The sequence below is a fragment of the Modicisalibacter luteus DSM 23508 genome (assembly GCF_000378505.1).
Lineage (GTDB): Bacteria > Pseudomonadota > Gammaproteobacteria > Pseudomonadales > Halomonadaceae > Modicisalibacter > Modicisalibacter luteus.
Genome location: NZ_KB900001.1, coordinates 57,672 through 115,342 on the forward strand (window position 1 = coordinate 57,672; position 57,671 = coordinate 115,342).

At 56.5% G+C, this 57,671-nt stretch carries 53 protein-coding genes, 1 tRNA gene and 1 pseudogene (2 of these 55 cut by a window edge); 36 read left to right on the top strand and 19 right to left on the bottom strand.

Annotation, left to right across the window (positions count from 1 at the left end; all coding sequences use genetic code 11):
• The 3 genes from F568_RS23145 to F568_RS0117675 all read right to left on the bottom strand — a co-directional run.
• Positions 1-123: the beginning of a TonB-dependent receptor gene (locus tag F568_RS23145; RefSeq protein ID WP_019020097.1), read on the bottom strand. It extends 2,040 nt beyond the left edge of the window; only the first 123 of its 2,163 coding nucleotides appear in the window; its start codon is at positions 121-123; its stop codon lies off the left edge, out of view.
• Positions 124-236: 113 nt separating this feature from the next.
• Positions 237-959: a 4'-phosphopantetheinyl transferase family protein gene (locus F568_RS0117670; RefSeq protein WP_019020098.1), complete on the bottom strand. Its 723-nt coding sequence runs from the start codon at positions 957-959 to the stop codon at positions 237-239.
• A 3-nt stretch (positions 960-962) separates the two neighbouring features.
• Positions 963-1,580: a hypothetical protein gene (locus F568_RS0117675; protein ID WP_019020099.1), complete on the bottom strand. Its 618-nt coding sequence runs from the start codon at positions 1,578-1,580 to the stop codon at positions 963-965.
• Between the two features lie 94 nt (positions 1,581-1,674).
• On the opposite strand from F568_RS0117675, the gene F568_RS0117680 reads away from it, so the two are divergent.
• Positions 1,675-1,751: transfer RNA gene (locus F568_RS0117680), tRNA-Ile, on the top strand.
• 39 nt (positions 1,752-1,790) lie between these two features.
• On the opposite strand, the gene F568_RS0117685 is transcribed toward F568_RS0117680, so the two are convergent.
• Entirely contained in the window at positions 1,791-2,462 is a 672-nt protein-coding gene (locus tag F568_RS0117685) for a site-specific integrase (protein ID WP_019020100.1), read from the bottom strand.
• A 74-nt stretch (positions 2,463-2,536) separates the two neighbouring features.
• On the opposite strand from F568_RS0117685, the gene radC reads away from it, so the two are divergent.
• The 13 genes from radC (at position 2,537) to brxL (ending at position 22,109) form a co-directional block, all read left to right on the top strand.
• Positions 2,537-3,292 carry a RadC family protein gene (gene radC, locus F568_RS0117695; RefSeq protein ID WP_444939602.1) on the top strand — a complete coding sequence of 252 codons (756 nt, stop codon included), beginning with the start codon at positions 2,537-2,539 and terminating at the stop codon, positions 3,290-3,292.
• Positions 3,293-3,558: 266 nt separating this feature from the next.
• On the top strand, positions 3,559-3,771 hold the full coding sequence (locus tag F568_RS0117700) for a helix-turn-helix domain-containing protein (protein WP_019020102.1): 213 nt from the start codon (positions 3,559-3,561) through the stop codon (positions 3,769-3,771).
• Positions 3,768-4,382, top strand: coding sequence for a DUF1819 family protein (locus F568_RS0117705; protein WP_019020103.1), 615 nt, complete (start codon positions 3,768-3,770; stop codon positions 4,380-4,382). Before F568_RS0117700 ends, F568_RS0117705 begins: the two co-directional genes overlap by 4 nt.
• Positions 4,379-4,990: a DUF1788 domain-containing protein gene (locus F568_RS0117710; RefSeq protein WP_019020104.1), complete on the top strand. Its 612-nt coding sequence runs from the start codon at positions 4,379-4,381 to the stop codon at positions 4,988-4,990. Before F568_RS0117705 ends, F568_RS0117710 begins: the two co-directional genes overlap by 4 nt.
• Before the next feature lie 42 nt (positions 4,991-5,032).
• Positions 5,033-8,614, top strand: a complete 3,582-nt coding sequence (gene brxC / locus F568_RS0117715) for a BREX system P-loop protein BrxC (protein WP_019020105.1) — start codon at positions 5,033-5,035, stop codon at positions 8,612-8,614.
• A gap of 159 nt (positions 8,615-8,773) precedes the next feature.
• A complete protein-coding gene (locus F568_RS0117720) occupies positions 8,774-9,940 on the top strand; it encodes an AAA family ATPase (RefSeq protein WP_019020106.1) in 1,167 nt (388 codons plus the stop codon).
• Positions 9,937-10,434 carry a hypothetical protein gene (locus tag F568_RS0117725; protein ID WP_019020107.1) on the top strand — a complete coding sequence of 166 codons (498 nt, stop codon included), beginning with the start codon at positions 9,937-9,939 and terminating at the stop codon, positions 10,432-10,434. Before F568_RS0117720 ends, F568_RS0117725 begins: the two co-directional genes overlap by 4 nt.
• A 3-nt stretch (positions 10,435-10,437) precedes the next feature.
• Positions 10,438-13,953, top strand: a complete 3,516-nt coding sequence (gene pglX / locus F568_RS0117730; protein WP_019020108.1) for a BREX-1 system adenine-specific DNA-methyltransferase PglX — start codon at positions 10,438-10,440, stop codon at positions 13,951-13,953.
• Between the two features lie 20 nt (positions 13,954-13,973).
• Positions 13,974-15,854: a DUF262 domain-containing protein gene (locus F568_RS0117735; protein ID WP_019020109.1), complete on the top strand. Its 1,881-nt coding sequence runs from the start codon at positions 13,974-13,976 to the stop codon at positions 15,852-15,854.
• Positions 15,851-18,349: a BREX-1 system phosphatase PglZ type A gene (pglZ, locus tag F568_RS0117740; protein ID WP_019020110.1), complete on the top strand. Its 2,499-nt coding sequence runs from the start codon at positions 15,851-15,853 to the stop codon at positions 18,347-18,349. Before F568_RS0117735 ends, pglZ begins: the two co-directional genes overlap by 4 nt.
• 25 nt (positions 18,350-18,374) lie before the next feature.
• Positions 18,375-19,529 (top strand): ankyrin repeat domain-containing protein, encoded by a 1,155-nt coding sequence (locus tag F568_RS0117745; RefSeq protein WP_019020111.1) that lies wholly within the window; start codon positions 18,375-18,377, stop codon positions 19,527-19,529.
• Positions 19,526-20,032: a hypothetical protein gene (locus F568_RS0117750; RefSeq protein WP_019020112.1), complete on the top strand. Its 507-nt coding sequence runs from the start codon at positions 19,526-19,528 to the stop codon at positions 20,030-20,032. The genes F568_RS0117745 and F568_RS0117750 overlap by 4 nt, the downstream gene beginning before the upstream one ends.
• Before the next feature lie 25 nt (positions 20,033-20,057).
• A complete protein-coding gene (gene brxL / locus F568_RS0117755; RefSeq protein WP_026300638.1) occupies positions 20,058-22,109 on the top strand; it encodes a BREX system Lon protease-like protein BrxL in 2,052 nt (683 codons plus the stop codon).
• A gap of 90 nt (positions 22,110-22,199) precedes the next feature.
• Here brxL and F568_RS0117760 read toward each other — a convergent pair whose 3' ends face one another.
• Positions 22,200-22,856 (bottom strand): hypothetical protein, encoded by a 657-nt coding sequence (locus F568_RS0117760; protein ID WP_019020114.1) that lies wholly within the window; start codon positions 22,854-22,856, stop codon positions 22,200-22,202.
• A 227-nt stretch (positions 22,857-23,083) separates the two neighbouring features.
• Between F568_RS0117760 and F568_RS0117765 the strand changes: the two genes are divergently transcribed.
• The 7 genes from F568_RS0117765 (at position 23,084) to F568_RS0117795 (ending at position 28,098) form a co-directional block, all read left to right on the top strand.
• The gene (locus F568_RS0117765) at positions 23,084-23,524 is read left to right on the top strand and encodes a hypothetical protein (RefSeq protein ID WP_019020115.1); all 441 of its coding nucleotides are present in this window, start codon (positions 23,084-23,086) and stop codon (positions 23,522-23,524) included.
• A gap of 19 nt (positions 23,525-23,543) precedes the next feature.
• The gene (locus tag F568_RS23155) at positions 23,544-23,804 is read left to right on the top strand and encodes a hypothetical protein (protein WP_019020116.1); all 261 of its coding nucleotides are present in this window, start codon (positions 23,544-23,546) and stop codon (positions 23,802-23,804) included.
• Between the two features lie 27 nt (positions 23,805-23,831).
• The gene (locus F568_RS0117775; protein ID WP_019020117.1) at positions 23,832-24,494 is read left to right on the top strand and encodes a hypothetical protein; all 663 of its coding nucleotides are present in this window, start codon (positions 23,832-23,834) and stop codon (positions 24,492-24,494) included.
• A 15-nt stretch (positions 24,495-24,509) separates the two neighbouring features.
• Positions 24,510-25,451, top strand: coding sequence for a metallophosphoesterase (locus F568_RS0117780; RefSeq protein WP_019020118.1), 942 nt, complete (start codon positions 24,510-24,512; stop codon positions 25,449-25,451).
• A 102-nt stretch (positions 25,452-25,553) separates the two neighbouring features.
• A complete protein-coding gene (locus F568_RS0117785) occupies positions 25,554-26,372 on the top strand; it encodes a hypothetical protein (RefSeq protein WP_019020119.1) in 819 nt (272 codons plus the stop codon).
• A 53-nt stretch (positions 26,373-26,425) separates the two neighbouring features.
• Complete coding sequence (locus tag F568_RS0117790) at positions 26,426-27,556, top strand: ADP-ribosylglycohydrolase family protein (RefSeq protein WP_019020120.1); 1,131 nt, start codon at positions 26,426-26,428, stop codon at positions 27,554-27,556.
• 92 nt (positions 27,557-27,648) lie between these two features.
• Entirely contained in the window at positions 27,649-28,098 is a 450-nt protein-coding gene (locus F568_RS0117795; protein WP_156817483.1) for a hypothetical protein, read from the top strand.
• A gap of 318 nt (positions 28,099-28,416) precedes the next feature.
• Here the strand turns inward: F568_RS0117795 and F568_RS23160 are convergent, their stop codons facing one another.
• From F568_RS23160 to F568_RS25805, 4 genes and pseudogenes are all read right to left on the bottom strand, one after another.
• Positions 28,417-28,926: a YkvA family protein gene (locus F568_RS23160; RefSeq protein WP_019020122.1), complete on the bottom strand. Its 510-nt coding sequence runs from the start codon at positions 28,924-28,926 to the stop codon at positions 28,417-28,419.
• Between the two features lie 96 nt (positions 28,927-29,022).
• Positions 29,023-30,051 carry a helix-turn-helix transcriptional regulator gene (locus tag F568_RS23165; RefSeq protein WP_019020123.1) on the bottom strand — a complete coding sequence of 343 codons (1,029 nt, stop codon included), beginning with the start codon at positions 30,049-30,051 and terminating at the stop codon, positions 29,023-29,025.
• Between the two features lie 48 nt (positions 30,052-30,099).
• The gene (locus F568_RS25015) at positions 30,100-30,834 is read right to left on the bottom strand and encodes a DUF2201 family putative metallopeptidase (RefSeq protein ID WP_156817484.1); all 735 of its coding nucleotides are present in this window, start codon (positions 30,832-30,834) and stop codon (positions 30,100-30,102) included.
• Positions 30,835-30,909: 75 nt separating this feature from the next.
• Positions 30,910-31,227 (bottom strand): annotated as a pseudogene (locus F568_RS25805) (IS256 family transposase); the annotation flags it as partial.
• A 123-nt stretch (positions 31,228-31,350) separates the two neighbouring features.
• On the opposite strand from F568_RS25805, the gene F568_RS0117820 reads away from it, so the two are divergent.
• From F568_RS0117820 to F568_RS26385, 6 genes are all read left to right on the top strand, one after another.
• A complete protein-coding gene (locus F568_RS0117820; RefSeq protein ID WP_019020125.1) occupies positions 31,351-31,545 on the top strand; it encodes a hypothetical protein in 195 nt (64 codons plus the stop codon).
• Positions 31,538-33,007 carry a DUF262 domain-containing protein gene (locus F568_RS0117825; RefSeq protein ID WP_019020126.1) on the top strand — a complete coding sequence of 490 codons (1,470 nt, stop codon included), beginning with the start codon at positions 31,538-31,540 and terminating at the stop codon, positions 33,005-33,007. Before F568_RS0117820 ends, F568_RS0117825 begins: the two co-directional genes overlap by 8 nt.
• The gene (locus F568_RS0117830) at positions 32,997-34,988 is read left to right on the top strand and encodes a DUF262 domain-containing protein (protein WP_019020127.1); all 1,992 of its coding nucleotides are present in this window, start codon (positions 32,997-32,999) and stop codon (positions 34,986-34,988) included. Before F568_RS0117825 ends, F568_RS0117830 begins: the two co-directional genes overlap by 11 nt.
• 50 nt (positions 34,989-35,038) lie before the next feature.
• Complete coding sequence (locus F568_RS26125) at positions 35,039-35,413, top strand: IS5 family transposase (protein ID WP_019020128.1); 375 nt, start codon at positions 35,039-35,041, stop codon at positions 35,411-35,413.
• A gap of 68 nt (positions 35,414-35,481) precedes the next feature.
• Positions 35,482-35,631, top strand: a complete 150-nt coding sequence (locus tag F568_RS26130) for a hypothetical protein (protein ID WP_268247058.1) — start codon at positions 35,482-35,484, stop codon at positions 35,629-35,631.
• Entirely contained in the window at positions 35,591-35,896 is a 306-nt protein-coding gene (locus F568_RS26385; protein ID WP_371827864.1) for a transposase, read from the top strand. The genes F568_RS26130 and F568_RS26385 overlap by 41 nt, the downstream gene beginning before the upstream one ends.
• Positions 35,897-36,122: 226 nt before the next feature.
• Here the strand turns inward: F568_RS26385 and F568_RS23995 are convergent, their stop codons facing one another.
• From F568_RS23995 to F568_RS0117860, 4 genes are all read right to left on the bottom strand, one after another.
• Positions 36,123-36,497 (bottom strand): alpha/beta fold hydrolase, encoded by a 375-nt coding sequence (locus tag F568_RS23995; protein WP_019020129.1) that lies wholly within the window; start codon positions 36,495-36,497, stop codon positions 36,123-36,125.
• A 383-nt stretch (positions 36,498-36,880) separates the two neighbouring features.
• Entirely contained in the window at positions 36,881-37,285 is a 405-nt protein-coding gene (locus tag F568_RS0117850) for a hypothetical protein (protein ID WP_019020130.1), read from the bottom strand.
• Positions 37,257-37,754, bottom strand: coding sequence for a hypothetical protein (locus F568_RS0117855; protein ID WP_019020131.1), 498 nt, complete (start codon positions 37,752-37,754; stop codon positions 37,257-37,259). The genes F568_RS0117850 and F568_RS0117855 overlap by 29 nt, the downstream gene beginning before the upstream one ends.
• A 180-nt stretch (positions 37,755-37,934) precedes the next feature.
• Complete coding sequence (locus tag F568_RS0117860) at positions 37,935-38,357, bottom strand: CBS domain-containing protein (protein ID WP_019020132.1); 423 nt, start codon at positions 38,355-38,357, stop codon at positions 37,935-37,937.
• Between the two features lie 1,079 nt (positions 38,358-39,436).
• On the opposite strand from F568_RS0117860, the gene F568_RS0117865 reads away from it, so the two are divergent.
• The 5 genes from F568_RS0117865 to F568_RS0117885 all read left to right on the top strand — a co-directional run bounded on the left by F568_RS0117865 (position 39,437) and on the right by F568_RS0117885 (position 46,787).
• On the top strand, positions 39,437-41,176 hold the full coding sequence (locus tag F568_RS0117865) for an OpgD/OpgG family glucan biosynthesis protein (RefSeq protein ID WP_019020133.1): 1,740 nt from the start codon (positions 39,437-39,439) through the stop codon (positions 41,174-41,176).
• A 22-nt stretch (positions 41,177-41,198) separates the two neighbouring features.
• Positions 41,199-43,214 carry a glucans biosynthesis glucosyltransferase MdoH gene (mdoH, locus tag F568_RS0117870; RefSeq protein WP_019020134.1) on the top strand — a complete coding sequence of 672 codons (2,016 nt, stop codon included), beginning with the start codon at positions 41,199-41,201 and terminating at the stop codon, positions 43,212-43,214.
• Between the two features lie 105 nt (positions 43,215-43,319).
• The gene (locus tag F568_RS0117875; RefSeq protein ID WP_019020135.1) at positions 43,320-45,089 is read left to right on the top strand and encodes an SLC13 family permease; all 1,770 of its coding nucleotides are present in this window, start codon (positions 43,320-43,322) and stop codon (positions 45,087-45,089) included.
• Positions 45,090-45,171: 82 nt separating this feature from the next.
• Positions 45,172-45,840 (top strand): alpha/beta hydrolase, encoded by a 669-nt coding sequence (locus tag F568_RS0117880; RefSeq protein ID WP_019020136.1) that lies wholly within the window; start codon positions 45,172-45,174, stop codon positions 45,838-45,840.
• Positions 45,841-45,851: 11 nt separating this feature from the next.
• Positions 45,852-46,787 carry a prenyltransferase gene (locus tag F568_RS0117885; RefSeq protein ID WP_019020137.1) on the top strand — a complete coding sequence of 312 codons (936 nt, stop codon included), beginning with the start codon at positions 45,852-45,854 and terminating at the stop codon, positions 46,785-46,787.
• 3 nt (positions 46,788-46,790) lie between these two features.
• Here F568_RS0117885 and F568_RS0117890 read toward each other — a convergent pair whose 3' ends face one another.
• From F568_RS0117890 to edd, 6 genes are all read right to left on the bottom strand, one after another.
• A complete protein-coding gene (locus F568_RS0117890; protein WP_019020138.1) occupies positions 46,791-47,762 on the bottom strand; it encodes a carbohydrate kinase family protein in 972 nt (323 codons plus the stop codon).
• A complete protein-coding gene (gene pgi, locus F568_RS0117895) occupies positions 47,759-49,435 on the bottom strand; it encodes a glucose-6-phosphate isomerase (RefSeq protein WP_019020139.1) in 1,677 nt (558 codons plus the stop codon). Before pgi ends, F568_RS0117890 begins: the two co-directional genes overlap by 4 nt.
• 99 nt (positions 49,436-49,534) lie before the next feature.
• Positions 49,535-50,407: an aldo/keto reductase gene (locus F568_RS0117900; protein ID WP_019020140.1), complete on the bottom strand. Its 873-nt coding sequence runs from the start codon at positions 50,405-50,407 to the stop codon at positions 49,535-49,537.
• Positions 50,408-50,409: 2 nt separating this feature from the next.
• Positions 50,410-51,273: a D-hexose-6-phosphate mutarotase gene (locus tag F568_RS0117905; protein ID WP_019020141.1), complete on the bottom strand. Its 864-nt coding sequence runs from the start codon at positions 51,271-51,273 to the stop codon at positions 50,410-50,412.
• On the bottom strand, positions 51,270-52,238 hold the full coding sequence (gene glk / locus F568_RS0117910; protein WP_019020142.1) for a glucokinase: 969 nt from the start codon (positions 52,236-52,238) through the stop codon (positions 51,270-51,272). Before glk ends, F568_RS0117905 begins: the two co-directional genes overlap by 4 nt.
• Positions 52,235-54,091 (bottom strand): phosphogluconate dehydratase, encoded by a 1,857-nt coding sequence (gene edd / locus F568_RS0117915; RefSeq protein ID WP_019020143.1) that lies wholly within the window; start codon positions 54,089-54,091, stop codon positions 52,235-52,237. Before edd ends, glk begins: the two co-directional genes overlap by 4 nt.
• Before the next feature lie 199 nt (positions 54,092-54,290).
• Between edd and gap the strand changes: the two genes are divergently transcribed.
• From gap to F568_RS23185, 4 genes are all read left to right on the top strand, one after another.
• Entirely contained in the window at positions 54,291-55,292 is a 1,002-nt protein-coding gene (gene gap / locus F568_RS0117920) for a type I glyceraldehyde-3-phosphate dehydrogenase (protein ID WP_019020144.1), read from the top strand.
• Positions 55,293-55,543: 251 nt separating this feature from the next.
• Complete coding sequence (locus F568_RS0117925; protein WP_019020145.1) at positions 55,544-55,906, top strand: hypothetical protein; 363 nt, start codon at positions 55,544-55,546, stop codon at positions 55,904-55,906.
• Between the two features lie 15 nt (positions 55,907-55,921).
• Entirely contained in the window at positions 55,922-57,598 is a 1,677-nt protein-coding gene (locus F568_RS0117930; RefSeq protein WP_019020146.1) for a diguanylate cyclase, read from the top strand.
• A 63-nt stretch (positions 57,599-57,661) separates the two neighbouring features.
• Positions 57,662-57,671: the 5' portion of a dienelactone hydrolase family protein gene (locus F568_RS23185; RefSeq protein WP_019020147.1), read on the top strand. 848 nt of this gene lie beyond the right edge of the window; 10 of the gene's 858 nt are visible here — the first part of the coding sequence; it begins with the start codon at positions 57,662-57,664; its stop codon lies beyond the right edge, outside the window.

The window sequence follows — 57,671 nt, forward strand, 5'->3', positions numbered from 1 at the left end:
ACTGATCTGGGTCGGCGTACGCGAACCTACCACGACCATGGTGTCCTGGTCCTGCTGGGCGTGCGCTGACATGGCTGCCGATCCGGCAGCCACAAGGAGGCCATACGTGAATGTCTTTTTCATTGTCTGTTCCCTTGCTGCTGGCAACTTTTTGCCTGAACTCAGGGGCGCAAGGGTAAGAATATGCAAGAAAAAGTCAAACAATAATTATTTTCATTCGATTTAGCATATGGATTTTACGCAGGGATCGCGATCAGACTGATCACGTACGCTTCTAGGTGTGCATGCCGTCCGCTTAGCAGGCTACCGGCCGGCCAATGTTCGCTTAGCGTCTTGTTGAGTCGCAGGACGGTCTGCTGAGCATCAGGATTCCAGTCGATAAGCTGGGCGTCCTGAAAGTAAAAGCGTACGTTGACCAGTGGAAACAGCGCCTTGAACAGGCTCTCCTTGAGCGAGAATACCGCTGTTACGAAATGGGCCTGCTGTTCTACAGGCAGGGCCGCCATCAGATCCCGCTCCGCCGGAGTGAGAATTTGCGGCGCCAGCCGTTCGGCCCGCGCCAGCTCGAGCTGGCGTTCGGCATCCAGCCCTACCCCTTGATAGCACTCCGTCGGTGCAACCATGGCGGCTGCGAGATCGCCGCTATGCGTGATCGAACCTACCGTGCCGCTGGGCCAGAGCGGCGCCTTGCTCTCGGCCATTCCCGGGACATGGGGCGTGCCGGTCAGCCGCTGCAGCGCCTCGCGGGCACAGAGCCGGCCCGCAAGGTATTCAGCTTGCCGCTTGGGCGCTGCATTTCGTAGCGTATCGGGCAGCGGGATGCCGCTATGGATAAAATCATCGACAACCAGACGCTGACGGTCGAAACGCACCGAGTACGAGCGGACGTAAGATAACGCAGTCTGCCATGGCCACGAGGCATCCAGAGCATGGCAACAGGCGGGTAGCGATAGCGACATGGATCAGCGGTCTTCCAGCCGTGCATCAAGTTCGACCGGCACCTCGTCGCCGATCTCCTCGTACCCCAGCAGCATGAATATCGTGCGTGCAGTCTGGTTCTGCATCAGCTCCTTGCCATCGAGCGCAACGCGTTCGGCATTGCGTACATGCAGGGTATTCCCGGACTCACGAGTGATGCGGACCTTCAACGGCTCTTGCTGCCTCTGGCCCTGGTTATCCACACCCAGCATGACCGTTTCGGTTATCGATTCGCCGACATTCAGGGAGTCGAGCCGCTCGGGAGACAGTTGAACAGTCACCGTAGTCAGCGTTGTATCGGCCAGGCCGGATAATAATGGGGGTAACTGCCCGACACGCTCTAGAATGTCAGTCTGACGTAGACGGAGCGGCACCCGCAGTGTTCCGTCATTGCCAAGCGTGCCTTGAAGCTGGCTTACCCGGTGGGTATGCGGAACAGGGCCGGTTGGGGTAATCTCGACGACCGTCGCCTCGACGCGTGATTGCTCGGGTATGAGCTGCCAGGCTGCTTGGGCCGGTGTCCCCAGCAGCAGGGCAGCACCTGCCGCGGCGACCAGAGAGCGCGCGCGGGGTAGGCGGGATGTGATGTGGTTGGATAGCATAGCAGCCCTCCGTGGTGATGTGGCTCGCTGTTCGACAACGAAAACGCGGCTGGTTTCCTTCATTATCATTCGCTATCATACGCCACCACTGTCAGGGCCTATAGCTCAGTTGGTTAGAGCAGGGGACTCATAATCCCTTGGTCGCAGGTTCGAGTCCTGCTGGGCCCACCAATAAAATCAGGTGGTTACGGGGATTTAAGAGGCTCTCCGTTAGTGTCTGGTTGCGGTTTGGTTGCTGATCCGCGGCAACCTTGCAACCACTCCATCCCACCTAGTTGGATCCGCATGAGCGTAGCGGCTGGTCACTGTCATTGACGAATGCCCTAGCAGATCGCGAATACTCGTTAACGTCTCTCCCTTGCTGGCAAGCAAGGATGCGTAGCAGTGCCGTAGATCATGGAAGCGAATATCAGGGCGACCAATTTTCTCCCTGGCTTTCTCGAACGCTCCACGCACCTTATCCCCAGTCGTGTCGAAGGGCAGGCTTGCTACCAGTGGCTGCGCCTCGTCGGACAGCGGGATCACCCTTGGCTTTCCGTTCTTCGTCTGGTTTGGCCTGAGCACGATCCGGCCGTCGTAGACGTTCCCCGGTTCCAGCCCCATCAACTCTCCTCGCCTCATCCCAGTAAGCATGGCCAGCAAGATCACCTGACGCTCGACCTTGTAACGCTCGGGGACTGCCTCCAGCAACTCGCCAAGCTCGAGTTCGGTCAGGTAAATATGCCGCTCGTTCTTGGGTGATGGCTTGCGTAGCTTGCCGTCCAGTGGTAGGTCCAACCAGTCCCATTCGCGGTATGACAGCGAGAGCACCCGCTTAACAACCTGAATGCGATTGTTGATGGTCGACTGTGCCAGCCCTTTCTCCTTGAGAGCCTTTTGCATCCTACGGTAATGAAGCCCTAGAGCAGGTCGGCATCATCTTCAATCACGGCGTGGGCTACTCGCCGGACAGCCTGGTGGGCCAGGACGGGCTCATCGAGATCAAGACCAAGCTGCCCAAGTACCAGGTCGAGCTGCTGCTGGCCGATGAGCTACCCCAGGAGCATGTCGCGCAATGCCAGGGAGGGCTGTGGGTCAGTGAGCGGGAGTGGCTCGACTTCGTCAGCTACTGGCCAGGGATGCCGCTGTTCATCAAGCGGGCCTACCGGGATGATGCACTGATTAAGACCCTTGCCGAACGCGTCGAAGCCTTTCACGAAGTGCTCGAGACAGCAATGAACCATGCCAAATTCCAGGCCGGCGAAGTGGCCGGTACCTATCAGGTGGCCTCCGCCGTCACCGAAGCCGATATCTTTCACATGGCCAAGCAACTGGCACGTCGACGCCTGGCCCGTGGACGAGTCATCAGCCAGCCGGCCCGCGCCTTCGACTACCTGCAGGTCCTGCTCCAGGACTACGAGCATGAGGTGTTCAGTGCCTTGTTCCTGGACAGTCAGCATCGAGTGATCCGCTTCGAGGAGCTCTTCCGCGGCACGATCGACTCGGCCAGCGTCCATGCGCGTGAGGTCGTCAAGACGGCGTTAGCTCACAATGCAGCGGCAGTGATCCTGGTTCATAACCACCCTTCGGGCAATCCCGAGCCCAGTGATGCCGATTTACGTATCACTCAGCGCCTGAAGGAGGCTCTCGGCCTGGTCGATATTCGAGTGCTGGATCACGTGTTAGTCGGAGGAGAGGGCTACGTCTCTGTGGCAGAACAAGGAAAGCTTTGAATCTTCCTTCGGAAAAGCAGCAGAAGGCCATGAAGCCCTCCCGATCAGGGAGGGCTTCATGGCTGGACAAAGGATCATAGTTTTTGTTTTTAGCCGGCTAGTAACTAACAATGCTGCTCATTGCCGATTCACATAGGCCAATCCGGTTGAAAGCAGGCTAACCCCCCTATAGATTAAGCAACCGGTTCAGATCAGGGCTGCTCCATCCTTCAAGCAGTGCAAACTCAGGTGAGATGGTAACCCCATCTCCCATAGGAAGCGAAAACATGGCCGAGATGGAAGATCGCTGGTTATCCGTAGACGAAATAGGCAAGCACCTCGGTGTCAGCAATGACACCGTGTATCGCTGGATCGACAAGCATTCAATGCCCGCCCACCGTATGGGTCGATTTTGGAAGTTCCAAAAAGCCGAGGTAGATGAATGGGTCAAAGCCGGTGGCGCCGCCGAAACGCCAAACAAGGGTGAGCGCTCCGAATGAGCCAGGGCAGGTATCGAATCTCCTTCACGTCCGGCAGCTTGTATCACCGGGAATCGGTGAAGCTAGCCGAGTTGTACCTGTCGCTCCATGACTGGGAAAAGGTGCGGGCTCAGGCGCTTGCTGACAACCTGCTACAGGCCAGGACGGAAAGCACGGCAAAGCGCACCTGCAGAGAGGCGATTGCACGGTTGAAAACGTTGAATGATGGAGAACTCGCTTTTTTGCCGGAGGCAAACCACCAAGACCAGGCTCACCTCCTATGGGTTGCAGTGTGCCGTCTGTACCGTTTTATCGCGGATTTTGCGATGGAAGTGCTCCGAGAACGGTATGTAGCAATGAAGCTGGATCTTAGCTTCGAGGACTTCGATGCCTTCTATAACCGTAAATCTGAATGGCATGACGAGCTTGATAGTGCCAGCGCTTCAACGCGGGACAAATTGCGGCAGGTCCTGTTCAGAATGCTGCGGGAGGCTGGGCTGTTAGGGAAAGACAAAACCATCAACGCGGTACTGCTAAGCCCAAGGCTGGTTGAGCTGCTTCGTCAGAACAACCCTGACGAGTTTCTGTACTTTCCAGTCTATGAATCAGATATCAAGGGGATGTCAAAGTGAGAAAAGACATTTCCAAAATGCCGATGCAGGATCGACTCCAGCACTTGTTCAACGTTGTATCTGGCCAGCGATTCCTGAACAAACAGGGGCTGGGCAATGAAGTGCCTTTCTTCATCTGCCCCTACCGGCCTGAAGAATCCGTCGAAATGGAGCGTCTTCATCGGCAGCTGGTAAACCGACTGGAGCAGGCGGGCATCCGGATCCTGAGCATCAACCTGTATGACCTGGCCGTTGGCATTTTGAGAGAAAGAGACATCTGGAACCAGGTATTGGAGCTCGAGCCCACGGTCTCAAAGGATCAGCTGAAAGAGCTGTTACAGGGAGTGCTGGATCCGGAAGCTCATTTGGTGCCCGCTATTGCGGCAAAACTCCAGTCCGTTGAGTTTGACGTGCTGTTTCTTTCAGGGGTGGGGGAGGTCTTTCCCTACATACGCTCACATAACGTGCTCAACAACTTACAAAGCACCGCCAAAGACCAGCCAACGGTGATGTTTTTCCCAGGCTCCTACACTCACTCCCTGGAAACCGGGGCATCATTGGATCTGTTCGGCAGGTTGCATGACGACAAGTACTACCGTGCGTTCAACATATTTCATTACGAAGCCTGAGCGGACGACATTATTCGAGGCGTAATCATTAAGGGAAGCGCAATGACATTGAAGAATATTTTTCTAAAGCCCGTTGATCGCCCCATTGAAGGCGTTATCAAAGCCGACGATGAAGCCAGTCTACGCCTCGAAATTGAAGAATATGTACTGACCAACGAAGTCGAGAAACGCCTCGAAGAGTTCCTGGATGCTTACAATAACTACGAGGGAGCGAACGGCGTATGGGTGTCCGGCTTCTTCGGTTCGGGTAAGTCCCACCTGCTCAAGATGCTGGCCCTTTTGCTTGAAAACCGGGAGATGGATGGTGCCTCAACCCTAGATCTGTTCCTTCCCAAGTGCAGCGAAAATGAGATTCTCCGGGGCGACCTAAAGCGAGCCGTCTCAATACCGGCGAAGAGCATCCTGTTCAATATCGATCAGAAAGCCGATGTCATTAGCAAAACCCAGATCGATGCACTTCTGGCCGTATTCGTTAAAGTCTTCGACGAGATGTGCGGCTACTACGGCAAGCAAGGGCACATTGCCCAGTTTGAGCGCGATTTGGACAGCCGTGGACTGTACGAGCAGTTCAAAGCCCAGTACGAGGCCATCGCTGATCGCTCCTGGCAGAAAGGCCGAGAGCAGGCCCTTCTAGAAGGAGCGAATATCGCCAAGGCTTACGCCGCTGTGACCGGCGGCGATCAGCAGTCTGCAATGGGTATTCTCGATAAGTACCGCAGCGAATACCGTGTCTCTATCGAAGACTTCGCGGACAATGTGAATGGCTATATCGAGAAGCAAGCAAAGGAGGGAGACCACAAAGAATTCCGCCTGAACTTCTTCGTCGATGAGGTGGGTCAGTACATTGCCGACAACACCAAGCTGATGACTAATCTTCAAACCATTGCCGAGAGCCTCGCTACCAAATGCCGGGGCCGGGCCTGGATAATTGTCACCGCCCAAGAAGAAATGAAAAACGTTGTGGGCGAAATGGGAAAACAGCAGGGGCATGATTTCTCGAAGATCCAGGCGCGCTTTAATAACCGCATGAAGCTATCCAGCGCGGACGTGGCGGAAGTGATCCAGAAGCGTCTATTGACCAAGACCGAAGATGGTGTCAATCAGCTGTCTGACGTCTACCACGCACAGGCGAACAACTTCAAAACCCTCTTTGATTTCGCGGACGGGTCGGCCACCTACCGGAACTTCCGGGACAGGGACCACTTCATCCACAGCTACCCCTTCGTCCCCTACCAGTTCGCGCTGTTTCAATCAGCGATCCAGAATCTGTCGCAGCATAACGCCTTCGAAGGAAAACACAGTTCCGTCGGTGAGCGCTCCATGCTGGGGGTCTTCCAGCAGGTCGCCATCCACATCGGAAACCACGAGGTAGGCCAGTTGGCCACCTTTGACTTGATGTTCGAGGGCATTCGCTCTGCCCTAAAATCACAAATACAGCGCGCAATTATCCAGGCCGAGAAACACCTCGATAATGCCTTCGCCATCCGTCTTTTGAAGGCCCTGTTCCTGGTCAAATATGTCAAGGAATTCAAGCCCACGGTGCGCAACCTCTGTGTGTTGATGCTCGATGCCTTCGACCAGGATCTACCGGCGCTTCGCAATAAGGTCGAGGAAGCCCTGAGCCTCCTGGAGCAACAGACCTACATACAGCGCAACGGGGACCAGTACGAGTACCTGACGGACGAAGAAAAGGACGTCGAGCAGGAGATCAAGAACACGGAGGTCGAATCATCGGACGTCTCGGACGAACTGGAAAAGATCGTTTTCGACTACGTCATCAAGCAGCGCAAGATCCGTTATGACGCCGGCTCCTCCCAGAGCCAGGGGCAGGACTACTCCTATTCGCGCAAACTGGATGATCGTCTGCATGGGCGTGAGTACGAGCTCTCAATCAACATCATCAGCCCATTTCATGAGCATACCGACACCGAGCAAATGCTCCGTACAGCCTCAACGTACAAGGCGGACGAGCTGTTTGTGCTCATGCCGTCGGACGAGCGCCTGGTGCGGGATCTGCTCATGTTCAAGCGCACCGAGAAGTACATCAAGCAGAATATTTCCGTTACCCAGCAGGAAGCCGTCAAGCGGATCTTGAATGACAAGGGCTTCCAGAACCGTGAGCGTGAGGCCAGGCTCCGGCAGCAGGTTCAGACTCTCATTGGCAAGTCCAAGTTGCTCATCGGTGGCGCGGATGTGGAAGTGGCGAATGAGGACGCCCAGACCCGCATCATTCGAGGCTTCCATGAGTTGATTTCGCGGGCTTATCCCAACCTCCGCATGTTGCGCGGCGTTTCCTACACGGAAAACGACATCAGCAATTGCCTTAACCGCACAGATGATGGCCTCTTCGGTAACGACGCCACGTCTCTGGCGGAATCCGAGCAGGAGGTGCTGGCGTTCATTCAGAGCAACAACCGGGGCGGTGTCCGTACCACCCTGAAGAGCCTGCTGGAAAAATTCGAGCGCAAACCCTACGGCTGGTATTACGCCGCGATTCTCTGCACCCTGGCCAACCTGTGCGCCCGTGGCAAGGTGGAAGTTCGTCTGGACGGGAACATCCTAGAGGACAGCGAGCTGGAACGCGCCCTGCGTAATACACACGGCCACGGCAACGTTGTGCTGGAACCACAGATTGAGTTCACCGCCTCTGAGGTCCGGGCGCTCAAGTCGTTCTACGAGGACTTCTTCGACAGCCCGCCCCGCAGCAGCGAAGCCAAGGCCCTGGGTAAAGAGGCCGGCGAAGCCTTCCAGGAGATGTACCACGACCTGGATCGGCGGATAGCGCAGGTCGACCAGTACCCGTTTCTTAATGCCTTGAAACCGGCCCTGGAGACGCTGAAAGAAGTTGCCGGAAAGCCCTACACCTGGCACCTGGCGGAATTGGGCAAGCAGGAAGACCAACTGTTGGACCTGAAAGAGGATGTCATCGACCCCATCCGCAAGTTTATGGGCGGCTCACAAAAAGACATCTACAACCAGGCTCGGTCCTTCCTGCAGAGCCAGGAGCCCAACTTTATCTATGTGTCTGGAGACGAGATCGAGCAGATCCGCACCATCCTGAACGATCCCAGCTGCTACAAGGGGAATCGCATCCAGCAGCTCAAGGGCCAGCTGGATAGCCTACAGGAGCGCATCGATGAGAAAGTGCAGCAAACCCGAACTCAGGCAGAAACGTCCCTGAAGACCATGCAGGAACGCATGCAAAGCATGGACGAATATCAGTCCCTGCCGGAGCCGCGCCAGGATGAGCTCAATAAACCGTTCCGTGGCTTGGTCGATTACATCGGTCAGGAGCGTCTTATTGCCGTGATCAAGGACCGGACCCGGTACTTTGAAGAAGAGGGCTACCAGAGGCTATTGGGCAAAATGGTGGCCCTAGCCAATCAGAAGTCAGCACCGACAGAGGATCCCGAGCAGCCCCGAGGTAGTCAGAAAGAGGGCCAAAATGGGGGGCAGCCTCATGAAGTCAGGGAATCGCCAGCCGACTATGTTCACACCCGCAACCTTCGTGTCGCTTTCGACAAGGCCTGGTTGGCCGACGAGAGTGATGTGGACCGGTACCTGAATGCTCTGCGCGAGGCTCTGCTGATTGAAATCCAGCAAGGCTACAAGGTTCAAATCTAAAAGTGCCGACCTAGTGCTCGCCACATAGGGGCAAGTAAATACGTGCGGTGCACGTAAAACCCGAGCGAATTCGAGCGGCTCACGTATTTTAGTGTCCCAGTGAAGGCAGTAGCCGACCGGGTGCTGGGTCAGGAGATATTAAATTAGCGGAAAGCAATAATGATAGACCGGCTTGAACTCAAAAACTTTACGTCATTCGGTAATCTGGACATCGATTTTTCGCCCAAGATAAACGTGATCATTGGCGAGAACGGTACGGGCAAAACCCACCTGCTCAAGGCGGCTTACGGACTTTGTGCGGGCGCGTCGTTTTTCAAGCACAAACCGGGTCTCGGTAAAGCTGAGCTCGAAGCGGCATTGACAGCCAAGTTCTTGCGCCTGTTCATGCCTCTAGATGACAAGCTGGGGAAGATGCATTTCCACGGCGCCAGGGAACACGCCAGTTTAACCGCACAGTTTGCAGAAGGGCAGAAGGTTAACGCGACCTTTTTCAACAACTCCTCTGAGCTTTCGATTAAGGAATCACAAAGCTATGCCAAGTACCGGGCTAAGCCCGTGTTCATCCCAACCAAAGAGGTGCTCTCTCTGGTCAAGGGTATGGCCGACGAAGCACACGACCAGAAGACGGTTGAGCTGATATTTGATGATGGCTACGTCGATCTTGCCAAAGCCCTGACCAAAACCAATGACGAAGACCTGGACGCACGAATCAATGAAGATCCGAGGCTGAATTCGATTATTCCGCAACTGGTCAGCCTGATTGGTGGGCGATATCAGTGGGAAAACGGTGGCTTCTGCTTCCAGCCGGGTGAGTACCGGGAAAAGCCCTCCCCTAAACGGACCAATTCCAAATCTGCCCAAGCGTATCAAGACTCCACAGTGACAGAGTTCGTTGCAGAAAGGGGTCGTCAGTACTCCAGCAGCATGACAGCGGAAGGCTTCAGAAAGATCGGTATCCTGCACAGGCTGCTGAGTAACGGCGTGCTGTCGCCTGGATCCAGTGGCCCACTGTTTTGGGACGAGCCGGAGTCGAATATGAACCCCAAGCTGATGAAGCTGCTTGTTCAGGTTCTTCTGGAACTGGCCAGAAATAACCAGCAAGTCATTCTCGCTACCCATGATTATGTGCTGCTCAAGTGGTTTGATTTGCTGGCCAACCCAAAGCAGGGACATCACATTCGCTTCCATGCGCTGGTCAACAAGGGTAGCCAAGTCACTCTTCAGTCAGCGAATAGCTACAAAGAGCTGGATAACAATGCCATAGCGAACACGTTCGATGATCTGTACGACGAAGAGGTCAAGCGCTCGCTCGGGGGTAAGGCATGACTCTTCTCTCTGAAGACGACCTGGAATTCGATTTCAGCGATGCCATTGAAGCTGTTCGCTTCGATGACGACTCGCTACATGGGCAGAGCACCATGAAGCGAGTTGATTTTATTGCGGAGTATGAGGATCGCTTCGTTTTTTTAGAAGTAAAAGACCCTGATAACCCTGTCGCGGCCAATCCTGAAGCATTCAGACAAAAGCTCGTTAGTGGCAATTTAATACCGGACTTAGCGGGGAAGTATAGAGACAGCCTCTGGTTCCGAGCCCTCAGCGGTAAGGCGGGAAAACCAGTACATTATGTCGTCCTGCTTTCCATGGCCGCTCTCGATCCCGCACTGCTGCTAGCCAAACAAGATGAGCTGCACCGCTGCCTGCCCTTGAATCACAAAGACTGGTCTCATCCGTTTGCACAGGCATGCGTAATTCTCAACCTGGACCAGTACAGGAAACAATTCGGAACCCATACCGTCCGAAGAAAAAGTGCGGGAGACTAATTCATGGAAACATCGAAACTTAAAAAATTCGCCCAATTCGCTCGCCGCAGCCTGCTCGAACAGGTTACAGCCAAGCTCAAGCTGGTTTTAGCCGAAGAAAGCCCCGCCCGGCGAGAAAGGCCACAGGCAATTAAAAAGCTGGAAGAGGCGATAGCCGAGCAGGGCAAAGAACAGGTTATCGAGCGGGTGGCCTATATCTGGTTCAACCGCTTCTGCGCCCTGCGCTTTATGGACGTGAACCGTTATAACCGCATTGGCGTGGTTTCTCCCGCTGAGGGGCAGTTCCAGCCCGAGATCCTGGCTGATGCCAAAATGGGCCATATCGATGCAGAAATGGTGTCGGAGTCAACCTGCCAAAAGATCTTTACCCTGCTGGATGGCAAAACACCCAGCCAAGATCCGCAGGGGGAAGCCTATCGCCTGTTGGTCGTCGCGGCCTGCAACTATTGGCACAGCGCCATGCCATTTCTGTTCGAACGCATTGACGATTACACCGAGCTTTTGATGCCGGATGATCTGCTCTCAGGCAACTCAATCCTGGCCTATACCCGCGAAGCCATGACGCCGGATTCCTGTGAAGATGTCGAGGTTATCGGCTGGCTGTACCAGTTCTATATCTCCGAAAAGAAAGACCAGGTATTCGCTGATCTCAAGAAGAACACGAAGGTTACTCCCGAAAATATCCCGGCGGCAACCCAGCTATTCACGCCGCACTGGATAGTGCGTTATCTGGTGGAGAACTCACTGGGCCGCCTCTGGATGCTCAACCGTCCCGACTCTAGCTTAATCGAGCATATGGATTACTACATCAAGCCGGAAGAGCCTGAGACAGACTTCCTGCGCATCGGTAGTCCGGAGGAAATCAAGATCTGTGACCCTGCCTGTGGGTCGGGCCATATGCTGACGTATGCATTCGATTTGCTCTATGTGATTTACGAGGAGGAAGGTTACGAACCCGCCGATATTCCGGCCAAGATCCTGGCTCATAACCTGTATGGCATTGAGATCGACGAGCGGGCCGCCGAGCTAGCCGCCTTTGCTCTGACCATGAAGGCGCGGGCCAAGCAGCGCCGGTTCTTCCGGAATGCCGTGCAGCCGAATGTTGTCGTGTTGGAAAATGTGATGTTTACCGACACCGAGATACAGGAAGTGGCCTCCGTGGTGGGCAACAATCTGTTCACCGATGAGTTGCGCGAGACTCTTGGCCAGTTCGAGCAGGCGAAGAATTTCGGCTCGCTGATCGTACCTAAGTTGCGCGACCCGGCCGAGACGCTGCGAATGGTGGAAGAGCGAGACTTTGGCTCCGATCTGTTGCTGAAGGAGGTGCAGGCGCGCGTGGTCGAAGTGCTGCGAATGGCAGAAGCCCTCTCGCCCCAATATCATGTCGTAGTAGCAAACCCACCGTATATGGGCGGTAGAGGTATGAACCCTAAACTCGATGCCTTCGCGAAAGCACATTACGAAGATTCCAAATCTGATCTCTTCGCTATGTTCATTGAAAGGTCAGCAGCTTTGGCACGGAATTTCGGCTTTGTAAGTATGATTACTATGCAGAGTTGGATGTTCCTATCGAGGCATCAGAAGCTTCGCGAGAAAATTGTCGAAGGCCTTCCTATTAGATCAATGGCGCATCTTGGCACTGGTGCTTTCGACTCCATCGGTGGGGAAGTGGTTTCAACAACAGCATTTGTATTGGCAAAAAATGGGAAGACCACGGAGCAAGGCAGCTTCGTTGATCTTCGTGATGGAAGATCAGAGGCAAAAAAATCAGAAGCGTTGAGAAAGGCCGCAAACGGAGAAAGCTCAATAAATATAGTTAGCTCTAAGACGTTTGAAGAAATCGATGGAAAGCCCATTGCACATTGGATATCCGATAAATTCCGGTCATGTTTTAGAGATCTCAATGCAATCAAGGATGTGTTCAAGCCCGCAGTAGGACTGAACACAGGTGACAATGATCGGTACTTGAAGCAATGGTTCGAGGTAGGGCATGTCGGGATTTTTTTTCACGCTAACGACCTTCAAGAAGCAGCAAATCGAACCGAAAAGTGGTTTCCCTACAATAAAGGTGGAGGCCACAGGAAGTGGTATGGAAATCAAAGTCACGTAATAAACTGGCAATACGACGGCCAAGAGGTCAAGCGCTTCGCGACACTACGAAACAAAGGTAAGCATTGGTCTAGATACATTCAGAACTTGGATAAAATGTTTCTGGAATGTGTGACTTGGTCTGACATTTCGACGACCTCGTTCGCAGCGCGTTTTTCTCCTGGCGGTTTTTTATTTGATGTGAAGGGGTCGTCAGGAGTTCCTCATCGAGCAGAAGACCTTAGCCCTGTATTAAGCCTCTTGTGCAGCAAATTAATGCCCGAGTTCATGCGATGCGTCAACCCTACGTCAACCTTTCAGGTAGGTGATTTGGCGCGTGTCCCATACGCAAGACCCAAAGAGCTTCGCAACCTCAGCGCTAATGAACTGCAAACCGTAAAAATTACCAAGTCCGACTGGGACGCCTATGAAACCTCATGGGATTTCACCAGACTCCCGCTACTCTTGTCCGACCATCGGGCTGAGACGCTCGCGGCCACTTATAATGCTCTTCGTACTCATTGGCAGCGCATGGCCAAAGAGATGCAGAGCCTGGAGGAAGAGAACAACCGTATTTTTATTGATGCCTATGGTCTGCAGGACGAGTTGACGCCGGATGTAGCGCTGGAGGATGTCACTCTGACGTGCAACCCCCACTATCGTTACGACAACAACAAACGTGAGGAGGAGCTGGAGGCGCTTCTGCTGGCCGACACAATGCGTGATCTTGTGTCATATGCCGTAGGCTGCATGTTCGGACGCTATGCCCTGGAAGAACCGGGGCTGATCCTAGCCAACCAGGGCGAAACTATCGGGGATTATCTGAAACTTATCCCTGAGCCGAGCTTCCCAGCTGATGATGACAATGTCATCCCCATGCTCGATGGCGATTGGTTTACCGACGACATTACTGAGCGCTTCCGTGAATTCCTGCGCATCGCTTTTGGCGAAGAGCATTACGAGGAAAATCTCCGCTTTGTCGAGCAGGCACTGGGCAAGGACATCCGCAAGTACTTCCTAAAGGACTTTTATAACGACCACGTGCGTCGTTACAAGAAACGGCCCATCTACTGGCTGTTCTCCTCACCCAAGGGCTCATTCAATGCGCTGATCTATATGCACCGCTACCAGACTCATACCGTGGGCACGGTGCTGGAGTATCTGCGCGATTTCAAAGACGAGAAGCTGAAAGCCCGGAAAAACCATCTGGAAGCCGTCAGTATCAGCACGGGGGCCTCCCAGGGCGATAAGACCAAGGCCCTGAAAGAGATCGAGAAGATCAACAAAATCCTCGCCGAGCTGGATGACTACGAGCGGGATGTGCTCTACCCGTTGGCAACGGAGCAGAAGGAAATCAATCTCGATGACGGGGTGAAGTTTAATTATCCCAGATTTGGCGAAGCCTTGAAGAAAATTCCAGGATTGTCCTGAAGCAGTAAGGAGCTGTCGGCATGGCGGGTGAGTACGAGAAGGCCATTACTATCAAAGACTCAATTGATGCTATCAACCAGCGAGACTATCTGCTGCCGGCAATACAGCGGAAGTTTGTCTGGAGCAGTCACCAGATTTGCGTGCTGTTCGACTCCATCATGCGTGGTTACCCCATCAACACTTTCATGATGTGGGAGATCAAGGATGATGGCATCAAGAACGACTACAAGTTCTACGAGTTCTTGAAGTCCTACTGCCAGCGCTTCAGTGAGGAGAACCCTCACGTTCCAACCAATGCCAGTTATAAGGATTTCAGAGCTGTCATTGATGGCCAGCAGCGTCTTACATCCCTCTACATTGGTCTTTGCGGTACATACGCGTACAAGAAGCCCAGGGTTTGGTGGCCTAGCACTCGCGACGACCGGGTGTTGCCGCCCCGCAAGCTGTATCTGGACCTGAAAGCACCTCTGGAATCGGAAGATGATGAATCATTGATGTATTACAACTTCAGGTTCCTGACAGACCGGCAATATAAGGACTCATTGGCTTCAGAGGCCCCGGCCCACCACTGGCTTTGCATGCATGAAATACTTAGGTATCCAAACCACGTAAGTAGCGATGATGTGCTTCTGGAGGTGGTAATACCAGAGCTCGAACGACGAGGGCTCAATGCGAATGCTTTTGCCCGGAAGACACTGCTGAAAGTTTATGACGTGATCCGCTCTCAGCGGATCATCCATTACTTCAATGAAAATAGTCAGCAAATTGACCATGTTTTAGATGTGTTTATCCGCACCAACAGCGGAGGCACAAAGCTGGATTTTTCTGACCTCTTGATGTCGATAGCTGTTGCCCATTGGAATGGTGATTTTCGGAAAGAGCTTGATGATTTGACCCAGCACATCCATCAGAGCACTGAAATGGGCTTCTACATTGAGCGTGACTGGTTGTTAAAAACCTGCTTGATGCTGACGGAAGCCGATGTTCGCTTCAAAGTAAGAAACTTCAAAGGTGAGCAGGTTGCCCGAATCCAGCAAGAGTGGCCCGATATCAAGGAGTGTATCACCGAAACATTTCGCCTCGTGCGGCGGTTCGGTATTACGCCGCAGTCCCTGACCTCCAGAAATGCTGTTATTCCCATCTGCTACTACCTATATAAAAAATGCTCTGGAGGAGAGCCGCTCTTTAGGAAGATTAATAACCTGGCGAAATGCCACGAGCACCGTGCGGTGATAAGCCAGTGGTTTTACATGGTGCTGTTGAAAGGGGTCTTCGGCGGCCAAGCCGACTCGATTTTAAGCAGCATGAGGGATGTTCTGGAAAAACACCTCACCGACAATGCCTTCCCTTTGCCCGCGATCATCGAGCGTTACAAGGCGACGAACAAGGATCTACGTTTCGATGAAGAAACCCTCGATAAACTACTGGAAACCCAGCATGGAGAGGGGCGCTGCCGCGCGTTACTGCATTTACTGTTCCCGGAAATGAACGTTTCAGAGATCTTTCACATTGACCACCTGCACCCGAGGGCGGCATTTGACAAGAAGATGCTGAAGAGAGCCAGTTTACTGACTGATGACGAGCAGTTGATGGAGTTTTATCGCGACCCAGTCCATTGGAATGCGATCCCCAATCTCCACCTACTGAATCATTCGCAAAACCTGTCCAAGAAAGATCGCCCTTTGAAGGAATGGCTTTCTGACCCAAATGTGCATTTAACTCCTAGAGACCTGCTCATCGAGAATGCGGATCTGGAATTTACCTCATTCAAGGCGTTCTATCTGGCCAGGCGGGAAGCCCTGAAACAGCGCTTGATATCCAGAGTCTACATGTCCGCGCCGCTGTCGGCTGAGAGTGTCGCTGATAGTGAGGACGAAGATTTGCAAGAGGCGGTCTCATGAGCAGCCAGATTCAAAGGGCTTTAACCCGACTATTTGACAAACACCGGATCATTTTCTGGTACGACGCCAAACAGGAGCTGCGCGGTGACTTCGAGACGGTTTCCATTCCGGACGTGGAGAAACTGGAGATCGCCAACAACGAGTACGGCCTGAAACATCGCATTCTTCGGGAGTCACCGGAACAGAAGTTCCTTTTGTACAAGGAGGGGCCGCAACCAGAGGATCTGGACAACTGGTTGCTGGACGTACAGTTGGCCCACGGTGAATTCCGGACCGACCAGGTGGCCATCTGGCTGTCCGAACTGGAATTGGGCCTCGAGTTCGCCGAGGTGGCCCAGGCTCACGCGGAGTTTTTCCAGGCGATCAAGCGCAAGGAGGCGTTGAAGAAGTTGCTGAAACCGGACGACACCGCCGGTCAGCTGCGCCTAAAGATGCTGGCTGTATGTGCCGGTAGTGAGCCCCGTATGGACTCGGTGGTGGAAACCCTGCTGCAGCAACTGGCGGAAGACCGTGATGATGGCATCCGGCTGATTGAACGGTGCGGTCTGGATAGCTTCCTATGGGAACAACTGACCCGTTTCTACGGCTACGAGGCCAGTGAACCTAGCCTGCGCGACTTTGTGATTGAGCTTTTCAAGTCTTGCTACGCCATGGGCACTGATGGCGAGGTTAAACTGACCGGCGATGCCTTAGTGTTCCTCAAACGCTGGAAAGACAGCCGGCAGTTCGAGCAAGGTTTTGAAACTCTGTCTGCCGAGTGTGCTGAGGTGCTGGGCATTGAGCAGGATCTCGGTAAGCGGGACTTCCGGGACCTGGTTGAGCTGGACTACTTCCGGCTAATCGATCAAAAGATTATCAGTGACCTGGTGCGGGCGGTGGTTGGCCGCACGGTTACCAGCGGCGATGTGGCATTGTGGGTGCGGCAGCGGCGCCAGGGCCATTGGTACGAGGATTTTCGGAACCTATACGAGGCCATTGAGTTTGCGGCCCGTTTTATCCAGATGCTGGGTGAGGCTCGTCTCACCATGGACAGCCTCTCCGACGGCGTTCAGCGATACAGCCGCTCCTGGTTCCAACTGGATCAGCTCTACCGCAAGTTTACCTACCATGTGCGCATGTCTGGCCAGTCATCGTTGATGGGCGAGCTTAGTGAGCAGGTGGAGAACCTGTATTCCAACAACTATCTGCTCAAGCTGGGCGATGGCTTCCAGGTTCACGTAGATGCCGCGCCGCGCTGGGAGGCCTATCGGGTTATTCAGCAAAAGGCCTTTTTCGAGCACTGGGTTCGCCCGTACCTGCGCAAGGACAAACGGATCTGCGTGATCATTTCCGACGCCATGCGCTATGAGATTGGTGACGAGCTGCTGGGCCTTATCCGACAGGAAGATCGCTACAGCGCGGAGCTCGAACCGGCACTCTCAACCCTGCCTAGCTATACCCAGCTCGGTATGGCGGCGCTACTGCCCAACAAGGCGCTGGCGATCGCCGACAACGATACCGGCACGGTACTGGTAGACGGCCAGAGCTCACAGGGTACGGCCAACCGAACCAAAATTTTACAGGCCGCCCTAGGTGGGCGGGGCCAGGCCGTCAAGGCGGAAGATTTTATGCAGCTCAACCGGGAAGACAGCCGGGAGCTGCTCAAAGGTAATGACCTGCTGTATATCTACCACAACCGCATCGACCACACCGGCGACAAGATGCATTCAGAGGGGCAGGCTTTTGAAGCAGCGGAACAAACCCTAGGTGACCTTATACGCCTGATCAAAAAGCTGACGGCGGCCAACGCCAACAACCTACTGATCACGGCTGATCATGGCTTCATTTACCAGAACCGTGAACTGGATGAGAGTGACTTCTTGGGTGAAGCCGTTTCCGGCGACGATATTCGCTACCGGGATCGTCGTTTCGTGCTGGGCAAGGGGCTGTCCACCTCTCCGGCCTTCCATCACTTCTCGTCTGAGCAGCTTGGGCTGGATGGCGATATGGAAGTTCAGATTCCCAAGTCCATCAACCGGCTGCGCCTTAAAGGCTCAGGCAGCCGCTTTGTTCATGGCGGCGCATCCCTTCAGGAAGTTGTGATTCCGGTCCTGAAGGTCAACAAGAAGCGCCAGAGCGATGTCAGCGCCGTTGAGGTGGACATCCTGCGAGGGGCCAGCTCGGTGATCACCTCCGGCCAACTAGCGGTCACCTTGTATCAGTCCGGGCCGGTTACCGAGAAGGTACAGCCTCGCCATCTGCGGGCTGGAATTTTCACGCAAGCAGGTGAGTTGATCTCGGATAGTCATGAGCTCTCCTTTGACCTGACCTCGGAGAACCCCCGCGAGCGGGAGCTTCAGGTGCGTTTTGTGCTGAGCCGAAAAGCGGACGAGGCTAACGGCCAGGAGGTCTTCCTGCGGCTGGAAGAACAGCATGCCGGCACCTCGCACTACAAGGAATACAAGTCGCTTAGGTATTTGATGCGGCGGTCCTTTACCAGCGATTTTGATTTTTAGATTCAGGGATTATGAGGGGTAGTACATGAGCGCACTGCTGGAAGCGGTTAGAGAAGGGCGGTGGGCCGACGTTAAAGCTGCCTTGTCCGAAGACGATTCTATTGACTGTGAGGAGCTCAGTGCGACGGCTTTTACCCTGGCGCTGGAGTCGGGCTTTAAAAATGTCGCGATAGAACTGCTTGCGGATCCAAGATTTGATCCGAATGCTAGGGATACTGAACCGCTCAGGCTGGCAGTTCGGCTTGGCTACCTCGATACTGCGTCCATTCTTTTGGAGAAAGGGGCTAACCCGAATTTCCGCTGTAAAGAATCCAGCAGTGCCCTGCTGTTGGCGCTTGAGTATGAGTATTTTGACCTTGCCCAGCAGATGGTTGCCAAGGGCGCTGAGCTGAATATTCGTAACTCAAAAGGGTGGACGCCACTCATCTGGGCGACTATTAAAGGCTACCGCCGCATCGTGGAGTTCTTGCTGGAGAATGGCGCGGATATCCACATCTGCAATAACGATGGCTGGAATGCGTTGACGGGCGCTTATTTCAAACAGCGTACCGATATTGTGGAATTGTTGATTGAGCGCGGAGCCCACTTTGGCAGGAAATATAGTGAAGCAGCGCTGCTATCCGCGTATGAGCAAGGCTACGATGACACGGTCAGAAAGCTTGTCAGCGAAGGCTGTAACGTCAACATTATGGATGCCGATGGCACACCGTTGCTGATACTGGCGATACGTCGCGGAGACTTAGCTGCCGTGAAGTTATTCCTGGAGCATGGTGCGGATGCTAATTGCCGGTCGGATAAAGGTAATTCGGCTCTAAGTGTGGCCTTGGATGTGCGCGAAGAGATTGCTGAGCTGCTCATAGAGCATGGCGCTTCCCCCAATATCCCGAACCAAAAGGGTTGGTGGCCATTACACACAGCCGCGGATCGGGGAAATGCTGAACTTTGTAAGCATCTGATGGACAGAGGCGCAAACCCAGACCAGAGAATCAACGGATCTAGCACCCCTTTGATTCTTGCTGCAGGGGAGGGGCATCTGAAAGTGGTTGAGTTGCTGGTTGAAAGCGGCGCCAACCTTAACCTAAAGAATCCAAAAGGTTTTACTGCTCACAAGCTTGCTGAGTTACTTAAACATCATTCAGTGCGGAACCTTTTGGAGAATAAAGGTTGCGTAACGACATGATCGAGACTTCCGAGGTGTTCGAGGCGATCAGAAGAGGCTATAACGAGTTTGAAGCCGCATCGAATACTGAGATTCTCGATTATTTCTCTGCTATTGATGGCGAATCGGTGGCCGGGCATGCCAGCCATATCAAAGGTATTCTGTTTGAACAGGAATACGTAGACCTGTTGGCAGCCCGAGGGGTAGAGGCTCAGGTATTTGAGGCGACAAACCATCCGGTAACTGATATTGCCATTATGGATGGTGATAACATCGTGCAAGAGATTCAGCTCAAGGCTACAGACAGCAGCAGCTACATCAGTGCAACCATCGAGGAGAATCTGGATGTTGCGATTGTGGCGACCTCAGAAGTGGCCGCAGGCTTTGATGATGATACGGTGACCGATTCCGGAATTGATGATGCAGCTCTGGAGCAGGCGGTCAGTGAAGCTGTTCTGGATGAGGCGGTTAATCCTATGAGCCCATTGTCAGTGATTGGCTGGATGTTCGGTCTGCCTTTTTAATTCTGTAACAAACAAGGAAATGAAAGTGAGCGTACTGGACGACAAAATTAATCAGCACTTCCCAGGTCTTGTAGTGCGCAAAGATCTGGTGAAAACGGTCAAGGGCAACGCCATTGTGCCATCGTATGTGCTGGAGTATTTGCTCGGTCAGTATTGCGCTACCAATGACGAAGCCACGATCCAGACCGGGATCGAAACGGTAAAAGAGATTCTGGCCAAGCACTATGTGCATCGAAATGAAGCTGGGCTGGTACGTTCTAACATCAAAGAAAAAGGCCGTTATAAGGTTATCGACAAGATAAACGTGGCCTTGAATGAGAAGACGGACGCCTATGAGGCTCAGTTCTCCAATCTTGGCATCAAGAAAGTGTTGGTGGATTCAGGAACCGTCAAGACTCACACCAAGCTATTGGTGAGTGGTGTCTGGTGTATCGCGGACATCGAATACGTATTTTCTGAAGATCAGAACGTTAGCCCCTGGATTCTATCCACCCTCAAGCCAATTCAGCTTTCGCATTTCGACTACGATGCCTACGTCGCTGCGCGGCAAAAGTTCAGCACCGATGAGTGGATTGATCTGCTGATACAGAGCATCGGCTTCAACCCGGAGATGTTTGGGCGGCGCAGTAAGCTAACGCAACTGGTCCGGTTGATTCCGTTCTGCGAGCGGAACTACAACCTGATTGAACTTGGCCCCAAGGGGACAGGTAAATCCCACGTTTACTCTGAGTTCTCGCCCCATGGGATACTGGTATCCGGTGGTGAAGTCACCGTACCCAAGCTGTTTGTGAATAACTCCAGCGGCAAGATTGGCCTAGTGGGGTACTGGGATTGCGTAGCTTTCGACGAATTCGCTGGCAAGCAGAAGCGCGTCGACAAAGCCCTCGTCGACATCATGAAAAACTACATGGCCAATAAGTCCTTCTCCCGGGGCGTGGAAACCCTGGGCGCCGAGGCTTCTATGGTGTTCGTGGGGAATACCCGGCACACCGTTCCTTACATGCTAAAGCATTCAGACCTGTTCGATGAGTTACCGGACAAGTTTTACGATTCTGCCTTTTTGGACCGGATCCATTTCTACATCCCGGGGTGGGAGGTCGACATCATCCGGGGCGAGATGTTCTCCGACGGCTATGGCTTCGTGGTGGACTATCTTGCGGAAATCCTGCGTTCAATGCGGAATTACGATTATTCCGATCAGTACCGGGAGCACTTTACCCTTTCTTCGGATATCTCGACTCGGGACCGGGACGGTATCAACAAGACCTTTTCCGGCTTGATGAAGATCCTGTTCCCCCAGGGTGGAGCGACCAGGGATGAGGTTGAAGAAGTGCTGCGTTTTGCCATTGAGGGACGGAAGCGGGTCAAGGACCAGTTACAACGGATTGATACCACCTACGGCGAAGTACGCTTTTCCTACCAGGATCAGCAGGGCCAGGAAACGCTGGTCACCACACTTGAGGAGGAAGAGTACCCGGGCTACTACCACCAGACGGTGTCCACCCCTAAGGACGGGGGCGCAGAACCCGAGCCAACAGCGGACGTTAAAGGTGTCGAGCCCAAGGAGCCCCACGCCTCTGAGCCCGTGCTGGAGGAAAAGCACCTGACCTTCCAGGAAAATCAGAAGGGCATCTCATTTGACGGCTTGTTTGGCGCATATCTGAAGGGAGCCAGCAAGATCACCGTCACAGACCCCTACATTCGGCTGTTCTACCAGATCCGCAATTTCATGGAGTTTCTCGAAGCCATCGTGAAGAACAAGGCTGAAGAGGATGAAGTGGCGGTTCACCTCTTCACCGTCCGGGATGAGTTCAAGGGTGATCTTCAAGACGAAAGTTTTGAAAAGATCCGGGAGTCCGCTTGCACCGTGGGCATCGACTTCACCTGGGAGTTTGACGAAACTGGCACCATTCACGCCCGCTATATCGTCACGGACCATGGCTGGAAGATATCGCTGGACCGGGGGCTGGACATCTTCCAGCACTACGAGATGAATGAGGCTTTCGCATTTGCCAACCGGCTGCAGCAGTTTCGTTCCATCAAGGCATTTGAAGTGTCTTTTATCAAGAGAGTCTAAGAATCATAGAGCCTTTAAGAATAGGCTTATGGTCAGCTTTCCGGCCCCTCCCATTCCCAGCAGTACTGACGCTGCGGATAAACGCCCGGGCTATCTTAATGGGATAGTGCTGCACTGTGCATTCGCTGCAGTCTCATGTAATTCCGACCGGAACCCCTGTTGAAATAACCGCACAATCGAAGCGGGAGTGAGTACGGTGACGCTTGTGCCAGCCTCAGGCAGCGACACTGGCTGGCCGTAGCCGCGGAATGACCAGGGGAGCATCGCTCCTTCTACAACGAGGTAAGCGGCTCCGTCCTTCATGATGATCGTTCCGAATGGCAGGGTTTCAATGGTAGCTTCGAACGTGGCCTTGCCGCCGCCTCGAAGAGTGCGCTCGCCGTGAAGCACCTTATCGATCACCGTGATTGAAGGCTGCTCACCTGTCACTAGCTCTGGGTTGGCAGCGAGCCACTTCGCTTTGAATGCTCGGTAGCGCTCGTTGCGGCAGGAGCCACAAGGGCGATGTCCCGCAGCGAAAGCCGTCGCCTCATCAAGGAAGAACAGCTCGGAATAGGAGTCAGGAGAGAAGATGGTGCGCTGGATGTCGCCATATTCGAGCGTGCACGTCACCCAGGCCTTGGTTTTCCATGCGCGGACAATGGTCTTGTCCGCATTGTGCAGCTGGCCACGATTGCCCAACAAGGTCCCTCGGGCTTGCACTGCGTGTAAGTTGCCAAAGGGATCGACTCGATTCTGTAGTGGCATGCCTTCTCCTTGCGAGGGGCCGTGATGGCCAGTGTTGGCCATGGCCTCAACTAACGCGTTCGAGGTGAAGCCTGCGATGACACTCATCCTTCAGCCCAGCCTGGCGATGTGGCTGAGCCATGCTCGGGCAAATTTATACCGTTGTCCATAGAAGCAAACTTTCAGTGCTGCTACTAGGCTAATTAAGTCACCTTAGTGTTTCGGTGGTTTGGATGCCAGGAGGGGGTATGGCGGAAGGCTTCACGATCGATGGCCTGACTTATGAGGTCGGCTTTTCCGGCGACACCATCAACTTCGCCATCGTCGGCGGGGCGAACCCCGTTTATGACTCAGACCCCTACGACCCCTTCGACAGTCCCGACGACTGGAGCATTGAGCCGCGCGTCACGGCAGATATCGGTGTCACTCGCTACCCACTGCGGGTGTATCGCCAAGTTCTGCTACGGGTCCATGACTGGCTTGGCCGTACCCGGCCGAAGATTTTCTCGTTCAGCGCCAGGTCAGATCGCCGCTACTGGATCTACGAACGGGTGGCTCGTCATTTGGCCGAGCGCTTTGACTACGACCTGCAGATCATTGGCGGCAAGTATCTGTTCTTCAAGCTGAAGCCTGGGGCAGCCAGCCAGGATGTGCCGCCTGCAGCCACCGATCGCCGTGCAACCGCCTGATGAGTTTCGGAGCTTCGCCATGCCACTGTCTGCCGAGCGTCTGTCTCGTGCCTTGTTCGACACGGACCCCATGGGTACCTGCTGCAAGGAGAATGACTGCTTCGATGAGTATGACGCCATTGCCAACGATATCGTTTCGCGGTGCCAGAGGGGGCAGCCCATGGATAATGCGCTGGATGAGACTTTCGAAAATTGGTTCGGGGCAGAGCTTGCCGAGCGTGTCGATACGCAGGCACTGTGTAATGAGTTGACGAACCACACTGATGGCCCGTCGGCCTGATGCAGCAGTAGCTTCAGGAGTTGGCTGATGGAAGAGCTACGTGCCGAACTGCAGCGAAGAACGGCGCCATTATCTGCGTGGGAACTGCTACGCAGGATGGGCTACCGAAAGCCTGGCGAAGCAGCCTTACGTCGCCTGAACGAGGTGCTGGAAGACCCTGACCTGGGCCTGAGCAGTGGTGGCTTCGATTTCTGCTTCGGCAGCCGAGAGTTCCTCTGCGCGCTTTGTGACGTAGTCGGCCTGGACGAAGCGGATTACCTGCCGCTCATCGAGGCTCGTCAGCAATGGCTAAGCGAGGAGCAGCAGGCTTTCAAGCCCTACCTCTTTATCGATACCGGCTTCCGGCGTTCGGATCGTCCGGGGACGGCGATTTTCGTCCTGGCAGCCTGCGAGGGTATGCGGCGCCTGACCTTTCCGGAGGACTTCTGGCGCAAGCCGCTGGCCGAGCAGGTTCAACTGGCCCAGGCACGGGTGCGTGAATTCATGGCGGAAACGGGCGGCGACGTCAAAGTCTGGGGGACCGCCCAGCGGTTCCTGTTCTTTTATGCCCAGGACGCTGCCATCGAAATTGCCCCGTCAGGCAAGGTACTGGGCGATTGGCAGGGTGGGGTACCCAACCAAGCCTCATGGCGGATCGGTAACCAGGCCATCACCACGCAGCTGCCTGCGTCGGACACGGACGACAGATAACAAACAAGGAGCGATATGTACGATCTGATCGGCGACATCCACGGCTACGCCACCCCTCTCAAGCATCTGTTGACCAGGCTGGGCTACACCGAGCGGGACGGTGTCTGGCAGCATCCCGAGCGGCAAGTGATCTTTCTGGGCGATTTCGTCGATCGCGGGCCGGAACAGGTGGAAACCGTACGCATTGCCCGGGCCATGGTCGAGGCTGGGCAGGCTCTGGCAGTGATGGGCAATCACGAGTTCAATGCCGTGGCTTGGGCGACACCGGACCCGAGAAATTCCCGAGAGTTCCTGCGCTCGCATAGCCCTAAGAACAGACGCCAGCATGAGGCATATCTCGACCAGGTCGAGGAGGGCAGCACGCTTCATCATGAGCATATTGCCTGGTTCAAGACGCTCCCGCTGTCCCTGGATCTCGATGGGCTGCGGGTGATTCACGCCTGCTGGCATCCGCCGTCGCTGCAAGTCCTCAGTGACTACACGGATGCGCAGCAGCGCATCGTGGAGACGGCCTGGCCCGAGCTATGTCGCAAGGGCACCGCGGCCTATGACGCCCTGGAAACGGCGATCAAGGGGCTGGAAGTTCCGTTACCGGCCGGAGCCGAATTCTTCGACAAGGACGGCAACCCGCGCCACCACATTCGGACGCGCTGGTGGGAACTGGAACGTCTGACCTACCGCGACCTGGCCATGGTTCCTGCCGATCAGATCGAGGCCATCCCCCATGACCCGGTGCCGGAGGATATCCTGCCGGGCTATGCCGGCGACAAGCCCTTGTTCGTCGGCCATTACTGGCTGACCGGCGAGCCGGCACCGCTCAACCGTTACATCGCCTGCCTGGATTACAGTATTGCCGCTGGCCACACGCAGCGTGCTGGCGAGGGCAAACTGTGCGCCTACAGCTGGGACGGAGAGCGCGAGCTGACGAAAGACCGCTTCATGTGGGTGGCCGACTGATCGGTAACTTCCCTGATTGCCTGACGCCGCGGCCTAGGCGTGCCCGCCTGATTGAGCGAAGGGCAGAAGACTTGAACTACACAATCACAACCGGACATGTGCATGGACCGCTACTGTCACGACTGCCAGACCGAGCTGGCAAGAATTCATGGCAGAACACTCAAGCAGGCGCTGGCCTTCACGCGGGCCAACCACACGTTTGGAAAAATCACAGCCACCCAATGGGTCGAGATCTGCCCCCTTTGCGATGCCTATGCGCTAGGCATGGAAACCAATCATCCTTGGCCATTCCTCTGTGCGGACGGGGTGATGCGTACCGCCGAAGATTTCGATCCCACTACCCAACAACCCGGCACGGAAAGCCTGGATTTTTATGGTCTAGGGCTGACCCGATCGGCACTCGACAGCGCCATCGAACTTGCGCAGCAGGAATTTGAGGGAACGCGCCGTCTCGAGGATATCGGCGCCACCTTCCTGAATGGCAACCCCGCGATGACCTCACTGGATTTCAGCCAAGCTGTCTGCGAGTGGGGCAAGGGGCCGCGGGTCTGGGGCAACCTGACCCGGCATTACCGGTTACCCGATCTGGAGCGGGCCTTGGATAACTGGATGGCATTCGCGGCAGCGACCGATGACGCAGACAGCGCCATTGCGCCGGGCGTGGCTATCAAGGGCTTGAACGTCTCCTTCGCCAGCAAGCACCTGCGGATGCTGGATCCGCAGCGCTATGCTGTGCTCGATGAGGTGATCAGCCAAGGGCTGGGGTTTGCCATGAATCCTGCAGGCTATGCACTCTTTCTTCGCTGCCTCCAGGAGTTTCTGGCCAGGCAGGGGCTGCCGTATAGCGTGGCAACCCTGGAATCGGGGCTCTTTTATCTGATTCGCCAGTCGGTACGGGCGAGGGACGGCCAACCGGCCTAGGACAGCGCGGGTTCGCGTACCGGAAAAATAACGATCAGGAAATGTAGGGAACCATGACTCACGAACGTAACATTGACGAGACAAGGGGGCGCTTTCGAGGCTGCCTACTGGGAGGGGCCGTCGGCGATGCCCTGGGTGCCTCGGTCGAATTCCTGTCGCGGGGGGAGATACTCGAGCGTTTCGGCCCGGAGGGGATCACCGACTATGCGCCGATTTACGGCGGGTTAGGTCGCATTACCGACGATACCCAAATGACGCTGTTCACCGCCGAGGGGCTTTCACGCGGCTGGGTGCGTGGTGCCATCAAGGGCATCACGACGTATCCGGGCGTGACTGCCCACGCCTACCTGCGCTGGCTACAGACACAGGGCGAAGAGCCGCAGCATGACATCATGATCGGTCCTAATCCTCTCGGGTGGGAACCCGGCTGGTTGATCCAGCAGCGGGCACTGCATGACCGGCGTGCACCGGGTAATACCTGCCTTTCAGCACTGCGGGAAATGCCGTCCTTGGGGGCGTGGGCACGCAACAACAGCAAGGGCTGCGGTGGGGTCATGCGCGTTGCGCCGGTCGGCCTGTTTGGGTGGCATTTCCGACAGGACCAAGCCCCGGAAGATGTGTTTCGATTGGGCGCCGAACTGGCGGCACTGACCCATGGCCATCCTACGGGACAACTGACGGCTGGAACCCTGGCCATTCTCATCCTGAGCCTGACCGATGGAGCGACCCTGACCGAGGCTCTGGAAAACGCAAAAGCCTGCCTGCGACAGGAACCTCGTCATGAGGAGACGCTGCGCGCCATCGTGCAGGCCGAGACCTTGGCGGGCACCGGGACACCACACGCAGAAGCGATTGCCCAGCTTGGCCAGGGCTGGATCGCCGAAGAGGCGCTGGCGATTGCACTCTACTGCACCCTGGTGGCCGAGGATTTCCAGCAAGGGATCACCCTGGCGGTCAATCATGACGGCGACTCGGATTCGACAGGGGCGATTGCCGGCAATCTGTTGGGAGCCTGGCTGGGGGAGCGCAGCATACCGGCGCGATGGCTGGAGCCGCTGGAGCTGCGTGATGTCATTGCCGAGGTGGCCGAGGATCTGCTGACCTTTCCCGCCTGGGATATCGACGATGCCGTCAGCAATGTCGCGGAGTACGAGCGCATCTGGCAGAAGTATCCGGGATTTTGATCGTCAGCATCCCCCCGAGCGGATGACGATTTTTCGAAGCGACCGAGACACGTGAGCGAGCCAGAGGGGAGCCACGACTCCCTGTGGCTACCATGGAAGACAAGGAGCCGTTGGATGGCGGAAATCATTCCCTCATTATCCCAGCACTCGAAAGGAGTGCCTTTATGGTCAAAAAGGTAGTAATGGGGATAGCAGCGATCATGGCAATATTGGGTATGGTTCCTATTACATGGGCTTCAGGCATACCCGAGCAGTTCCAAGGATTTTGGGAAAAACAGGAGTTTTGTTCCAAGGCGCTGGAGTTCGGAATGCCGAATATGGGGCTAATCATCCGAGAGGCTTCCATTATGGGATATGAGCAGCCTTGTGACCTGAAAACGATTCTCACATCTGGCGAAACCACACTGCATGCAACGTTCAGCTGCCATTTTCCTGACGGAAGTGAGGATGTCGATTACCAGTTCGAGAAGATTGCTCAGGGCAAGCTGCAGTATCATACCGAGAGTTTCGACAGTGAACCCCTCGTCAGATGTGAGTCCTGAGGTGAAAAGTTTGCGCGGGGGGCGGCGCGCTGTCGTCAGTGTTGTATCGGCCCTCGCGTTGGGGCTCTGTGCTCATCATTCTCTGGCGCAGAGTATTATCCAAGCCCCCGCAGGGGCTAGGCACCCTTATGATATCGCCTTGGACTATTGTGCAAGCCGAGGTGGGTTGGCCCAATACAGCGTCCAAGGAAAGGTGGTGAGGTTTAGCTGTGGTGAAGATTTGTCGAAAGTGCTGAGTATCAGCTTGTAGTTTCTTCATGTGGCTTATAAAGCAGGGGCGATACAGGCAGAGAATCCGCTGCCTGTATCGCCTGGCGATTAGTTAAACCACCGCTTCAAGGTTTCCTTGGCTTTATTGCTATGCTCATCCTTTATATGTGCTGCGACTACAGCTATAGCCCCGGCAAGAATGCCAATGTCATCGGTATACCCAAGCGCAGGAGTTATATCAGGAAGTGCATCCACTGGGGAGATAAAATACCCCAGTGCGCCATAAATAGTAGTTTTTGCCCAAGTAGGAGTATCACTATCTTGAGCGCTGTAGTATAGCCTTAAAGCCGGCGACAATGTCTTTTCTCCAGCCTTCTTGGCATATTTTGTAGTCTTTTTCCAAAATCCATCGTCAGAGTATTTCGAGCGATGCTCACTGGTCTTTTCCTCAAGTGTCTCGTCGGCCCTGCTCTGCTCGGCTAGTTCTTCATGATGTTCCATTCCATCAGTTTGCGCAGACCTGTCTTCCGGTGAGCCTGCTTTGTCATCGGTTAGAGCGTTACTGTTAATTGCCACTGCTTCGTTGATTGCGTCCACGCTTGGGCTGGTTTCTTTCATTACTTTACCTCGTCTGATTTAAATGTGTTTTTTTAAACTGTTGAGCAGCTTGGCTGCAATTTTTCTCAGAATAGTTAGCTGCTATGTCAGAGGTGTTTATGCCTCTTCAGATTCCAAAGCCAAGGCCTTCGACAAGGTAGAGCGAGCATCTGCTAAAATTTCTTCTTTCCAGTGGCATGGGGACAATACTTGGACATTAGTACCTAGTCCTTTGAGCCACCAAAGAGTCTGCTGATCATCCGGAACATTAGCCTCCAGTTCTAGCCAATCGTCGGCGGAGTTAGGAACCAGTGATTGGTTTTCAGAAAGGGGGGTCTCTTTAAGCAACCATGCGACCTGTGGCGATACCCTAGCCTTTAGCAATACGTTATTTGGGCTTTGTCGGTAACCGAAGCCACCTCCATTTATGTAAGCGTCCAAATCGAAGTCATGAGCGTCGCGCCATGTGGTATCGCTGAGGGTGACCGATCGGAATCGGTGAAGTGCGAACTGGCGTATATCATCATAGTCGTTCACAGTGGCAAGTAGATAGCTGATACTGTGCCGGCTCACCAACCCCTGAGGATGTAGAATAAATGTTTTCTCGTCATCAGTGCTGCGGGATAGATAGGTGGCTTCCAAGGTTGATTTCTCAAGTAGGCCTTGGCAAATAGTCTGCCAGATAGCTTCATCCAACGGAGCGGGGAGCAGGGCCTTGCCATTTGGGATGGCACGAACACGTCGAGCCCATTGTCCCATCCCGTTATCCGCTAGGCTGTTCAATAGGAGCCTTGCGTTGCGAAACAGTGGTGAAAGCTGTCCTATGACGACTGGTGGGAGTAAACCAGTTAGATACTCTTCCGCAAGAACCAAGGTCAGCGCACTGGACGTATTCATGGCTGGCAAGTCACAGTGAAATGACGGGTCAAAATACCAGCGATACGGCTTTGTTGCGTCGTCACAAATCAGCGGAAAATGTAGTGACAAACGATCACGAAGATCGCGTTGCAAAGAGCGTGCGTCGATCTGAAAACCACGCTCTCGCAGCTTTTCAAGCAGGGTCTGGGTGCTGATCCGTCCCGGATGCCGAGGGATGAGCTGTAGCAAGGTGAGATAGCGGAACAGGGTATCTCGGTTCGCGGGCATGTAAGTTCCCCTGTCAAGTGCATCCAGATTCGGAACCATCGGCCAGACTTAATCTGGCCACTGTGCAAGTAGCCAAGATGCGACCGGTGCCGGCAGGCTCGAAGCACCTGCATAGGCTCGTACCACTCGAAAGCTCCGCTCGCTCCAGTATTGTCGCAACGGACCAGCTTCGGGAGAGCCGTTCAGCTTGGGGCCACAGCGATCCTGGCGCTCACCACTGGGCCAAGGTAGTTCGTCCAGGCTCGATTCTTCTTTCATCAAAGGGTTATCGGCGAGCCAGTCGTAGACTTTAGAAATTGTTTTGCCGATACAGGCGGGAAATAGGACTGCCTGCATTGGCAACTCGAAGCCCAATTGGAGCAATTGAGTATTGACCTGGTGGTCGCATGCTAGGTGCCAGCGTCTTTCGTCCCGTGCGCTAGGAAGCCTGCAATGGTTTGCTGCACAGTGCCAGATCAGGTGGGCATGGACAAAGCGACGAGAAGCATCATCCAGCATCTTGCTCCACTGTGGGTTCACGTAAAGATGGGTTCCATCGGTAACCGCCGTCTTCAGAGTACGGTGCGTCACAGGCACTACGGGAACCCCTTCGCCGAGAAGGGCGGTGGCCGGCTGAGTTATCTTCCACTGATCGCGATCCTCAAGCCATTGCTCAAGCGAATTGTAAGCTTTGTGCTGGGTTTTCAGCTCTAAAGCTTGTGCCAGTGTCGCTACATCACTCACGGCGCTACTCCCCACTGCCTTTGACTGAGAACAGTATCGACTGAGGAAGCGACAAAGCATGTCGCAAGCATGTCTGGCACGGCTGGCTTCGGTGATGAAGTATCCCTGATCCAGCACAAGGCAGGCGGCTTCCTGCTCCTCGACGTTACGGGCCCGTTTCAGGTAGGGCGGAAACAAAGTGCTTTTGAAGCAGGCCTGGCCGCCGCTCCGGTCCCGCACCTTGACGGTTACGTTACCGACGCCGGTCTGCACGGTGCGCTCCGGCAGGTAGCCGTTGCGTACCACCACCGCCTGCCGACCGTCCTTCAGGGTCGTGTCGACATACTGGGTCAGAAAGGTGGCCAACTAGTCCTTGGCGATCAGGTCTCGTGCCCCTTGGCGCAATGATTCGTGCAACGGGTCAGAGGTCTCAGATTCTGGCTGTGACCGGGCTCGAAGGGTAGAATCGGCCATGACGTATCCGCTCTTGTTGATTAAGATCGTGATCAAACAATAGGATACGCCACCCTTCCTACCTCCTTCCGTACACCAGAAAGCAGCATAGCTCGCACAATCGATGCAAAAACGGAAAAGCCTATGAGTCAGACAACCCTTCCCGAGCGCCAAATCCAGTACCGAGTGGTCGACCTTTTCACTAACTCTGTGAAGGAAGGTGCCCTGGGCTTTCACTATCCCGGCGACTGGAGCCGGCGCGAGGGGAATCGCTGGATTGAGCAAGAGCCTCTGGTGGGAAGGGCCCGGCTCATGCAACCGGGAAATACCGATGCTTGAGGCTGGTCCGGTCAAGGTAAGCGTGCGGAGTTTCGTCGAGTTCTTCGGTGAATCTACTTTGCCGGTGGCGGTGGACACCTACCAACGCGGCTTCGTGTGGAACCTTGAGAAGGCAACGCAGCTTGCGGAGGACCTGGTGGCTCATGAGGAGCTGGGGTATGCGGCGCCGCCCTATTACATGGGTACCGTGTTGGTTCACCATAGTCCGGCGAAGGGCAAGCGCTTTATTATTGACGGGCAGCAACGGCTTACCGCTCTGAGCATCCTGTACAGTCAGCTTACCGGTTCTCTGCCGGAGCAGTTTGCGATGTCCTACTCGCAACGGTCGGCGCGACGCATCCGCTCGGCGGCAGAAACCTTCCAGAACCTCCGAAAACCCGGCAAAGAGATCTTTAACAGGATTCGCTTCACCATTATCGAAGTCGATAGGGTCGATCTGGCCTTTACATTCTTTGACACGCAGAACAACCGAGGTGTGCCTTTGCATGCGACCGATCTGCTCAAGGCCTACCACCTACGTGCGGTGGAGGGTGATGCTCGGGAACGACTACAAACACTGTGCGCCAGCGGCTGGGAGCAAGTTCAGCAAAGCCGCACAGCACTTGGCCCAGATACGGAGATAATGGACTCCGCTCCGCGCCTATTCAACTTGTTTCTGTGGCGGGCGAGGTGTTGGACAGGCAAGCAACTGCAGCCTGGTGGGCATGACGCACTGATGGAGACTTTCCAGAAAGGCACCTGGCCGCAGGCGGGCCCGGGAGATGAAATTCCGCTTTACCGTTCCCGTCAGAACCGTCTAGGTACCCATCTTCGGCTGGATGAAGGCGGGCAATGGCAAATCCAGACTCACCCGATCACTCTGAGCGAACAGGCGGCCAACCTGCCCTTTGCCATTCGCCAGCCGGTACACAGAGGAATCGGCTTTTTTCTCTATGCGGAGAAGTATGGCGCCTTGCTTCAATGGTTGCTGGAACAAGGGACGAATTCAGAAGAGCGACGTCGTTTTCAAAGAATTTACACCGAGCTCATGGGGGCTAACTCTATTTACCTGCGCGAAATCTTCGTCCTCGGGGCGCTGATGTATGCGGATCAATTTGGCGAGGAGCGGTTGTGGGAATTCTCCCTCTGGTACGAGCATGCTCTCGGGGCGATTCGTTTGGAGAAACAGCAGGTGCGTCACGAAGCGGCGAAGAATTTTTTTCGAGATGATGCGCTGAATTTGCTTGATGTGATCGCCGGAGCCTATCTACCGGATCAGGTGATCGGGCATCTGAAGCGGTACCACCGTCATGAGAAACGCTACGCTGATGAACAGATCGAATCCGGAAAAGGCGTTCAGGGACGCTACAAGCAAGCGGTATTGGATTATTTCAAGATGCCATCCGCGAGCCTGAAGGGAAAAGCCGACTGGGTTGAAAATCTGGTGGGCAAGGCTCAGAAAGGGGACGGCCATGGCGTATGATTCACAACTTATCAGCCTAGCGGAGATCGTTGGGAAGGAAGAAGCCTGGACTTTCAACATACCGATCTATCAGCGGCTCTACGTGTGGGGAACCGACGAGGTGAAAACCCTGCTTGATGACCTCGTCAACGCCTATGAGCGGGGCGAAGAGTTGTTTTTCCTGGGGGGGACGCTGGTAGTTGATCAGCCATGCGATCGCGGGCGAAAGTTTGAACTGATCGATGGCCAGCAACGCTTTACTACGCTGTGGATGCTTTGCCATGTCTGGCGTAGGTCGCTTGAATCCTTCCTTACGGTCACAGAGGATCGACAGATACTTCCTCGTCTGGGCTTTGCCATCCGCCCGACAGTCAATCGTTACTTGAAATCGCTGGTTTTCACCGAGCACGACGGCGAGGAGGAAACCGCGAGGGAAACCCAAAAGATGCGTGAGGCCGTTGCGACGATGGAGGCGCTATTCAAACGCCGAAGCCTTCCCGACGGTGTGAGCCTGGAAGAACATCTGGAGGGCCTAAGCAGGTTTGTTTTCGAAAAGGTTAAGCTGGTTCTTACCGTCGTTCCCTCTGAGACGGATTTGAACAAGCTGTTCGAAGTAATCAATAACCGTGGGGTACAACTCCAGCATCACGAGATTCTTAAGGCGCGGATGCTGGATGCCCTCTCGGAGGAGGAGCGTCGGGCTTATGCTGTTCTATGGGACAGTTGCGCCGACATGGGGGAGTTTTTGGAACGAGGCTTGGCAGCCAACTCTCCGCTGCGCGCCAAGGACGTCGCGCAACTCTGTGACCCGGGCATGATGGCGCGTGATGCCGAGCCCTTAGCCAAGGCGGGCGCAGTGCTCGATCAGCTAAATATTACCGTCCAAGGTCAGCGCTCGGCAGATGCCCTCGGGCTGGACGAGATCCTGATCTCTCCGGGAGTGGGCGGGGAGTTAAAAAATGTGAATGATGAAGAGCGCCTGGAGGGAACGACTTGGATGCGAAGCATAATTGGCTTCCCGATGTTTCTTCAACATACGCTCCGTATCTGGCTGTTCCGTGAGCGCCGTCCGGATCTTCCGCGTATACTGGATCGGGAACTTCTGCAGCTGTTTGAAACACACTTCTTCTATGACGCGACTGACTCCGAACAGTCCGAACGCTGCCGTTCCTTCATCAAGCTTCTGTGGGAGCTGCGCTATCTTTTCGACAAGCATTTCATCAAGTGGATCGATCGTGGTGAGGAAGAAATCCACATGATAAGCCCACTGAGCCTGAGCACCAGCGATGGTGTGCCGAATCTGAGCCGTGGACGGGAAAGTGAGAAGCAACAGGGATTTGGCTTACTTCAGAGTATGCTCTACCACTCGCAGGAAATCACGACCCACTACTGGATAACGCCTTTACTCAACTTTATCCATAAAACGCCGCAGGAACCCCATAACTATTATGAATACCTTCGGCACTTAGACACTTACCTTCTTGGGTCGACAATAGAAGGAAGTCTGATTGAGCGGACAAGGTCGTTTGTGGAGAAACCTTGGGCGCGTTACGAATTGAAACACAAGCGAGAGCTGAGGAAAGAACATGGAGTCAGCTTTTGGCATTATTGGTTCTACAAACTGGAATTTGTTCTTTGGTATCTGCGTCGGTCCGAAAATTCCAAGTGGCGTGACTTTCGTTTCACCGCAAAAAACTCTGTGGAACATATTTCTCCACAAAATCCGGTGAAGCAAGACGACAACCGTGTAGAGAATATGTTAGATCGCTTCGGTAATCTTGCCCTTGTTTCTCGAAGCCTAAATTCCGAATACAGTAACCTTCCATTCAACGAAAAACGGCAGAAGTTTATTAATAAAAATAAATCGACAGTCGATTCGCTTAAGATGAGTGTAATTTATGGGCACGAAACTTGGAATGATGCCCTCGCTAAAGCGCACGAGGACGCGATGATTTCGGCCATTGACGAGTATGCTGCGAGTTTGAAACTACGCTTCGTCTGAAAAAATAACGTCTTGCTAGCCTTTCCTCCATCAGGCTTGGAGGTGCCGTCATGGCAGGACGTTACGAAATTTCCGTTCAGGGTTGGGCATTGATTGAAGATATCGTTTCTCCTGACAGGCCCGATGGGCGTGGACGCCCAAAGCGCGATGACCGACAGATGCTCAACGGTATCTTCTGGATCCTCTGTTCCGGCGCCAAATGGCGGGATCTGCCCGAGCGCTTCGGCCCGTGGAAAACGGTCTACCAGCGCTTTCGTCAGTGGCGAGATGACGGTACGCTCGAACGTATCCTGTCACGCCTTCACCTGATGCTTCGGGAAGATGGCTATATGAACCTCGATACCTGGATGGCCGATTCCACCTCGATTCGAGCGACTCGCTCTGCCGCTGGTGACGGTAAAAAGGGGGCTCGCAGGAACCATTAGAACATGCCCTTGGGCGAAGCCGAGGCGGCCTGACCACCAAGATCCACTTGGTTTGCGATACCCATGGCGTGCCCCTGAGCTTCCTGCTATCGCCTGGTCAGCATGCCGATTCACGCTATCTCGTCCCTGTCATGGAGCAGATCCGCTTACAGGTCATACGGGACGTCCGCGCAAGCGTTGCCGACATCTGCTGGCCGACCGAGGTTACGACAGTGTGAACGATTGCGTCGATACTGCGACCGGTACGGAATACGACCGACGATCCGGCGCCGACAGATGCACCGCCGCCCCAAGCCAGGACTACCACGCCTGTTCGAACGTCCGCGTTATCGGCGACGCAATGTGATAGAGCGTCTGTTTGGCCGGATGAAGGAAAAGCGGCGCCTGGATACGCGATATGTCAAGCTGGCCATTAGCTTCAGAGCCATGGTGACGCTGGCCTGTATCGAGTTGTATGCGGGCCGACTTTTAGACAGAACGTAGTGTACCTGGTTGTGGATTGGTTGCTGATTGGACGTAACCAATGTAGCGGGTGTAAAAGGTGGTTAAAGCTAACTAGCTGTTTTTGTTACTAGGCCGCACGGCAGGCGCGATCCTTACATTAGCAAAATTGCACTCATAATCCCTTGGTCGCAAGTTCGAGTCCTGCTGGGCCCACCATTGAATTTTGCTTACGCTATGCATTCCTTCTACCCTCTGAATGCTTTACTCAGAACGCAGCTAGCTTGTCTTGACTGGTTGGGCCAACTAAGCCATCCCGTGCCGATTGGCATCGTTGCGTTTCAAGAAAACGACCCACGATTTCGGCAACCTCATCCGGGCGCTCTTCTGTAATCCAGTGCGCCGCGTCTACCCATGCAATGCTGAAGTTGGGCAGTGTTGACTTGAGTTGTTCTGTGTATGCGGGCTTCCGAAAGGGATCGAAACGTCCCCAAAGCACTAACGTTTCATGGGGCAGCTGCTTCAGTTCATCAGCAATGGCGAGGGCGTATTCCCGGTTGAGTCTACGAAGGTTTCGAAAAAAGGCCCGCTTGCCTTCTTCGCCCTGCCAAGGCTCGACGGGAATCCCGCAGCATTTGCTCAAGCTCGCCGGTGCTCATCTTCTGCTCCGCCTCAGGCTCTTGAAGCGGTTTGAATCAGGGATTGGCCAGGAACCAAAGCAAGCCGAGTCGGCGAGAACGAGGCGATTGACCCGCTCCGGGTGATTCATGGTGAGAATTTGCGCGATACCGCCACCGATATCGTGTGCCGTACTGCTTTCAGGCAATTGCTATTCAGTGTGGTCGATCGAACTGACAGCGCAATGTGCCCATAACGGGCCGTGATCTGGTGCGGCGAATGCCGGCTGGCAAACAGCATTTGTAGCTCGGCCGGGCAAGGTACTCTTCCGGAGTGATTCAGCGTTCGAAGATGGCAATAGCCAGTCGATCTTCGATGGCTCAAACCATTGATAGCGGTCGGCGTAACTCAGCGCTGAAGGCTAAAACGGGACCGCGTGGCGGCCTGTATTCCACCCAGCATGCTCTGAATCAGACCGACATCCAGTAGCAGGTCTGTCGTGAACCGGTAACGGAACACGGCGGCGATGCTACCAACCTCATCGGGCCGAGGTTGGCCCGTCAGTGTTTCCAGTGGTTGGGTATCGAGGCGTTGCTCCACGATCCACTGCGCGAACGTCAGAATCTCTGACTTGCGCGCCCGATACTCATCCGATTCGACGTGTATTTTTACTTGCTGCCACACCGAGGAGAGAAATGCCGGCCAGTTGGCAATGCCTCGATAATAACTGGCGAACCCTGGGTGGGAGTGGGTGGCTTTTATATCCTCAAATATCGCTCTGATGTTATCGGACGCCTCCTGTTCGCTCACCATGGGAAGCTTTCGCGTGCCGGGGGCCACGCCGCGTGGCAGGGGGGGCGCTATGCTGCGGATCAGGAGCAAGCCCAAGGTCAAGGCAGGTCGTGATCAGTACGAGCTTGGGCAGGACGTAGTGAATGCTGTCGGTAAAAGGCTGAATATCTTCCAGTGACCCGAGCGCTGACCAGTCGGCCTCGGCAGCCGGCGAGGGATCCAGCACCGCTGCTGCCCTGAGTTCGTTGGCGTACTGTTCGAAAGCGTAAGTGCCCACCCCGGGCGCCAACGCAGACCATGCGCTATCGAAATAATCAGGCCAGTTGGCGAGTGCACGAAAGAAGTAGTTGTTGAACGGCACACGAAATGTCGCCTGTATCGACTCGTAGATATCACAAACCTGAGCGTTGGCCTTGTCCGGGGTGATGTCGGTTAGCGAGGGGAGAAGGGCTTCTCCTGCGACTACGCGCCGCTGGAACGATTCATTCATGGGCGTATCCTGTTATTGCAGCGTAGGCGACCCGATATTCAATAGTGGCGGTTGTTTAGAGCGAGCTATCTGGTTTGATTATCATCCCGCGTATTGCAGGCACTCTAGGGTAGACGGAACAAGGCGTGATCTATCAGCAGCAGAACGCCGCCAACCACGGCGGCGTTCACTTGCTTGCGATCAATGATAGTGCTTGCTGCAGTTGACGATTTCCCGGGCCATGGCGTCGTCGTCATAACGATCGGCAATGTCGCCAACGGTCACTACGCCGGAAAGATCCTTGTCGTTGGCGTTGTTGAGAACAATCAGGCGCTGAACGCGTTGTTCCTGCATGTTCTTCAGCACGTCTACCACGTCTTCGTCTTCGTAAGCGTAAAGAACGTCCTGAGTAGCGATGCTGCTGGCCTTGTCATCGGGGCTCTTGCCTTCGGCTACGGCACGCACGGCGATGTCACGGTCGGTGATCGTACAAGAAATCTTGTCACCCTGAACCAGGGGCTCGAAGCCGCTGGAGTCATGGCTCATGCGCTCGGCTACTTCGCGAATGGTGGCATCGATGGATAGATAGTCTGGCCGCGTAGTCATCACATCTCTGACTTGCATGGCGATACTCCCTTTCTCAATTCCATGAGAGTGACCAGCGCGCGAACCGTGCTGGCCACACGTCAGGAATAGAGAGCTCTCCGTGGTTTATCAATGGCGACTTCAAAGAGATTCTTTTCACTAGGTTTCAAACAGTGAGCCGTCGGGGCCGGCTCGGGGCTGAGGAGGGAACTTGATCGGTATCAGCGGTGCGACTTCACGTAATCCATTCGAAAGCGGTTTTGCCGAGCCGCGTGTGATCACGGCCACTTGGAAGCGATCGAAGGAGGGCTGCCTTGACAGCCGTACTGTCTCTGAAAACTGAGCAATCCTCATTTTTTAGTTCTTGCATGGAATGAAGTGAAATTAACAGAGGTATGCACCGAATCAGGGGAATATGGGTTAGTGGTTAATTAAGGATTTAAAGATTTTATGTTTTGTCTCTCGACTCATACTCTATTCTTAAGCCATGCGGCTAATTATTGTTAAATAGCTAATATCAATCAGCGATTTTTTCGTTATTGCTGCATACTGCTGGCGCTTTCAAATCGGCATGGTTATGCGGCTGTAACGCGAGCCAAATCTTCGCCAGCCCGCCGGTGAGGCCCGCTGGCAGCGTAGGGCGCGAATAGAAGCGAGCGATTTGTAAGGCGGTGTTTGTTTTTGATAGACCCCGTTATGGGCACTATGATTGATGTTGCAGCTAACCAGCCGGGACGGTTGTGCCACACCCATGTACGTCATGATGGGCTGCTGCTTGGCGGCAGCCGTCCGGGGCCTACCGCTTTTTAATAGAAAATGCTCACTTTTGGCCCGTCTCGAACGTAAGGCGACATGCTTGGCGTACCTTTTCGGTACCTATCGATCTCGGTCACCGTCATAGCCTGATAGAACGACACCATCGACGTTCGACTGCGATATGGGTATGGTTAGAGGTTGGCAACCAAGGCCGAAGGATAACAACGTCAAGGGTAATGGCGGTAGGGCCGTTACTGTCAGGCGAGTACAACTGCAAAGCGCGCCGAAGAATAAAGTGACATCAATCGATAGTTGCTCAGGGACGTAGGGTCACATAATGAATATGGATATGAGGAAGGCGCATGAAGGTGTGGCAATGCATCGTTGTGTCAGGGTTGGCCTGTATGCTGACCGTTGCTCAAGCTCAGGAGAGCGATACTCCCCCTCAGAATGGCTCGCAATCGGCCGAAACTCAACCGGCAGAGGCTTCGCAGAACGCCACGGCCCCCCAGGAAACATCCTCCCAGCCTGCAGCTGAGCAGTCCTCGCAGCCTGCGGTCAGCAGTGAGCAGGATGCTGCCCAGGCCAGCAACGACTCCGCCCCCAGGCAGGATTGGACTCCCGACGCTCTCTTCGAGCACGTGATCACGCAAGCACGTGATCTGGCTGGGGCGGCTTATACGGCTCCGAAGTCGGCGCTCCCCGAAGAGATTGCCAACATGGAGTATCACGACTTTCGCAATATCCGCTTTCGGCGCGATGCCGCCCTGTGGCGGAATGAGCGGTTGTTCGAGGTGCAGTTCTTTCACCCCGGCTTTCTCTATGACACCCCCGTTGATATTCATGTCTTGCGGGACGGCAGCATCGAAGAGATCGCGTTCGACAGCAACATGTTCGAATATGAAGGGCAGACCGGGCATATCCGCGATGTCGTGAAGGGGATGGATCCGGAGGATCTGGGGCTCGCCGGCTTCCGCCTGCATTTCCCCTTGAACACGCCTCAGTACAAGGACGAGTTTCTGGTCTTTCTGGGGGCGTCGTATTTCCGCATGATCGGACGCGACCAGACCTATGGCATTTCTGCTCGCGGCTTGGCAGTGAATACCGCAACCCAGGGGGGCGAGGAGTTTCCAGCCTTTCGCGAGTTCTGGCTGATTCCGCCGGAGCCCAACTCGTCGCGCATCACGGTTTTCGCTCTGCTCGATAGTCCGTCGGTTGCCGGTGCCTATCGCTTCGATATCGAGGCTGCCAACAATACCGTCATCGATGTGGACTCACGTCTCTTCGCCCGCAGCGATGTGGCCAAGCTGGGGGTCGCGCCGTTGACGAGTATGTTCCTTTACGGCGAGAACAGCGTACAGCACTACGACGATTTTCGGCCCGAGGTCCACGACTCGGATGGCATGCTCATGCACACCTCGGGGAACCAGTGGATCTGGCGCCCCTTGTCCAACCCGCCGTCACTCAATGTCACGCAGTTACGCGATAACAACCCGTTGGGCTTCGGCCTGATGCAGCGTGACCGGGATTTCGACCACTACCTGGATACCGCCCTGAGTTACGAAGAGCGGCCGAGCCTGTGGATCGAGACGCGGGACGGCGACTGGGGCGAAGGCGGAGTGGAACTCGTCGAGATTCCAGCCGATTCGGAAACCTACGACAATATCGTTGCCTACTGGGTCCCCGATCAGGACTTCCGGGCGGGCGATGAGCGACGCTACCAGTATCGGCTGACGACCTATGACGAACCGATTCCCCACAGGGAATATGCACGTGTTGTGCGCACGCGGCAGGGGTGGGGTGCGCAGCCAGGTGAATCGAATGGGCCACCGCGCAGCCTGCGTCGTTTCGTGGTCGATTTTAAGGGAGGCGAGCTGTCGACGTTGTCCTCTGCTCAGCCGGTCGAGGCTCAGCTGACGACTTCCACTGGCGAAACCAGCGAGCTTCATGTCAGGAAATTACCGGATGACAAGACTTGGCGAGCCATGTTCAAGCTGTCGCCGCAGGACGATGAGCCGGCTGACATGCAATTGAAACTGATGTTGCGTGGCAAGCCGCTTACCGAAACCTGGAGCTACATATGGGATCCCAATGACTTATGACAATCAAAGTCGTGGATACGGTATGAGCGAGCAGGAAGTGAGCCTCGGCCATACCGAGCGCGTAAAGACACCGCCGGGGCCGGCCGAAGAAAAGGCCAGCCCCGAATCATCCGCGCGTCGCCCTGTGCAGGCACCACCCCGTTCGGAGGAACAGCGTATTCCGCTACTATGGCTGCGGCGACTGGTGTTTTTTACGCTGTCGCTGCTTACGGCCATTCAGGGTGGCTACATGATGTTCGATATCCTTCGTGCCAATGGTCTGAGCATGTTGGAAATGTCGATCTGGCTACTGTTCGTGGTCATGTTTGCCTGGCTGTCGGTCTCGTTCTGGACAGGCATTGCCGGCTTTTTGGTCGTGGCCTTCAAGCGCGATCCGCTGACTCTGGGGCGAGTCAAGCCGCTGGCACAGACGCTCGATCCCAAGCGGCGCATTGCCTTGGTGATGCCTGTTTACAATGAGGACACCGAGCGGGTCATTGCCGGGCTGGAAGCCACGTGCCGCTCGCTGATTGATACTGGCCAGGCTGCGGCCTTCGATGTCTTTCTGCTTAGCGACACGACTGATGCGGCCATCGCCGCTGCCGAGAAACAGGCGGCCTATGCGCTGCGCCAGCGGTTGGGCAATGAACTGACTCTTTATTACCGGCGTCGTGAGCGCAACATCGGCCGCAAGGTCGGTAACCTTTCGGAATTCTGCTGCCGTTGGGGGCAGGACTACGAGAGTATGCTGGTGCTTGATGCCGATAGCGTGATGGGCGGGCGCACCATGGTCGGCATGGCGGCTTCCATGCAGGCAAATCCCCGCCTGGCCCTGCTGCAGACCGTTCCGCTGCCGGTACGTTCGAGTACGTTGTTCGGGCGTTTCCTGCAGTTCGCGGCAACACTTTACAGTCCAATGCTTGCCGCGGGGCAAAGCGTCTGGCAGGGCGACTCTGCCAACTATTGGGGGCACAACGCGATCATTCGCATCACTGCGTTCGTCGATTATTGCGGGTTGCCTCCGTTACCCGGCAAGGCCCCGATGGGGGGCGAGATCCTCAGCCACGATTTCGTCGAGGCAGCCATGCTGCGCCGTGCCGGCTGGGAAGTCCGTCTGCACGCCGGGGTAGAGGATAGCTACGAGGAGTTGCCCGGCAGCATTATTGAATATGCCAAGCGAGACCGTCGCTGGTGCCAAGGCAACATGCAGCATTTGCGACTGTTATTCGCCAGTGGGCTGCACTGGGTCAATCGGCTGCATTTTCTGCTCGGTGCGCTGGCCTACATGGCCTCGTTGCTATGGTTGATCATGCTGGCACTGAGTACCGTGGATGCGGTGACCCGGGCGGTGGTCAAGGTGCGCTTCTTTACACAGGACTACCAGTTATTCCCCGAGTGGCCGGAGTCACGCGTGGCAATGATCGCATCGTTGCTGGTAATTACCGTGATCATGCTGGTCGTGCCCAAACTGCTGGGGCTGGCCGTTGCCCTTGGGCAGCGGCGCAAGGATTTCGGGGGAGGGGTCAAGCTGACGCTTAGCGCGTTGCTGGAAATCGTCTTCTCGATCCTCATCGCTCCACTGATGATGTCCTTTCATGCCTGGTTCGTTATCAGCGTGTTGTCTGGACGGACCGTATCGTGGAGCACCCAGGCGCGCGGTGGCCGCCTGATTCCCTGGCGTGAGGCATGGCGGCGGAGCTGGGCGATGACTCTGGCCGGCCTGGCTTGGGGGACGATCAGCTACTATTATTCGCCGTTGTTTTTCTGGTGGCTTTCTCCGGTATTGCTGGGGATGGTGACCTCTGTGTTCATCATCCGGTTCACCAGTAGTATCCGTGCCGGTGAGTGGTTACAGCGTCACGGCATCCTGTGTATTCCGGCGGAGGTGCGCCTGCCGGAAGTTCTGGGGCGCCTGGAGGAACACGAGGAAGCGCCTGCGACGAGTGATATCGAGTTCTCGGAACATGCGTTGCTGCCCGCCAACGAACATCATCAGGAAATGCCGGTTCAGTCGTTGCGAGCACCGTTCGGGTTGGGTGGTGCCCAAGCGCCCTTCTGATATGCATATTTCATCTAGGTAAATTTCCACAAATAACTTCCAGGAATAAAGCGTGGCGGTCAGAATGCGGGGCAGATTCATTTATTGTCTTGCAGGACCGCTACCATGCCTTGGGATGCCTGGATTACGCTAGCCACGACAGTGGTTGCGTTCGTACTGATGGCCACGACACGTATCGGCCCCGACATGATCTTGCTCGGGGCTGTAGTCTGGCTGTTGACGTTGGGCGTCATCGATACTTCAGATGCGCTGGCCGGCTTTTCAAATAGTGGCCTGTTCACCGTCGCGTTCATGTATGTTCTGGTAGCGAGCATTCGCGAGACCGGCGGCATCGATCTGATCATTCGCTACGTGCTAGGCCGCCCCCGGAGTGAAACGGGGGCGCAGTTGCGGTTGCTGCTGCCCGTCTCCGCCATCAGTGCCTTTCTCAACAATACCCCGGTCGTGGCGACCTACATCCCCGCTGTGATGAGCTGGAGCCGCAGGCTGGGTTTATCGTCACACCGTTTTTTAATGCCGCTGAGCTTTGCCTCGATCCTGGGCGGTACCTGCTCGTTATTGGGGACCAGTACCAACCTGGTGGTGAATGGCTTGCTCAATGATCGCTATCCCGAGCTGTCGCTGGGCTTGTTCGATATCGCCTGGGTTGGATTGCCGGTAGCTGTGGTGGGGTTGACCTACTTGTTGCTTGCCGGGCGCTGGTTGCTACCTGAGCGACCCGGTGCCGGGCAGCTCTTTGACAATCCGCGCGAGTTCACCATCGAGATGGAAGTGGCGCCAAATGGCCCGATAGTCGATAAGACAGTCGAAGAGGCGGGGCTGCGTCATCTCGAGGGCCTGTTTCTGGTCGAGATCGAGCGTGACGGTAACGTGGTCAGTGTGGTTGGCCCGGGAGAGAAGCTCAAGGGAGGCGACCGTCTGGTTTTCGCGGGGACCACCGAGGCAGCCGTCGAGCTGCAACAGATACGAGGGTTGCAGCCGTCGAGTCAGGGCGAGTCCAGCTTGAATAAAGATTTTCGTGAGAGGCGCCTGGTCGAAGCCGTCGTCTCGGACCAGTGCCAGTTCATTGGTCGTCGCATTCGCGAAGGGCACTTCCGGACGCTTTATGGAGCCGCCGTACTGGCTGTATGCCGCCATGGTGAGCGTGTTGCCGGCAACCTGGGACAGATCCGTCTGCAACCGGCCGATGTGCTGCTGCTCGAGGTGCGTCCGCCCTTCATCGAGCGCCACCGGCAGTCCAAGGACTTCCTGCTGATTAGCCGGGTCAATGGGCAGGCCCGCCCCATCCATGAGAGAGCCTGGTTGGCCTGGAGCATACTCGGAGGCGTCATTGCCCTGGCGACGTTCGGTGTGCTGAGCATGCTCAATGCGGCAATGCTGGGGGCGGCACTGGCGGTGCTTACCGGTTGCTGTTCCGTCAGCGCCGCCAAGCGCGGCCTGGATACTCAAGTCCTGCTGACCATTGCGGCATCGTTCGGGCTAGGGCTTGCCCTGGAAAGCTCCGGCGCGGCAGCCAGCCTGGCCAATCATGCGCTGGCGTTGGCTGGCGGCAACCCTTACCTGCTGCTTATCGGGGCCTATCTTCTGGTGGCGCTACTCACCGAGGTTGTCACCAACAATGCTGCAGCCGTGATTGCCTTTCCGATCGTTACCGCCAGCGCCGAAAGCCTGGGCGTGAGCGTGATGCCCTATGTGATCGCTATCATGTTCGCCGCCTCGTCCAGCTTCCTGACACCGATCGGTTATCAGACCAACCTCATGGTCTATGGGCCAGGGGGCTATCGTTTCAGTGATTTCCTGCGTGTCGGTGGCGTGCTCAATGTGCTGGTGGGTGTAGTGGCGCTGACGCTGATACCGCGCTTCTGGCCCTTCTAGGCCGTTACGGCTTCTGCCACGGTTCGTCGTGAGCGGGGCTAACAAGGTAAAGTAGCGGCATCGTCTTCAAAGGAATGTAGTCATGTTCGAATCCAAGCCGCTCATCATCGAACCCGACCAGGGCCGCAAGGCCGACGCCGTCGTGATCATTCTGCATGGCCTGGGGGCTGACGGTCACGACTTCGCACCCTTGATTCCCGCTCTCAATATCCCCGGCAAGCCGGCGCTGCGCTACGTGCTGCCGCATGCACCGCGCCGCCCGGTGACCATCAACAACGGCATGCTGATGCCGGCCTGGTACGACATCCTCGAGATGAATCTGGGGCGTCGGGTCGACGAGATTCAGCTCAAGGCTTCGGCCAAGCAGGTCCAGGGGTTGATCGACGAGCAGCGGCAGTCAGGTATCGATAGTGAGCGGATCATTGTTGCCGGCTTTTCCCAAGGCGGTGCGGTCGCCTATGAAGCGGCACTGTCCTATCCCGAAGCGTTGGGTGGGCTGCTGGCGATGTCGACCTATTTCGCCACGGCTAATAGTATCGAGCTGGCTGAGGCCAACCGTCACTTGGCGGCCGAGGTCCATCATGGCACTTTCGATCCGGTCGTGCCCGAGTCGCTGGGGCGAGCCGGTTTCGAACACCTCCGTGCGCTGGGCATCCCGGCCGAATACCGGACCTACAACATGGCCCACTCGTTATGCCCGCAGCAGACCGTGGATATCGGCAATTGGCTGGGGCATTGCCTGGCTGAGTAAAGGCTGACATCGTGGCGAGCGGCAAAACTCGGCTCTTGCACTGGCAGGCTTGCCTACAGGCGGCCCGGCCGCCGTTTCTGCTGTTGGCACCGCTCTGTGTGTTACTGGGCGCTGGGGCGGCGCGGGCTGAAGGGCTGGCGTTGTCCGGGTGGGATGTCTGGTTGGCACTGGTGGGTAGCGTTACGGCACATGCAGCGGTCAATCTGCTCAACGAGTACCATGACTTTCACAGTGGTCTCGATGCCATGACGCGCCGCACGCCATTCTCGGGCGGCAGTGGCGCCCTGCCGGCCTGTCCTCATGCAGCACCTTTCGTGGCCACGGCTGCTGCAGCCTGTCTCGCCGTTACCGTATTCATCGGGGGTTATTTCCTGGCTCAACGTGGTCCGGCAATGCTGGTATTCGGTATCGCCGGGCTGGCGTTGGTCTGGGGCTATAGTGGCTGGATCGTGTGCCGGCCGTGGTTATGCCTATTGGCACCGGGCATCGGCTTCGGAGTGCTGATGGTTCTGGGCAGTCATTGGGCGGTGAGTGGCCGGTTGGGAGGTACCGTATTGTCGGCGATGCCGGTACCTGTACTGTTGGTGAGTGCCTTGCTGCTGGTCAACCAATTGCCGGATATCGACGCCGACCGGCGGGTCGGGCGTCGCCATCTGGCCATTGTCCTGGGCGTGCGCCGTGCTGCGCGGCTGGCAGCGTGGCTGAATGCGGCAGCCTTTGTCGGCCTGATGTCGGCCATCGTGTTGAGCGGGGTGCCTCGGCTTGCTTGGCCGGCCCTGCTGCCCGGACTGGCGGCTTTCTGGCTGATCCGCGGCTTGTATCGACTCGACAAGCGCGAGGTCGATGGTGATCGGCGAATCTTGCTGCCGCTGATGGCGGCCCAGGTTGCCATACTTCTCACGACGCTTGCCGTGCTCGACCTGAGCCTGTGGTGGGCTACCACCTGAATGTCAGAGGCTGAGCATGGCTTCTAGATCGTCCCGTGAGGGCAGGGACGCATAGGCGCCGGGGCGGGTCACGGCATGCGCACCGCAGCGACAGGCGATTTCCACGGCACGGATCAGCCGTTCATCAGCCTCGCTCCAGTGGGTGAAGCCTGCCGCATCCACACTGGCCTCGGCGAGTGTCGCCAGTAGCCCACCAATGAAGGCATCACCGCCGGCGGTAGTGTCGACGGCCCGAACCTGGGGTGGCAACACATCCAGGCGCCGGCCCAGCCGATGTATCTCGACCGGACGGGGACCATCGGTGATCACGATCAGCTTCACGCCGGCGGCGAGTCGTCGGTTGATCCACGCATCCTGAGGATGGTCGCCACGCAATGTGTCAATTTCCTCACGGGACAGCTTGAGCAGATGCGCCCGGTCGAGCAGCGATGTAGACAGACCGATGTCCACCGTGCCCTCAGGCCAAAGATTATTGCGCAGATTGGCGTCGATACTGACCAGGCTGCCCGAACGTCTGGCGATATCGGCCAGTGCCAGGGTCGTTTCTGCGATGCCTGCCTCGGTCAGGCTGTTGGTGCACATGTGAACGATGGCTGGCTCGCTGAATATGCCGGCGGGCAGATGCTCGAGCCGGTAGAGTAGATCAGCAGCCGGTGGGCGATAAAAATCGAAAGTGCGCTCACCTTCGGCATCTCGCGAGACGAAGGCCAGGGCAGTGCGGGCCTGCCGGGTGGTCACCACTCCCGAGGTATCGACGCCATGGCTTGCCATCTCGGTGGTCAGAAAGCGACCGAAGCGGTCGTCACCGACCATGCCCAGAAACCGGCTGGGTACTCCGAGCCGGGCGCAGGCCACGGCGACGTTGGCCGGCGCACCGCCGGCATAGGGCGTGAAGGTTTCCGGGCCGCTGTCATTCCCCAGGCGGCTCGATAGCATGTCGACTAGGGCTTCGCCGAAAGCGATGACGGGAATCATGACGTTTTCCCCTGGCTGGTGGCTTGGGTCTTGGCTTTTTCCCTGGTCCGGCCGCGCTGGGCCTGTTCGGCAGGTCGGTGAGCGGGAAAATGCTGGCGCACCAACGCTAACAGACCTTGAGTCGAGGCGTCGAAGTCCTGGGTGCGTTCATCGATACGCTCGCTGATTTCACCGGCGATGCGCTTACCCAACTGCACACCCCATTGATCGAATGAGTTGATGTTCCAGATCACGCCCTGAACGAATACCTTGTGCTCATAGAGTGCGATCAGCGCGCCCAGGTTGCGTGGCGTCAGCTCGTCGAGCAGTAGGGTGCTTGAGGGGCGATTGCCCGGGCAGCTGTAGGGGTCGAGTTGGCTACCCTCCTGGCTACCCTCCATGAAGGCGTTGGCCTGGGCAAGCATGTTGGTGAGCAGGGCGAAGTGGTGCTCCTCGACGCCGGGCTCGGGTTTCAGCGAGGCGATGAAGTCGATGGGCACGTAGCGGGTGCCCTGGTGCAACAGCTGGAAGAAGGCGTGCTGGCCGTTCGAGCCGGTCTGTCCCCAGACGATCGGCCCGGTCTTGTAGTTTACCGGCTGGCCGAAGATGTCCACGGACTTGCCATTGGATTCCATGTCGAGTTGCTGCAGGAATGCCGGCAGCTGATGCAACGCCTGGTCGTAGGGCACGATGGCATGGGTTTCGGCGCCCATGAAATTGATGTACCAGATGCCGATCAAAGCCATCAATACGGGCATGTTCTCGGCGAAGGGCGCCTCGATGAAATGACGATCCATCTCGTAGGCACCGTCTAGCAACTCGAGAAAACCGTCATAGCCGATCGACAGGGCGATAGGCAGGCCGATCGACGACCACATCGAGTAACGACCGCCGACCCAGGCCCAGAACTCGAAGACGTTTTCCTCACGGATGCCGAATTCCATGGCCGCCTTGCGATTGGTGGAAGCCGCGATGAAGTGAGCGCCCACGTCGGCATCCTCGCCGGCATTGTCGAGAAACCAGCGGCGTGCGGTCTTGGCGTTGAGCAGAGTTTCCTGAGTTGAAAACGTCTTGGTCGAAACGATGAACAGCGTGGTGGCTGGATCGAGGCGCCTCAATACTTTCTGGATGTGCGCTCCGTCGACATTGGAGACGAAATGAAAGTTGAGGTTGAGGTCGCTATGGCGGTAATTGAGCAGGGCGCGGCAGGCCATGTTGGGGCCGAGGTCCGAGCCGCCGATCCCGATGTTGACCACGTCGCGGATGCGCTCGCCACTGTAGCCCTTCCAGGTACCGTCACGCACGGCTTCGGAGAAGGTGCGGATCTGCTCACGGGTGCGCTTGATCTCGGGCATGACATCCTTGCCATCGACGATGACCGGCTCGTCGGCCTGATTGCGCAGTGCTGTATGCAGTACCGGCCGATCCTCAGTGACATTGATGATATCGCCGGAGAACATCTGTGCACGACGTTGTACCAGCGCCGAATGATCGGCGAGTTCGATCAGTTTGGTGAGTACCGCATCGGATATGTGGTGCTTGGAGTAATCGAGAAACAGGCCGCCGACACGCAGGCTCATTTTCTCGAAGCGCTGGGGGTCGCGACCGAAGTAATCGCGGATGCGGTCATCGGCGGTGTCCCGGTGCAGACGCTCTAGAGCCTGCCAAGTGACGCTGCGGGTAAGCTGGAACATGGACGTGTCCTTTGTTGTTTTCGATCAAGATGAATCGTGTCACTTTATCGCATGGCCAAGCATCAGTCTTTGTCTCTCGGGGGCTTTCCCCACGTCGCCTTACGTTACACGTTGGCTGCGCGCTTCCTCGAGCAGTGCGAACCAGCTCGGGCGATCCAGGTCGACCTGCCCCTCTCGGGCGAGTTCATGGATGCGTTTTTCCTTGAGGGTGCCGATGATCGGGACAGGATGGCCGGGCAGGCGGCGCAGCCAGGCCAGGGCCAGACCGGCATGGCTGACCTGCATCTCCTTGGCCATGCGTTTGATGGCTGTACCCAGGACATCCTCGAACACCGAGCCACCGCCCAGCGACGACCAGGCCATCGGTTGGTGACCGTCGTTGAGCACGGCGTCATACAGACCATTGAACAGCGAGTCGGAATGCGCCAGCGACAGTTCGAGCTGGTTCACGACGAGCGGATTTTTCATGGCTTGCTGCAAGCGGCGCCATTGCTCTGGAAGAAAGTTAGACACCCCGACTGCGCCGACCTTGCCTGCAGCGACGGCGGCATCCAGCGCGTGTGCGGTAGCGCTCACGTCCATCAGCGGATCGGGCCGCTGCACGAGAAAATGGTCGAGACGCTCCACGCCGAGCCGTGACAGGCTGCCGTCGATTGCCTTGTCGAGATAGGCGGGGGAGGTGTCGTAGTGCTTGACTCCGAAACGGGAGCTATCCCGGCTGCGCAGCACGACGCCGGCCTTGGCGACGACTCTGACATGTGGCTTGAGAGCAGGGCGCAGCGCCAAGGCTTCGCCGAACAGCGTCTCGCAGCGGCGGTCGCCATAGGTATCGGCATGGTCGAACCACACCAGGCCCTCATCGAGCCTGGCCTCGATCCAGTCCGCCAAGGCACTGGGATCGCTCAGCGATGGCGAGTCGCATAGACGCATCATACCCAGCAGGAAAGGAACGTCGAAGCCGGGCGTCGTCATGGTTAGGTATCTCGCGAAATTGTGGTGGCTAATAGGTGTTGGGCACCCGGTACCAGCCATACGGGATCGACACGCGTGCACGCTGCCTCGATACACAGGAAACGACGTGCCACATCGGTGGGCGTATCTGCAGGCAACTCAGTATCTGGATGCCAGACCACGGTGGAATCGCTGCCTTGTTTGGCGATACGCAGACGACGTTTACCATCATCGAGGATAACCTCTCGATTGGATTGGTAAATGCGGTCGGTGGCGCCACGAATGCCCGGCTCGCCCTGCTGGACGTCTTCGGCGAATCCCTTGAGCTTGTCCAGGTAACGTGCCCCGGCCAGGCCTTCAATGCGACAATGGTGCGTGTCGGCAACGCTAAAGTAGGTATGCAGGGCGCCAGTGTACTTGATTGGTGTTTCGCCGCCGTGCTCGGTGATGAGTTCGACGTGCAGGCGCTGGGCATTGGCCTGGATCACGGCGCGAGGCACCAGTTGATCGTGCAGGCGTGCCTCGGGCGACAGATGTAACTCGACGCCCTGCTCGTGCTCATCGGCAGCATCGAGTCGCCATTCGGCCTTGCGCGCGGTGCCATGCATCGGCCCCTCACCGTCCGGCGACTCGTTGGCGAACCAGGGCCAGCACAACGGGATGCCACCACGAATCGCGCCGGGCAGGGCCTGGGGTGTCGTTGTGACCCACAGCCATCCGTCTCCATCTTCACCGGCAGGACGAAAATGCAGGACCTGGGCGCCTTGCAATGACACGGCCAATTCGCCCCAGGTTTCGCGGGCCAGCCATACACGACGGCCCTCCCACTCGGCCTGGCGTTGACCGTCAGTGGCATCGAGCAGTTCGCGCAGGGTTTGAGGAATCATTCCACCTCCTTGTTGTGCAGTGCCTCGGCGGCTCCAAGCAGCCCGGTCCAGGGCGCGGTAACCACCCAGATGGGAATGCTGTCATTGTACTCGCGCATACGCCCCTTGTTGATGAAGGCTTCTTGGAAGCGACTGTGCTGCAGCCAGTCGACCAGGCGCGGCATGATGCCACCGCACAGATAGACGCCACCTCGCGCTCCGAGAGAGAGCGCCGCATCGCCACACACATCGCCCATGATCTTGAGAAAGCGCATTAGGGTCTCAACCGCTATGCTGTCACCGGCGCGTGCTGCACCGGTGACTTCCGCAGGGGTGTTGTAGCGTGGTGGCACCTTGCGCAACTCCGCATGGGCGCGGTACAGGTCTAGCAGGCCCTGACCACATAGCAAACGTTCCACCGAGACACGGCCGTAGCGGCTGATAAAATAGCCGGCCAGCTTCAGCTCCTGCTCATCGGTGGGCGCAAAGGTGGTGTGTCCCCCTTCGGTGGTCAGCGGGATCCATGCCTCGCTTCCCGGAAACAGGCCGGCGACACCCAACCCTGTGCCGGGGCCCATGATCAGGCGTGCTCGGCGTGGCTCGGCCTGTCCCGGTTTGACCTGGACGCGTTCGCCCTCGGCGACGTGGGGCACACCCAGTGCCTGCGCCGTGAAATCGTTGATGACCTTGAACAGCTCGAGACCGAGCGTCTTCTTCACGTCCCGCTTGGAGAAGCTCCAGTGGTTGTTGGTCATGGTGACGGTGTCGTCGTGCACCGGACAGGCGAAGGCTAGACAGGCCTCTACCGGAGAGTCTTCGCCAGTCGCACCCACGCTCTCCAGGTAGTCACGTACGGCATCCACCAGATGAGGATAATCCGCGCAGGGCAACGTCTGGATGTCATGCAGGTCGAACGAGTCCGGCGTCACCAGGGCAAGGCGCGCATTGGTGCCGCCGATATCGCCGATCAGCGCCGCTCGGGTCATGCCTGGCCGTCCTTTTCGATAAGTTCCTGGGCCTCGAAGCCGCCGAAGGTGGCGGCACCGTCTTCGGCACGACCGACCTGGCTGCGGAACCCAGCGAACAGCTCGCGGCCCATGCCATAGCGATAGTCTTCGAGGTGAGTGGTTGCCAATTCGCGAGATTGCCATTCGGCTTCGTCGACCAGGGCGTTGAGCTCGCCCTTGTTGGCGTCCAGGCGTACCACATCGCCCTCCTTCAGGCGTGCCAGAGGGCCACCGTCGACTGCCTCGGGGGAGAGGTGGATAGCAGCCGGTACCTTGCCCGAGGCCCCGGACATACGCCCGTCGGTGACCAGGGCGACTTTGTAGCCCCGATCTTGCAGTACGCCGAGGTAGGGGGTCAGCTGGTGCAACTCCGGCATGCCGTTGGCACGTGGTCCCTGGAATCTAACGACCACGACGATATCACGGTCGAGTTCCCCCGCATCGAAAGCCGCCTTGAGTTGGCCCTGATCGCTGAACAGGCGTACCGGCGCTTCGACCACACGGTGTTCCGGCTGTACGGCCGAGATCTTGATGACTCCGCGGCCGAGGTTGCCGTCGAGCACGGTCAGCCCGCCGGTGGGCGAGAACGGATCGGAGACCGGACGCAACACGTCGGGGTCCATGCTTTCGGTGGGGCCTTCACGCCACACCAGCTTGCCGTCCTTGAGGAAAGGCTCTTTGGTGTAGTCGCGCATGCTACCGCCAAAGACGGTAGGAATGTCTTCATGAAGCAGGCCGGCATCGAGCAGGGTGCGAATCAGGAAGCTCATGCCGCCGGCGGCCTGGAAGTGATTCACGTCGGCCTGCCCGTTGGGATAGATGCGCGTCAGGCTGGGAATCACGGCGGACAGCTCGGTGAAATCGTCCCAGGTAAGTGTCAGCCCCACGGCGCCGGCCATGGCCACCAGATGCAAGGTGTGGTTGGTCGAGCCGCCCGAGGCGAGCAGACCAATCACTGCATTGACGATCGCCTTCTCGTCGATCTGCTGCCAGAACGGCCGATAGCTACCTCCAGGCTCGCTGTTGCGGACCGCCTGCTCTGCCGCGTATTGGGTCAGTGCGTCGCGTAGCGGTGTGTAGGGGTTGACGAAGGAGGCGCCGGGCAGGTGCAGGCCCATCATCTCCATCATCAGCTGGTTGGAGTTGGCAGTGCCATAGAAAGTGCAGGTGCCCGGCCCGTGGTAGGACTGCGACTCGGCCTCCAGCAGCTCCTCGCGGCCAACCTTGCCTTCGGTATAGAGCTGACGTACACGAGCCTTTTCCTTGTTGGGCAGGCCGCTGGTCATCGGGCCGCCGGGGACGAAGATCGCCGGCAGGTGGCCGAATCGTGCGGTACCTATGAACAAGCCCGGCACGATCTTGTCACAGATACCGAGGAGCAGGGTTGCGTCGAACATGTTGTGCGACAGCGCCACACCGGTGGCCATGGCGATCACGTCGCGGGAGAACAGCGACAGTTCCATGCCCGGCTGGCCTTGGGTCACTCCATCGCACATGGCGGGCACGCCGCCGGCAAACTGGGCCGTGGAGCCCATGTTTCGTGCGGCTTCCTTGATGATTTCGGGGAAGGTCGCAAACGGCTGGTGAGCCGATAACATGTCGTTATATGACGAAACGATGCCCAGGTTGGCACTGTTCATCATCTTCAGTTGGTTCTTGTCCTCGGCGCCACAGGCGGCGAAGCCATGAGCCAAGTTGCCACAAGACAGCTCGCCCCGGTGAACGCCCCGGCGATACTGATCCTGCATGTGGCGCTCGTATAGCGCACGCCGGTCACGGGAGCGTTCGCGGATACGCTGAGTCACGCGGGACACGGTTTCATGAACGGCCATGGGGACCTCTCTTCACGGTCGAGTAAAGGAATTTTCGTAAACTTACCAAAACAAGGCTTGAATGTCGTGGCCCTTTTGGGTCAGATTATGGCCTAAAGCGTAGGATTGTTTCATCGTGACTGCCTCCTGACCGCTATCAGCGTCAGGCAAGCGTGGTCACCAGGATTCACGCCACTACTTGTTGCAGTTAGGAGGTCACATGACGCTGCGTATCGCCATCAACGGTTTCGGGCGCATCGGTCGAAACGTGCTACGCGCCCTTTACGAAAACGGTTATCGAGATCGAATTCAGGTCGTTGCCATCAACGATTTGGGTGATCCGGCACTGAATGCTCACCTGCTCAGACACGATAGTGTCCATGGCTATTTCAGTCATTCCGTCGAGCATGACGAGGAAGCGCTGGTCGTGGACGGAGATCGGATCAATACCTTCGCGCAGCGCGAGCCGGCCCAGTTGCCCTGGGACAAGCTGCAGGTCGACCTGGTCATGGAGTGTACCGGGCTGTTCACCAAGCGGGGCGATGCCGCCAAGCATCTCGACGCCGGCGCCAACCGTGTGCTGATTTCCACCGCGACCTCGGATGCCGATGCGACCGTGGTATTTGGCGTCAACGAGCATGTGCTGACCAACGAGCATCGTGTCGTCTCCAATGCATCGTGCACTACCAATTGCCTGGCGCCGCTGGCCAAGGCCCTCAACGATGCGATCGGCATCGATAATGGGCTGATGACAACGGTGCATGCCTATACCAACGATCAGAATCTGTCCGATGTCTACCACACGGATCCCTACCGCGCACGTAGCGCCACCCAGTCGATGATCCCGACCAAGACCGGTGCTGCGGCGGCAGTCGGTCAGGTGTTGCCCGAGCTGCAAGGCAAGTTCGATGGCTTGGCAGTCCGCGTACCGGTGATCAACGTTTCCCTGGTCGATCTGGTATTCACCGCCAGTCGCGACACCAGCAAGGAAGAAGTCAATGCCGTGGTCGAGAAGGCGGCCGCGCAGTCGGCGGTTCTGGATGTGAACGCCCAGCCGCTGGTCTCGATAGACTTCAACCATAATCCGCATTCGTCTATCTTTGATGCCAACCATACGCGCGTGAACGGCCGGCTGGTCAAGGTCATGGCCTGGTACGACAACGAGTGGGGTTTCTCCAATCGCATGTTGGACACGGCGCTGGCGATGCAAGCCACAGCTTGAGTCGAAAGCTGCCGCTTGGCCTGAAAGGCGCAATGGAAGAAGAAAAAGGGTGCTTCGGCACCCTTTTTTCTTGGCAAATCGGGTTGGCACATTATGGTGCCGATACGGATTGGCACCATGCAGCCATGGTTAAGGACAGCGGCTAGCGTTAAAGTGCGGGTTTGCAAGCCGCAAGCGATGCGTTATTTCTTACTCGGTTGTGGTAGCTTTAAGTAAAGTTAAGGACCATCGTTTTACAGACTGCATTGCACATGAATGATAGCGTTACCCAAGCACAGCGTTTGATCGGGGCACGCTTACGCGATCCTCGGCTGCGGCGCGAGGGGTGTATCATCGGCATCGATCAGAATCGCGGCCAGCCGGCATTGCTGATTGTCTGGGAGGGGCAAGGGCAGGCCGAGCGCGTGCCGTTACCGGCCCATGAGCTGCGCACCTTGGTTCAGGCCTGCGATACGGTACCTCCGAGTCGGAGAGTCTGGGGAAGCGGGCAACAAGCCATCGTCCCTGAAGCCGGTGTTCCGCGATTGCCGGCTCCGGCGAGGGATGACGCCAAGTATGAATCGATCACGGCTATCGATGGACCGCATTTCGCGATGGCCCAAGGATCGTCATAAAAGGAAGTCATAAATATGCCGGCAACGTCGTTGCAGCTGCTGCCCCGGTTTCTCGATGCACTGCTTTGCGCGTCACCGGCAGTGGTTTATGCTACGGATTCCCAATGGTGGCAGGGCAAGCTTCATTACCTGGGAATCAACGTCAAGTCGTTGTGCGGTATCGATCGTGACTGGCTGCGTGAATCGCCCTCCCGCTGGCTGGATCTGCTGACGACAGACTCGCGAGAAGACGTGCTGGCGCGCCTGAGCCGGGCGTGCCGGGATGGAGAGAGTCAAGTTTCATTACACTATGCCCTGCGCCATCACGACGGATCCTTGCATCATCTGCAGGATGACGTCGTCATTCACCGGGATGGGGAGGGCGTCATCAGCGAGTTGGTGGGGTCGCTGATTGATGTCACCGAGCGCCAGAATCTGCTCCAACGCTTCGAGAAGCTTAGCGAACAGCTCCCGGGCACACTCTACCAATGCCGAATGAGCCCAGAGGGAAAGTTGACCTTTCCTCTGGTGAGCTCGGGTGTGCTGCGCCTGTTCGGTATTTCTCCTCAAGCCATCATCGACAATGCCGAGACGGCGCTGTCCTGCGTACACCCTCACGATCTCGATGGGCTATGGCGCAGCGTCCGGCGAAGTGCCACGCGGCTGAAAGTCTGGCGTCACGAGTTTCGCTGCCTGCATCCCGATGGACGTGAGCTGTGGGTGTGTGGGCAGGCCTCGCCGGAGCGCGAGCCGGATGGCAGCACTCTGTGGCATGGCTTCTGCGAGGACGTGACCCTGCGCAAGCAGGCCCAGCAGGCGCTTGCCGAAAGCGAGCGACGCTACCGCTTCATTGTCGAGCATGTCAGTGACCTGATCATGTTGATAGATGCCGATGGCATTTGTCGTTACGCGTCACCGTCGGTTGGCAATGTACTGGGGTACGTGCCGGAAGACCTGACGGCACGTGCCCTGGTGGAATTGCTGCCGCCCGATGATGCACCGCGAATCCAGCGTCGAATCCACGAATCCTCGCGCATGGGGCGCAACCTACAGATCGAGTTACGGGTTCGTCATTGCCAAGGCCATTACCTCTGGCTGGAAACCAGCTGTTCCCCCTATATCAACCCCTATAATGGTCTTTACGAGTGGGTTCTTGCCGTGGCGCGCGACGTCACCGACCGCAAGCAGCGCGAGATGAAGCTTCACGAGCTCTCGACTACTGACAGCCTGACGGGGGCTCTTAACCGTGGCGCTTTTCTGGGGTGCCTGAAGTCCTCGATCGAAGCGGCTGAAGGTATGCCATCGCGTCTGTCGCTAATGATCTTCGACATAGATCACTTCAAGACCATCAACGATACTTGGGGGCATGCCGCCGGCGACCTGGTTCTGGCTAGTCTCGGTGAGATCTGTCGCAGTACGTTGCGTTCCCACGATATTTTTGGCCGCATCGGTGGGGAAGAGTTCGCCCTGGTGCTCTCTGGGCGTTCTCTGAGCGAATCGGCGATACTGGCCGAGCGACTGCGCAAGAAATTCGAGAGCGTCCGGGTCGAGTTTCATGGCCAGTGGCTCAACTTCACCGTCAGCTTCGGGATCGCCGAGCGTTATGAACGCGAGACGCTGGACGACCTGATGCACCGTGCCGACATGGGCCTCTATGTGGCCAAGCGCGAAGGCCGTAACCGGGTGCATCAAGCCCTGGCAACCGAATTGTGAGCGTCGCCCAACGGCTTTCACGTCGGCCGGTGCTTTCGGATAACGAGAAACAAGGAGATTGGTATGAAAGCCC

Bases quoted from the DNA above. Each gene is read 5' to 3' on its own strand.
- F568_RS0117670 (WP_019020098.1), bottom strand. From the start codon at position 959: ATGTCGCTATCGCTACCCGCCTGTTGCCATGCTCTGGATGCCTCGTGG.
- F568_RS0117675 (WP_019020099.1), bottom strand. From the start codon at position 1,580: ATGCTATCCAACCACATCACATCCCGCCTACCCCGCGCGCGCTCTCTG.
- F568_RS0117685 (WP_019020100.1), bottom strand. From the start codon at position 2,462: ATGCAAAAGGCTCTCAAGGAGAAAGGGCTGGCACAGTCGACCATCAAC.
- F568_RS0117700 (WP_019020102.1), top strand. From the start codon at position 3,559: ATGGCCGAGATGGAAGATCGCTGGTTATCCGTAGACGAAATAGGCAAG.
- F568_RS0117705 (WP_019020103.1), top strand. From the start codon at position 3,768: ATGAGCCAGGGCAGGTATCGAATCTCCTTCACGTCCGGCAGCTTGTAT.
- brxC (WP_019020105.1), top strand. From the start codon at position 5,033: ATGACATTGAAGAATATTTTTCTAAAGCCCGTTGATCGCCCCATTGAA.
- F568_RS0117720 (WP_019020106.1), top strand. From the start codon at position 8,774: ATGATAGACCGGCTTGAACTCAAAAACTTTACGTCATTCGGTAATCTG.
- F568_RS0117725 (WP_019020107.1), top strand. From the start codon at position 9,937: ATGACTCTTCTCTCTGAAGACGACCTGGAATTCGATTTCAGCGATGCC.
- pglX (WP_019020108.1), top strand. From the start codon at position 10,438: ATGGAAACATCGAAACTTAAAAAATTCGCCCAATTCGCTCGCCGCAGC.
- F568_RS0117735 (WP_019020109.1), top strand. From the start codon at position 13,974: ATGGCGGGTGAGTACGAGAAGGCCATTACTATCAAAGACTCAATTGAT.
- pglZ (WP_019020110.1), top strand. From the start codon at position 15,851: ATGAGCAGCCAGATTCAAAGGGCTTTAACCCGACTATTTGACAAACAC.
- F568_RS0117745 (WP_019020111.1), top strand. From the start codon at position 18,375: ATGAGCGCACTGCTGGAAGCGGTTAGAGAAGGGCGGTGGGCCGACGTT.
- F568_RS0117750 (WP_019020112.1), top strand. From the start codon at position 19,526: ATGATCGAGACTTCCGAGGTGTTCGAGGCGATCAGAAGAGGCTATAAC.
- F568_RS0117760 (WP_019020114.1), bottom strand. From the start codon at position 22,856: ATGCCACTACAGAATCGAGTCGATCCCTTTGGCAACTTACACGCAGTG.
- F568_RS0117765 (WP_019020115.1), top strand. From the start codon at position 23,084: ATGGCGGAAGGCTTCACGATCGATGGCCTGACTTATGAGGTCGGCTTT.
- F568_RS23155 (WP_019020116.1), top strand. From the start codon at position 23,544: ATGCCACTGTCTGCCGAGCGTCTGTCTCGTGCCTTGTTCGACACGGAC.
- F568_RS0117775 (WP_019020117.1), top strand. From the start codon at position 23,832: ATGGAAGAGCTACGTGCCGAACTGCAGCGAAGAACGGCGCCATTATCT.
- F568_RS0117780 (WP_019020118.1), top strand. From the start codon at position 24,510: ATGTACGATCTGATCGGCGACATCCACGGCTACGCCACCCCTCTCAAG.
- F568_RS0117785 (WP_019020119.1), top strand. From the start codon at position 25,554: ATGGACCGCTACTGTCACGACTGCCAGACCGAGCTGGCAAGAATTCAT.
- F568_RS0117790 (WP_019020120.1), top strand. From the start codon at position 26,426: ATGACTCACGAACGTAACATTGACGAGACAAGGGGGCGCTTTCGAGGC.
- F568_RS0117795 (WP_156817483.1), top strand. From the start codon at position 27,649: ATGGAAGACAAGGAGCCGTTGGATGGCGGAAATCATTCCCTCATTATC.
- F568_RS23160 (WP_019020122.1), bottom strand. From the start codon at position 28,926: ATGAAAGAAACCAGCCCAAGCGTGGACGCAATCAACGAAGCAGTGGCA.
- F568_RS23165 (WP_019020123.1), bottom strand. From the start codon at position 30,051: ATGCCCGCGAACCGAGATACCCTGTTCCGCTATCTCACCTTGCTACAG.
- F568_RS25015 (WP_156817484.1), bottom strand. From the start codon at position 30,834: ATGCTTTGTCGCTTCCTCAGTCGATACTGTTCTCAGTCAAAGGCAGTG.
- F568_RS0117820 (WP_019020125.1), top strand. From the start codon at position 31,351: ATGAGTCAGACAACCCTTCCCGAGCGCCAAATCCAGTACCGAGTGGTC.
- F568_RS0117825 (WP_019020126.1), top strand. From the start codon at position 31,538: ATGCTTGAGGCTGGTCCGGTCAAGGTAAGCGTGCGGAGTTTCGTCGAG.
- F568_RS0117830 (WP_019020127.1), top strand. From the start codon at position 32,997: ATGGCGTATGATTCACAACTTATCAGCCTAGCGGAGATCGTTGGGAAG.
- F568_RS26125 (WP_019020128.1), top strand. From the start codon at position 35,039: ATGGCAGGACGTTACGAAATTTCCGTTCAGGGTTGGGCATTGATTGAA.
- F568_RS0117850 (WP_019020130.1), bottom strand. From the start codon at position 37,285: ATGGTGAGCGAACAGGAGGCGTCCGATAACATCAGAGCGATATTTGAG.
- F568_RS0117855 (WP_019020131.1), bottom strand. From the start codon at position 37,754: ATGAATGAATCGTTCCAGCGGCGCGTAGTCGCAGGAGAAGCCCTTCTC.
- F568_RS0117860 (WP_019020132.1), bottom strand. From the start codon at position 38,357: ATGCAAGTCAGAGATGTGATGACTACGCGGCCAGACTATCTATCCATC.
- F568_RS0117865 (WP_019020133.1), top strand. From the start codon at position 39,437: ATGAAGGTGTGGCAATGCATCGTTGTGTCAGGGTTGGCCTGTATGCTG.
- mdoH (WP_019020134.1), top strand. From the start codon at position 41,199: ATGAGCGAGCAGGAAGTGAGCCTCGGCCATACCGAGCGCGTAAAGACA.
- F568_RS0117875 (WP_019020135.1), top strand. From the start codon at position 43,320: ATGCCTTGGGATGCCTGGATTACGCTAGCCACGACAGTGGTTGCGTTC.
- F568_RS0117880 (WP_019020136.1), top strand. From the start codon at position 45,172: ATGTTCGAATCCAAGCCGCTCATCATCGAACCCGACCAGGGCCGCAAG.
- F568_RS0117890 (WP_019020138.1), bottom strand. From the start codon at position 47,762: ATGATTCCCGTCATCGCTTTCGGCGAAGCCCTAGTCGACATGCTATCG.
- pgi (WP_019020139.1), bottom strand. From the start codon at position 49,435: ATGTTCCAGCTTACCCGCAGCGTCACTTGGCAGGCTCTAGAGCGTCTG.
- F568_RS0117900 (WP_019020140.1), bottom strand. From the start codon at position 50,407: ATGACGACGCCCGGCTTCGACGTTCCTTTCCTGCTGGGTATGATGCGT.
- F568_RS0117905 (WP_019020141.1), bottom strand. From the start codon at position 51,273: ATGATTCCTCAAACCCTGCGCGAACTGCTCGATGCCACTGACGGTCAA.
- glk (WP_019020142.1), bottom strand. From the start codon at position 52,238: ATGACCCGAGCGGCGCTGATCGGCGATATCGGCGGCACCAATGCGCGC.
- edd (WP_019020143.1), bottom strand. From the start codon at position 54,091: ATGGCCGTTCATGAAACCGTGTCCCGCGTGACTCAGCGTATCCGCGAA.
- gap (WP_019020144.1), top strand. From the start codon at position 54,291: ATGACGCTGCGTATCGCCATCAACGGTTTCGGGCGCATCGGTCGAAAC.
- F568_RS0117925 (WP_019020145.1), top strand. From the start codon at position 55,544: ATGAATGATAGCGTTACCCAAGCACAGCGTTTGATCGGGGCACGCTTA.
- F568_RS0117930 (WP_019020146.1), top strand. From the start codon at position 55,922: ATGCCGGCAACGTCGTTGCAGCTGCTGCCCCGGTTTCTCGATGCACTG.